The organism is Anaeromyxobacter terrae, assembly GCF_022690685.1.
Lineage (GTDB): Bacteria > Myxococcota > Myxococcia > Myxococcales > Anaeromyxobacteraceae > Anaeromyxobacter > Anaeromyxobacter terrae.
Window position 1 is genome coordinate 1 of the sequence record NZ_JALCYY010000010.1, and the last position, 57671, is coordinate 57671.

Genomic DNA, 57671 nt, shown 5'->3' on the forward strand with positions numbered 1-57671 from the left:
CCGGGGGGCGCGCGGGGACCGGGGCGACCGCCGCCGCGCCGGTGCGCCAGGACCTCGCCGCGGCGCTCGGCAGCGTGTCGCTCGTGGGACGAACGCTGCTCGTCCTCGCGGGCGCGTTCGTCCTGCGCGCGCTCGCCGACGCGGGGACGCTTCCGGCCTCGCTCGGGGTGGCCCTCGGCCTCGCCTACGCCGGGACGTGGCTCGGGATCGCGCTCCGGACGGGCGCGGCCGCGAGCGCGGGGTTCCACGGCGCCGCCGCTGCGCTCGTGGGCTTCCCGCTCCTCTACGAGGCGGCGTCGCGCTTCGGGCTCGTCTCGCCGCCCGCGGCCGCGGCGCTGCTCAGCGCCTTCACGGCGGCGGCGCTCGCCGTCGCGGCGCGGCGCCGGCTCGAGGCGCTCGCGTGGATCGTGACGCTCGGCGGGATCGCGACCGCCGTCGCCCTCGCGGTCGCCACCGGCCGGGTCGGCCCCCCCGCGCTCTTCCTGGTCCTCCTCGGCGTCGCGACGCTGTGGCTGAGCTACGTGCTCGACTGGTTCTCGCTCCGCGCCCTGCCGGCGGTCGCCGCGGACCTCGCCGCGGCGGTGCTCGCGGTCCGGGTGGGCACGGCGCGAGGCGGGGAGGGGGCCCTCGCCGCGTTCGCGGTGCTCACGCCGCTCATGGCGCTCTACCTCGGGACCGTCGCCACCCGCACGCTCCTGCTCCGCCGCGACGTGCTGGCGTTCGAGATCGTCCAGAGCGCGGCGGCGATCGCCGTCGGCCTCGGCGGGGCGGCGTTCGTCGCGAGCCGCTCGGGCGCCGGCGCGTCCGCCATCGGCGCGGCGGTCACGGTGCTCGGGCTCGCCGCCTACGCGGTGGCGTTCGCGTTCCTCGAGCGCCCGCTGGACCGCCGCCGGAACTTCGTCTTCTACACCTCCGCGGCGGCGCTGCTCGTGCTCGCCGGGACGGGCCTCCTCCTCTCCGGGCCCGCCCTGCCCATCGCCTGGATCGCGCTCGCCGTCGCGGCCGGCGCGCTCGGACGGCGACAGGGCCGGCTCACCCTCTCGGCGCACGCGGCGGGGTATGCCGCGGCGGCGGCGATCGCGAGCGGGCTCGTCGCCCACGCGGCCGAGGCGTCGCTCGCGTCGCCGCGCGTCCCGTGGACCCCCGTGACGCCCGCCGCGCTCGTGGTGCTCGCGGGGCTCTGCCTCGTCGCGTGGCTCGGCGCCGAGGGCGGCGCGCGGACCCGTGCCCAGCGCGCGCCGCGGATCCTGCTCCTCGCGATGCTCGCCGCCGGCCTCGCGGGCGTGGCGCTCGGCTGGATCGCCCCGGCCGTCGCGGGGCTTCCCGGCCACGGCGCGGACGCCGGCGAGATCGCGGCGGTCCGCACCGCGCTCCTCGTCTGCGTGACGCTCGGCCTCGCGTCGCTCGGCCGGCTCCCGGCCTGGTCCGACGGAGCCGCGCTCGCGTACCCCGCGCTCGCCGCGCTCGGGCTCAAGATCGTGCTCGAGGATGTCCCCCGCGGGCGGCCGGCGACGCTGCTCGTCGCCTTCGCCTGCTACGGAGCCGCGCTCATCCTGGTGCCGCGCATCCGCCGGCGGCGCACCGAGGCGCCGGCAGCGCGCAGCGCCGCCTGAACGCCCCGCACGGGGTGCGGCGGCCATGCCCACTCCGGGGCTCCCCTTGCTTGCGGCTCCCACTTTCCGTGTAGGCTCATCGGTCTCTTGCTCGGACATCCGGCGCGCAGGTGAGTCCCCGTGTGCCGGGCAGGAGAAGGACGCGGCGAACACGCACCCCGAGGACCGAAATGGCCAGGAAGACCGCTTTGCTGCTCTTGCCCCTGCTGGCGCTCGCACCGCGGGCGCTCGCAGGCGACGTCATTGCCCTCGAGCCGCTCGGCCCCGCTCCTTCCGCGGAGACGGGGGCGCTCGTGGACGAATCCGCGCACCTCTGGTTCGTGGAGCTCGCGAGCCCGCCGACCTCGGAGGGCTCGAGCCTCGCGACGGTGCGCGCCGAGAAGAGCGCGTTCCGCGCGGCCGCCGCGAAGGCGGGCGTCCGCTACTCCGAGCGCTTCTCGTTCGACGCGCTCTGGAATGGCGTCTCGGTCTCGGTGTCACCCGGGCAGCTCGGGCGGCTCGCGCGGATCGCGGGCGTGAAGGCGGTCTATCCGGTCGAGACGATCGCGATGCCGGAGCCCGCCGCCGTCTCCGAGCCGGACCTCGTCACCGCCATCGCGATGACCGGCGCCGACACGGCGCAGGACGAGCTCGGGTTCACCGGGCGCGGCGTGAAGGTCGGCGTCATCGACACCGGCATCGACTACGATCACGTGGACCTGGGCGGCGACGGGGTTCCGCGCGCCAACAGCCCGTTCACCGGCAGCCGCGTCGTCGCCGGCTGGGACTTCGTCGGCGAGGCGTTCAACGCCGATTCGACCTCGCCGACCTACGATCCGGCGCTGGTCCCCGACGCGTACCCGGACGACTGCGCCGGCCACGGCACGCACGTCGCCGGGATCATCGGGGCGAACGGGGGGGCGCGCGGCGTCGCGCCGGACGCGCAGCTCGGCGCCTACCGCGTGTTCGGGTGCGAGGGCTCGACCAGCGCGGACGTGATGATCGCCGCGATGGAGGCAGCGCTCGCCGACGGGATGCAGGTCGTGAACATGAGCATCGGGTCCGCCTACCAGTGGCCGCAGTACCCGACGGCCATGGCAGCGACCCGCCTCGTGAACCGCGGCGTGGTGGTGGTCGCCTCGATCGGGAACAACGGCGCGAACGGGCTGTGGGCCGCGGGCGCCCCGGGGCTCGGCGAGAAGGTCATCGGCGTCGCGTCGTTCGACAACACGCACGCCATGCTGCCCCAGTTCACGATCTCGCCGGACGGCACTGCCATCGGCTACACGAACGCGACGGCCGCTCCGCCGGCGCCGCACGCGGGGACGTTCCCCATGGCGCGCACCGGCACCACGACCTCCACGGCCGACGCCTGCAATCCGCTCGCGCCGGGGAGCCTCGCCGGCAAGGCGGCGCTCGTCCGGCGCGGGACCTGCTCGTTCTACCAGAAGGCCCTGAACGCCCAGAACGCGGGCGCGGTGGCGGTCGTGCTCTACAACAACGCCGCCGGTCGCGTGAGCCCGACCGTCGCGGGGACGTCCGCGATCACGATCCCGGTGGTCGCGGTCTCCGCCGCCGAGGGGGCGATCATCAACTCCAGGCTCGCCGCGGGCTCCGTGGACCTCACCTGGACGGCCGACCTCGGGAGCTTCCCGAACTCCACCGGGAACCTCATCTCCGACTTCAGCTCCTACGGTCTCTCGCCCGACCTCGCCCTGAAGCCCGATCTCGGCGCGCCCGGGGGGTACATCTACTCGACCTACCCGCTGGAGCTCGGCGGCTACGCGAGCCTCAGCGGCACGTCGATGTCGTCGCCGCACGTCGCGGGCGCGGTCGCGCTCCTGCTCGAGGCGCGGCCGAGCACGCCGTCGCAGGCGGTCCGGACGATCCTCCAGAACACCGCCGAGCCGAAGCTCTGGTGGGGGAACCCGGCGCTCGGCTTCCTCGAGACGGTGGGCCGCCAGGGCGCGGGCATGCTCCGGATCGATCGCGCCATCCTCGCCACGACCCGGGTCGAGCCGGCGAAGCTCTCGCTCGGCGAGAGCCAGGCCGGCCCGGTCGCGCGCACGCTCGAGGTGACGAGCTCCGCCGATGCGCCGATCACCTACGCGCTCTCGTTCGTGAACGCGCTCTCGGTGCGGGGGACGTTCACGCAGGGTTTCGCGACGTCGAACGCGAGCGTCTCGTTCGGCGCGGCGACGGTGACGGTCCCCGCGCACGGCAGCGCGACCGTCGACCTCACCGTGACGCCTCCGACCGGGCCGGACCGGGCGCAGTACGGCGGCTACGTGGTGCTCACGCCCGAGGGCGGCGGCGAGGTCTACCGGGTGCCGTTCGCCGGCTTCGTCGGTGACTACCAGTCGATCACCGTCCTCGCGCCGACGAGCGCCGGGTTGCCCGCCCTCGCGCAGCTCGTGGGGTCGAGCTACGAGCTCCGGCGCGACGGCGGCACGTTCACGATGACGGGCGACGACGTCCCGTTCTTCCTCGTTCACCTCGATCACCCCTCGCGCACCCTGCGGCTGGACGTGACCGACGCGGCGAGCGGCAAGGCCTGGCACACCGCGCTCGCCGAGGACTACCTGGCGCGGAACTCGACGAGCACCGGCTTCTTCGCGCTCGCCTGGGACGGCACGACGGCCGCCGGCACGAGGAGCTACACCGTGCCGAACGGCAGCTACCGCGTCACCGTGTCCGTGCTCAAGGCGCTCGGTGATCCGGCGAACCCCGCGGACTGGGAGCGCTGGACGTCGCCGGTGATCACCGTCGCGCGACCGTGATCGCGCGTCCGCTGGGGGCCCGGGCGCGGCGCGCCGGGGCCCGGGGGTTCGCGGGGGGGGCGGGCCGCGCGCGCCGCGCCCCCCCGCGTCTCTGCCCGCGAGAGGACCTGCGTCTTCGGAGGGGATGGGACCGCGCGAGCGACCGGGCGCTCTCTGGCCCCGTGCCCGCCGCCGGACCGCTGCGTCCGAACAGCGCGACCCGCTGGACCCGGCCCGCGTTCCCGCCGCGGCGGTACGGTTCTCCTCGTCGGGTGCCGCCCCCGGCGGCGATCCGGCGGGAGGTGTCGAATGCGCTGGATCCGCGAGCTTTCGCAGGTGGGGCTCGACGACGTCGCGCAGGTCGGCGGCAAGAACGCCTCGAGCGGAGAGCTGCTCCGGGCCCTCGTGCCGCTCGGGATCCGCGTCCCGGGCGGCTTCGCCACGACCGCGGAGGCCTACCGCTCCTTCCTCCGCGCGAGCGCGCTCGAGGAGCCCATCCGCGCGCTGCTCCGGGATCTCCGCAAGGACGACACCGCGGACCTCGAGCGGCGCAGCCGGGAGCTCCGCCGGATCGTCGCGTCCGCGCCGCTCCCGCCGGAGCTGGAGGCGGAGCTCGTGGCCGCGTACCAGGCCCTGTCGCGGAGTCACGGCGAGGCCGCGACGGACGTGGCGGTCCGCTCGTCCGCGACCGCAGAGGACCTCCCCACCGCGAGCTTCGCGGGACAGCACGAGAGCTTCCTCAACGTGCGCGGGGCGGCGTCCGTGCTCCGGGCGGTGCGGGACGCGTACGCGAGCCTCTTCACGCCGCGCGCGATCAGCTACCGCGCCGACATGGGCTTCGACCAGCTCGCCGTGGCGCTCTCGGTGGGCGTCCAGAAGATGGTGCGCTCGGACGTCGGGAGCGCGGGCGTCATCTTCACGCTCGACACGGAGACGGGCCACCGCGGCGTGGTGATCGTGACCTCGAGCTTCGGGCTCGGCGAGAGCGTCGTCCAGGGGCGCGTCGTGCCCGACCAGTTCACCGTGCACAAGCAGGCGCTCCGCCGCGGGTTCCGCCCCATCGTCCGCAAGAAGCTCGGCACGAAGGAGACGTGTGTCGTGTACGGCCCGGGCGGCGACGCCCGCGTCCGGGAGGTCCCGTCCACGCCCGAACAGCGCGCCGGGTTCTCGCTCGAGGACGACGACGTGCTCACCCTCGCGCGCTGGGCGCTCCTCGTCGAGGACCACTACTCGCGCCGGCGGGGCGCAGACACGCCCATGGACATCGAGTGGGCGAAGGACGGCGTCACCGGAGAGCTCTTCGTGGTCCAGGCGCGGCCCGAGACGGTGATGAGCCAGCGGAAGGGGCCGTCGCTGCGGGTGTACCGGCTGCGGCAGGAGGGCGAGGCCGTGACGAGCGGCCTCGCCGTCGGGGAGGCGATCGCGGCCGGCACGGCGCGCGTCGTCCGCGCGGCGTCCGAGCTGCCGCTGTTCCAGCCCGGGGAGATCCTCGTGAGCGTCACGACGGATCCGGACTGGGAGCCGGTGATGAAGCGCGCGGCCGCGATCGTGACCGAGCGCGGCGGGCGCACCTCGCACGCGGCGATCGTCGCCCGCGAGCTCGGGATCCCGGCGATCGTCGGGACCGGCGACGCGACGACCGCGCTCGCGACGGGCGAGCGCTACACCGTCTCGTGCGCGCAGGGCGAGACCGGCGAGGTGTACGCGGGCGAGCTCGCGTTCGACGTGGAGGAGCTCGACCCGGCGCGGCTCGCGCGTCCGCACACGCGCATGATGCTGAACGTGGCGACGCCGGAGAAGGCGTACGGGCTCGCGCTCCTGCCGAACGACGGCGTGGGGCTCGCGCGCATGGAGTTCATCTTTGCGGACTGGGTCGGCATCCATCCGCTCGCGCTGACGCGCTTCGACACGCTCGCGCCCGAGGTCCAGCGCGAGATCGAGGCGCGCACCGCCGGCTACCCGGACAAGCGCGAGTACTTCGTGGACCGGCTCTCGCAGGGCGTCGGCACGCTCGCCGCGGCGTTCTGGCCGAGGCCCGTCATCCTCCGCTTCAGCGACTTCAAGACGAACGAGTACGCGCGCCTCCTCGGGGGCGAGCCGTTCGAGCCGAAGGAGGAGAACCCGATGCTCGGCTGGCGCGGGGCGAGCCGCTACTATCACCCCGAGTACAGGGAGGGCTTCCTCCTCGAGGTCGCCGCGGTGCGCCGCGTGCGCGAGACGTTCGGCCTCCGGAACCTCGCGGTGATGATCCCGTTCTGCCGGACGCCCGCCGAGGGAGCCCAGGTGCTCGAGGCGATGCGGGAGGGCGGCCTCGTCCGCGGCCGGGACGGGCTCGAGGTCTACGTGATGGCGGAGATCCCCTCGAACGCGCTGCTGGCGGCGGACTTCGCCCGGCTGTTCGACGGGTTCTCCATCGGCTCGAACGACCTCACCCAGCTCACGCTCGGCATCGACCGGGACTCGGCGCGGATCGCGCCGCTCTTCGACGAGCGGAGCCCCGCCGTGAAGGCGCTCTGCGCGATGCTCATCGACGTCGCGCACCGGGCGGGCCGCAAGGTGGGCATCTGCGGCCAGGCGCCGTCGGACTACCCGGAGTTCGCCGCGTTCCTCGTGGAGCGCGGCATCGACTCGCTGAGCCTCAACGCGGATGCGATCCTGCGCACCACCCGGCGGGTCCTCGAGGAGGAGCGCCGCCTCGCGTCGCGCGCGGAGGCGGAGGCGTCGTCGGTCGGCGGCTGGCCGTCGTGAGGTACGACGACGCGCGCGCCGGCACCCTCCTGGCGCGCGGCAAGGCGCCGCGCGCGTGAAAATCTGTCCCGAGCGAAGCTCGGGTGAGCTGCCCGGGCGGAGCTCGCTCGAAGGGCGCTCGGATGGATGTCCGGTGTGGTGGATGCCGAGGACGAGGGTGCGGGCGTTGCTTCCAGTTCGCTACGATCCGCCGTGGAAACACCGATGCCCGCTCGTGTGATCTCGCCCGGCAGCCGCGCGTCCCTCCTCGCGCTGGTGGCCCTCGCGGGCTTCGCGCTCGCACCGCCCGCGAGCGCGGACGCGCCCACTGCGCCGCGCGAGACGAGCGGGGCGGACCCGAGCGATGGGAGAGGCTCCTGCGAGCCCGCCGGAGCGAAGCCCGCGGCGAGCGCGGCCGCCGGCGGGGGCGGCGGGGGCGAGGCCGGTGGCTCCGAGGACAGCGCGGCGCCGGGGGTGGCCGGCGTCTCGGACCTCACGTTCCGACCGCCGCAGCGGCGCGGAATCCTGCCGAGAGGGCACCTCGTCCCCGTCATCGAGACGGGCCTCATCACTGCCGTGATGGCCGGCTGGAACGTCTCCATCGGAGGGGCGCCCTGGGCACGCGTGAACCTGGACACCATCGGGCACAACCTGCGGAGCACCTGGGTGCTGGACGAGGATCGCTTCTGGATCAACCAGGTCGGCCACCCGTTCCAGGGCATCTTCCCGTACAGCGCGGCGCGCTCGTCCGGCCTGGGGTTCTGGGCGTCGACCCCGTACCCGTTCGCCGCGAGCGCGATCTGGGAGATCGTCGGCGAGACCACGCTCCCGTCGGTGAACGACCAGATCACGACGACGCTCGCCGGGGTCGTCCTCGGGGAGACGTTCCACCGGGTCTCGGGCATGATCCTCGACGGGCCGCGCAGCGGCTGGCGCCTCGCGGCCGCGACGATCTTCGCGCCGATCGAATCGATGAACCGGGCCCTCGTCGCCACCGAGCCCCCCGCGCCGACGCCGCCCTCGCGCGTGCAGGTCCGCGCCGGCGCCCTGTCGTTCGACCCGAACGTCCGAACCGCCGGGAACGAGGGGGTCGTCCCGGAGCTCGGCGTGCGACTCAGCTACGGCCTGCCCGGCGATCCGCGCTTCCGGTTCGAGCGGCCGTTCGATCACCTGGACCTCGAGTCCACCTACTCGACGGAGAAGGACCCCATCGCGACGCTCTTCGCGCGCGGCGTGCTGGTGGGGCGGACGTTCGAGGGGGAGCGGGTGCGCGGTCTCGCCGGCGTCGGGCTGCAGTTCGACTTCTCGGCGCTCCGCCGTCACAGCGTCTCGACGAGCGCGGTCGGCCTCTCCGCGGAGGGGCGCTGGGAGGTGTCGCCGCGGGTCGCGCTCGAAGGCGCCGCGACCGCCTCGGCGGTGGTCCTCGGCGCCGCGGGCTACCTCGGTGGCCGCCCGGAGCACGACCGCAGCTATCGGATGGGCCCTGGCGGCCAGGCGCACCTCGATCTGCGGCTCGTCGCGCTCGATCGGATCGCCGCCCGGCTCATCGCTCGCCAGTACCTCATCGCCGGCCTGGGTTCACTGCCCGGCTACGAGCGCGTCTCGAACCTCTCCGGCTCGCTCGAGCTGCGGGTCGTCGGGCCGCACGCGCTCGGCGTGGAGGGGCTCCTCGCGCACCACTCCGGCGATGCGGCTGCGGGCGCGCCGGCGCGCTCCGAGACGGGCACGGAGCTCCGCGCGTACTACGCCTTCACGGCCGGGCAGCGCTGACCTCGCGCCGTTCAGGGCTGGTACGCGAAGCACCGCCAGAAGAAGAAGCGTCGGACCGTCCTGCCGTGCCGCACGATCGGGAGCTCGCCCGCGGGCTCGCAGCGCTGGAACGGGTACTCGTCGGGCGCCCGGAACGCGAGGTCGTCGCAGAAGTAGATCGCGTCGCGGCCGCGGAGCGCCTCGGGCGAGGTCCACTCGTCGTACTGATCGCGCCGGCCGCCGAGGCGGGTCACCTCGAGGTCGTCGCCGCCGTAGAAGGCGGCGAGCGCGGAGAGCTGGAGCCGTCGCGAGAACACGAACGGCCGCTCGCCGAGGCCGGAGGCCTCGAGCGCGCGCAGACGGGCGCCGACCTCGTCCCAGCCGACGAGGTCCGTCGCGAAGTCGAGCCGCGGCGGGAGCGGCAGCGCGAGCGACACCGCCTGGACGTAGAACAGGAGGGAGAGGGCGATGCCGAGCCCCGCGGGCGCGAGCCGGACGAGCCTCGACCGGCTCCGGAGCAGCGCTGCCGACGCCGGGATCATGAGGGTCAGGAAGGCAGGGCCGAACCAGTTCGGGTTCACGTAGGTGAAGAGCGAGGCCGCAGAGAAGACGGCGAGGGACGCCGCGGCGCACCCGAAGACGAGCGCGTCCGCCGGGCTCCCCGCGCGCGCTGCGCGTGCGCTCCGCGCGAGCCCCACGAGGCACGCCGCCCAGACGAGCGGCGACAGGCTCTGCTGCGCGACGAGGAAGCGCGGCACCGTCCTCCACGGGCGGAAGGCGCCGCCATGGCGGTCCACGAGCTGGAACACGAACGACTCCCACCCGTGCCGCGCGTTCCACAGCACGACGGGCGCGAACACGAGCGCCGCGATCGCGAGCGCCAGGTACGGCTCCTTGCGCCGCAGCCACGCCCGGTGAGGCGAGAGGAGCAGGAAGAGGAGGATCCCCGGGAGGAGGAGGACGTTGGTGTACTTGGACAGGAGCCCGAGCCCGGCCGCGAGGCCGGCCGCGTACCACAGGCGCGGCGCGCCGTTCACCGCGCGCCAGACGAGCCAGGCGGTGAGGATCCAGAAGAGCGTCGCGGGCGCGTCCGGCGTGGTGAACACGGCGCCGAGCCCGAAGAGCGGCGCCGCGTTGCAGAGGAGGACCGCTCCCCACGCGACGTCGCGCCGCCCGGGGAGCAGGTCGAGCGACAGCCGGAGGAGGACCAGCGAGGTGGCGGCGGTGAAGAGGAGCGCGGGGAGGTGGACGGCGAGCTGCGTCCGTCCGACGAGGCGCGTCGTCGCGGCCAGGATCCACGCGACGAGGGGCGGGTGATCGTAGTAGCTCGCGGCGAGCCGGCGCGACCACTCCCAGTAATACGCCTCGTCGTTGAACAGCCCGAGCCAAGGGAGGATCGCGAAGCGGGCGAGGAAGAGGAGCGCGACGGCCGCGGCAGCGAGCAGGTGCGGGCGCGCGGGCGCGGGCGCGGGCGCTCGAGCGGGCTCGGTCCCCGGCCGCGCGGGCGCAGCCGGGGACGGCGCGGCGAGGGGGCTCCCGCCCGTGTCGGCGCGGGCGGGGAGCGGAGCGCGCGCGCGTGAGGCAGGCGTCGACGTGGACGGTGAGTGTTCCATCAGCCCGCGAGCGTAGCGCGCCGCGACCGGTCCGTTGCCCGCGTCAGGCGCGGCTCACCGGGGGTGGCCCGATGGGCCTCAGCGCGCGCAAAGGCGCGCGTGGCGAGGCGCCGCAGTCAGTGAACGCTCTTCCCCTCGGCGCCTCCCCGGATCTCGATGCGCTTGCCCTGAGCGCGTTCCTTCGGCAGAGGCAGCGAGACCTCGAGCACCCCGTTCTCGAACCGGGCTTCGGCCTGCTCGGGATCCACGCCCTCGGGGAGCGGGATGGCACGCCGGAACGAGCCGTAGCTGCGCTCGGAGCGGTAGAACCCCGCGCCTTCCTCCTTCTGCTCGCGCCGGCGCTCGCCCTCGATGACGAGCGCGTCATCCCTCACCTCGACGCGGAGGTCGTCCCTGGAGAGGCCCGGCAGGTCGGCCCGGACGACGAGCTGGCCCTCGCGCTCGAGAACGTCGATCTGCGGGGTCCAGAGCGCGCCGCGGGAGAGCGCCTCGCCCGGAAGCTCACCCCGTGGCATGAGACCGCCCATCCCGAACCCGACCTCCTCGAACATGCGATCGAAGTCGTCCATCATCCGGCGCATCAGCGAGAACGGGCTCATCGTGAAGATGTCGGAGCCCCGCATCATCGGCGCGCGCGCCTCCCGGCGGGAGAGGCCACCGCCCGCCCGCCGCTCCTCGCCGCGCTCCATCCCCTGCTGCTTCGGCGTCTCGCCCGCCCTCGCCGCGCGCTGCTCGCCCCCCGCCGCCTGCTGCCCCTGCGTCTTCTTCTGCTCCGCTCCGGCTGGATTCTCGATCGCCATGACCGCTCCTTCCGGACTCGCGTCCGGCATGGGTTCCGCGGCGTGTCGGGCACGCCCGCGTGGATGGGGTCGGGTCGACGGTGGTGATCGGGAGTCCGGGCCGCAAAGCCCCTCGCGCATACGCCTGCGCGTCGCGGGCGCGGCCGGAGCGCCGCCTGGTGAGCGGGCGGATGCCGCGCCACGCGGGCGCACCTCTCTCCGGCTGGAGGCGTGAGCGAAGAGGCGCGGCGTCAGGCCGCCGCGGCCGAGAGGTCCACGCCCGCGGCGGGGCGGCGCCAGAAGCGCAGCGCGAGCGCGAGCGACGCGAGCTGCACGGCGGCGACCAGCGCCACGCAGGCGGGCCAGCCGCCCGCGTGCCACGCGAGCGCGGGGAGGGCGCCGCCCGCGCTGCCGCCGAGGTAGTAGCAGGAGACGTACACGCCCGACGCGGCGGAGCGCACCTCGGCGGGAGCCGTCGCCTGGAGGTGGCTCGTCGAGGCGGACTGGCTCACGAACGCGGCGGAGCAGGAGAGGGCGAGGCCGAGCCCGATCACCCAGAGTGAGTGGACCAGCGTGAGCCCACCACCCGCCAGCGCGCCCACGAGCGCCGCGGCGAGGCCGGCGCGCGGGCCGACCCGGTCGATCCAGCGACCCGCGAAGGGGACCACGAGCGCGCCGACGAGGTAGACGGAGAACATCCAGCTGAGCGGGCCGGCCCCGAGCCGGAAGGGCGGCTCGGAGAGGTAGAGGGTCACGTACGTGAAGGTCGCGACGAGCGTGAAGAGCACGTTGAAGCCGACCGCGAACGTCGCGAGCAGGCGCGGATCGTCGAGGTGGCCGGCGAGGGCGCGGAGCCCCGCGAGCGGCGAGCCGCGCCGCGCGGCCGGGCGGCGGTCTCGGGGGAGGCCGCGCGCGACGGCGAGCGCGCCCGCGAGCGTGAGCGCGCCGAGCGCGACGAACGCAGCGCGCCAGCCGGCGCGCTCGGCGACGAGCGCCGCGACCACGCGGCCGAGGAACCCGCCCACGACGTTGCCGCTCACGACGATCGCCATCGCCCGGCCCAGGCCGCCCTCCGCCCACTCCGCCGCGACGTACGAGATCGAGACGGCGTAGACGCCGGGGACGGCGAGGCCCTGCGCGAACCGCCACGCGAGGAGGGAGCGCAGGCCGGGAGCGGTCGCGGCGAGCAGGGTGGGCACGGACAGCGCGAAGAGGGACCCCACGATGAGCCGGCGCCGGCCCACGCGCTCCGCGAGCGCGCCGACGAACGGCGACGCGAGCGCGATGGCGATGGGTGGAGCGCTCACCGTCAGCGCCGCCGACGCCTCGGAGACGCCGAAGGCTCCGCCGAGGAGCGGCAGGAGCGGCTGCGTCGCGTAGACGTTCAGGAACGCGCAGATCCCGGCGAGGGCGAGCGAGAGGAGGGCGGCGACGGCTCCGGGCGGCGAGGCCGGCCCGGGAGCGTCGGGCGTGGGAGGACGGGAGGGCATCGCGTGGCCGGGCGCGGCCCGGGACGCGGGAACTTGCCGCCGCGGCGACGAGACGTCCAATATATCCTTCGTCGCGAACGATACGCTGGAGATCTCGTGGAGCTCAGGCACCTCCGCTACTTCGTGGCCGTCGCCGAGGAGCTTCACTTCGGCCGCGCCGCGGCGCGGCTGCACATCTCGCAGCCGCCGCTCAGCCAGCAGATCCAGCAGCTCGAGCGCGAGCTCGGCTTCGAGCTGTTCCTGCGGACGAACCGGCGGGTCCGGCTCACGGAGGCAGGCCGGACCTTCCTGCCGGACGCGAGGCGGATCCTCGAGCGGGTCTCCCAGGCGGCGGAGTCGGCGCGGCGCGTGGCGCGCGGGGAGGTGGGGGCGCTCGCGGTGGGGTTCGTCGCCTCCGCCACCTACGCGCTGCTCCCCCGCCTCGTCCGGACGTTCCGGCAGCGCCACCCGGAGGTCGCCCTCACGCTCGGCGAGCTCTCCACCGCCGAGCAGGTGGTGGCGCTCCGGAGCGGGGCCATCCAGCTCGGCCTCGCCCGGCCTCCGGTCGGCGACGAGACGCTCCGGGTGGACCCCCTCGCGGAGGAGCCGCTCGTCGTGGCGCTCGCGGCGCGCCACCCCCTCGCCGCCCGCCGCGCCCTCACGCTGCGCGCGCTCGCGGAGGAGCCGTTCGTGCTGTTCCCGCGCCAGCCGCGACCGGGCTGGGCGGACGAGGTCGTGGCCGCCTGCCGCGCGGCGGGGTTCCGGCCCCTCGTCGCGCAGGAGACGCTCGAGCTCTCGACCACCATCGCCCTCGTCGCTGCGGGCATCGGCATCACGCTCGTCCCCGCGTCGGCGCAGACGGTCCGTCTCCCCGGCGTGGTCTACCGGCCGCTGCGGAGCCCCGCCCCGCGCACGCGCCTCGTCGCGATCCACCGGTCCGAGGACCCGCGCCCGGTGGTGCAGCGCTTCCTCGCGGTGGCGCGCGAGGTGCTCGCCGCGGGGGCGGGCGGGCGCGGTTGAGGCCTCCGTCCATGGGGACCCACGAGGACCGCGCCGTCCACGCCGATGCCCTGCATATGGCTCCCGGATTCCAGGGGGGGAGAGCCATGTCGCGAACCCACGTCGTCGCCGTCCTGATGCTCGCAGCGCTGACGGCGCTGCCTTCTCCTGCCGGCGCGTGGACCCGGCGCCAGGCGAGGACCTTCGCGACGCTGCCGGAGGGAGCGACCGCGCCGGAGGGGCTCGAGGTCGACGCGGCGGGCAACGTGTACGCGACGGAGTTCGGCTTCACGAACGGGGGGCCCGTGGAGGGCCCGGGCCAGCTCGACGTGTTCACCTCGTCGGGCAAGCTCATGCGGCGGGTCCCCGTCGCCGGATCGAGCGCCCACCTCCTCGCCCTCGCCTTCCACCCCGCGACCCGCGCGCTCCTCGTCGTGGACTTCGGCGGCGCGCGGGTGCTCGCGGTCGATCCCGAGACCGGCGCCTCGACGCCCTTCCTGACGCTCCCCCAGACCCTGCCGCATCCGGAGCTCGGGGGCGCGGGCCTCAACGACGTGACGTTCGATCGCGCCGGGAACGTCTACGTCTCCGACTCGTTCCAGGGCGTCGTCTGGAGGACGGGGCCCGACGGCGGAGTCGCCTCCGTCTGGGTGGACGATCCGCTGCTCCGGACGACGGGCGTCCCTCCGTTCGGCGCGAACGGGCTCCGCTTCGATCGCGACGAGGCGGCGCTGTACGTCGCGAACACGGGCGGCGACATGGTGGTGAAGGTCCCGGTCACGGGAGGGGCGGCGGGGACGCCCGAGGTGTTCGTCACGGGCATCAACGGCGCGGACGGGCTCCTCGTCGACCGCGACGGCAACCTGTGGGTCGTGGCGAACCAGGCGGACGAGATCGTCGTCGTCGATCCGGGCGGGCGCGCGATCGCCAAGCTCGGCGACTTCGATGGGATCGGGGAGAAGGGCGCGCCGGTGGGCTTGCTCTTCCCCGCGAGCCTGCGCTTCAGCGGCGACTCGCTGCTCGTCACGAACCTCGCGCTCGACCTGCGCCTCTTCAATCCGGCCTTCGCGTCCGTCGACTCACCGTGGACGGCGGAGGTGACGCGGAGCACGATCGCGAGGCTGCCTGCGCGGATTCCGCCGATCCGGTCGCGGGAGTAGGGCGCGCGGATACGGGGAGGGCGCCGCGTCCCTGGCGGACGGGCGAGTGATCGCGCGAGCCTCGGCTCGGGAGGCGAGGGGCGCACGGTGCCCGGGCGGGCGGGGCTCCGCTCGCGCGCGGCCCGCCCGCTCTGGCAGACTGAGGCCCGTGCCCGACGCGCTCGACTACGACTACGACTACATCGTCATCGGCTCCGGCTTCGGCGGCGCGGTCTCCGCGCTGCGGCTCAGCGAGAAGGGCTACCGCGTCGCGGTGCTCGAGATGGGGAAGCGCTGGGGGCCGGACGACTTCGCGGCGACGAACTGGAACGTCCGCAAGTCCCTCTGGATGCCGAGGCTGCTCTGCTACGGGATCCAGCAGATCTCGGTCCTGAAGCACGTGCTCGTGCTGCACGGCGCGGGCGTCGGCGGCGGCAGCCTCGTCTACGCGAACACGCTGCTCGTACCGCCGGCGCGCGCGTTCGAGGACCCGCGCTGGCCCGCGGGAGAGGCCTGGGCCGAGAAGCTGGCGCCGCACTACGCCACCGCGCGCTTCATGCTCGGCGCGACGCCCGCGCCGGAGACGTTCCCCGCCGACGAGCTCCTGCGGCAGGCGGTGGAGGAGGAGACGGGGCGCGGGAGCACGTTCACGCGCCACACCGTGGGCGTGTACTTCGGCGAGGCGGGCCGGACGGATCCGGATCCGTTCTTTGGCGGGGAGGGGCCGGCGCGCACCGGCTGCATCCTGTGCGGCGGCTGCATGACGGGCTGCAAGCACGGCGCGAAGAACACGCTCGACCGGAACTACCTCTTCCTCGCCGAGCGGCGCGGCTGCGTCATCCACCCCGAGACGAAGGTCCTGGACGTCCGGCCGAGGCCGGGCGGAGGCTACGAGGTCCGCACCGCCCGCTCCACGCGCCCGCTCTCGCGGCGGACGCGGTCGCTCCACGCGCGCGGGGTGGTGTTCGCGGCCGGAGCGCTCGGCACGGTGAACCTGCTCCTGCGCTGCAAGGAGCGCGGCAGCCTCCCGCGCCTCGGCGATCCGCTCGGCGACTACGTGCGGACGAACAGCGAGGCGCTCCTCGCGGTGACGGCGCGGCGGGACGACGTCGACTACAGCCGCGGGATCGCCATCACCTCGGGGATCGACGCGGACCAGGACACCCACGTCGAGATCGTCCGGTACGGCGAGGGCCACGACGCGATGGCGCTCCTGTCGACGCACCTCACCGGCGCAGGGCCGCCGTGGCCGCGCTGGCTGCGGTGGCTCGGGAACGCCATTCGCCACCCGCTCGACTTCCTGCGCGCGCACTGGCCGTTCGGCTGGGCGCGGCGCACCGCGGTCCTGCTCGTGATGCAGCCGCTCGCGAGCCACATGCGGCTGCGGCTCGGACGCCGGCCGTGGGGGCGGGCGCTCTCGAGCGAGCTCGCGGACGGGCAGGCGCGGCCGCCGACGTACATGCCCCTCGCGAACGCCCTCGCCGAGCGGATGGCGCGAAAGATGGGCGGCGTGGCGCAGAGCGGCCTCCACGAGGTGTTCCTCGGCGCCTCCAGCACGGCGCACATCCTCGGGGGCGCGACGATGGGCGCCACGCCCGCGGAGGGGGTGTGCGATCGGGCGGGCCGGATCTTCGGCTACGAGGACCTGTACGTCGCGGACGGAAGCCTCGTCCCCGCGAACCTCGGCGTGAACCCGTCGCTCACCATCACCGCGCTCGCCGAGCACGTGATGAGCGGGATCCCCGTGAACCCGGAGGGCACGTCGAAGCCGGCGCCGCGCGGTCCACACGCGAGCTGAGGGGCGGGGAGGAGCGGGGGAAGCCTCGACCTCGACCCGATCCCGCTCGTGGTTCGACAGTGAGCGGCCGGTAGAGTCGGCTCGCCCTGAGCCTGAAGGGCGAGCGGTCCCGAGCCCGAGCCCGAGCCCGACCTCGACCCGACCTCGACCTCGACCTCGTCGCTCGCCGCAGAGCCCCAATCCCTCCCCGCCCGCAGCGCGCCGCCCCATGTGGCGGGACCTCGCGCCCGCAGGCGGGCCACTGGACGCGGTAGGCACCGCCCCGACCCACGGATCGCAATGCAACGCGGTCGGCCGCAGCGCCCTCGCCCATGTGCAGCCAACGCTCGCAGCCCCGCGTTGCCGGCGGCGTCTGCGGACGGCACCGCCCCCCGTACCTTGTCCCCGTCCATCGTGGCCCGCCGAGGACGTGAGGTGCCGCCCCAGGCGGCGCGCCACGGTGACCTCGCCCACGGCGATGTCGGCCAGAGCGACCCCGCCCCCGACCTCGCCGCGGACCTCGACCTCGACCTCGACCTCGACCCCGACCCCGACCCCGACCCCGACCTCGACCTCGACCTCGACCTCGACCTCGACCTCGACCCCGACCCCGACCTCGACCCCGACCCCGACCTCGACCTCGACCTCGACCTCGACCTCCACGCCCCCCCGGGCGTAGAGGTCCCGCCCGGCGGCCCTCCCGCCCAGGCGCCGTGCAAGGGCCGCGATCGAGGTCCGTGCTAGCCTGGCGGCGCCTTGTCTCCACCCGCCCGGCGGCTCGTCCGTGAGGCGCTCGAAGCCCTCGGCATCCGCCGCTTCCTGCTCGGCGTCCACGACGCTGCCTTCCCGACGCTCCCCGGCGAGGACGTCGGCCGCGGCTCGCCCTCCGCCGACGGCGCGGGGGAGCTCCTCGAGCTCGCCTCCGCCCTCGGCTTCGACGGTCTTCAGCTCGGGCCGTCGGGCGCCACCTCCGCAGCGAACCCCTCGCCGTACGACGGCACGCTCTTCTCGCGGAGCCCCCTCTCCGTCGCGCTCGCGCCGCTCACGCGTCCGGAGCTTGCGTCCCTCCTCCGGGCGGAGACGCTCGCCGAGCTCGTCGCCGGGCGCCCGCGCGGCGAGCGCGTGGTCTACGGCTACGCCTTCGCGGCCTCGAAGCGCGCCCTCGGCGAGGTGACTGCCCGGTTCCGAGCGCAGCGCGCCGCGGGCTCGGGCGGACCGGTCGCGGAGCTCGCGGCCCGGCTCGAGTCGTTCCGGGCGGCGCACGCCGGCTGGCTGGTGCCCGACGCGCTGTACGAGGTGCTGGAGCGGCGGTACGGCGGCGCGACCTGGCGATCGTGGCCGAGCGGTGAGGACCGCGAGCTCTTCGCGCCCCGGCCCGGCGCCGAGGCGGCCGCGGCGAGGCGCCGAGAGGCCCTGCTCGCGCGCCACCGCGCCGAGATCGAGGACCACTCCCTCGTGCAGCTCCTCGCGCACGAGCAGCACGCCGCGTTCCGAGCCCACGCGCGCTCTCTCGGGCTCGCGCTGTACGCGGACCTCCAGGTCGGGATGTCGGAGCGCGACGTCTGGGCGGCGCAGCGGCTCGTGCTCGACGGATGGCGCATGGGCGCGCCGCCGAGCCGGACCGATCCGGAGGGGCAGCCCTGGGGCTTCGCGGTCCTCGACCCGCGCGGCTATTTCGAGGCGGACGCGTCGGGTGCGCCCGCGGACGGGCCGGCGGTCCGGTTCCTGCGCGCGCGGGTCCGGAAGGTGCTCGGGGAGCACGACGGGCTCCGCGTCGATCACCCGCACGGCCTCGTCGCGCCCTGGGTCTACCGCGCGGATGGGGACGACCCCGAGGCGGCGGTCCGGGCGGGCGCGCGACTCTTCTGCTCGCCGGACCTGCCGGAGCTCTCCGCGCTCGCGATCGCGCGCGCCGACCAGGTGAACCGCGGCGTCCCGCGCCACGCGGACGACCGGGTGAGCTCGCTCGACGAGGCGCAGGTCGAGCGGTACGCGACGCTCCTCGACGTGATCATGGACGCGGTGCCCGACCCGCGCGACGTCGCCTGCGAGATCCTGAGCACCCAGCCGTACCCGCTCGCGCGGGTCATCGCGCGGCACGGCCTCGGCCGGTTTCGCGTGACGCAGAAGGCGAACCTCGACGACCCGCGCGACGTCTACCGCGGCGAGAACGCCCGGCCCGAGGACTGGATCATGGTCGGGAACCACGACACGCCGCCCCTCTGGTCGGTGGCGGAGCGCTGGGTCGAGACCGGCGCCTCCGGGCGGCACGCGGAGCATCTCGCGTCGCGCCTCCTCGCGGAGGGCGAGGATCGCACGGCGTGGGCGCGCGCGGTCGCCGGGGACCCGGCCGCGCTCGCGCAGGCGCGCTTCGCGGAGCTGTTCGTCGGGCCTGCGCGGAACGTGATGGTCTACTTCACGGACCTCCTCGGCTCGCGCGCGCCGTACAACGTGCCGGGGACGGTGTCGGACGCGAACTGGTCGCTCCGCATCCCGCACGACGTCCGGCACGAGCACGCCGCACGCGTTCGCGCCAACCGCGCGCTCGATCTGCCCGGCGCGCTCGCGCGGGCGCTCCGCGCGCGGGGGCCCGGGTTCGCCGCGGCTCACCGCGAGCTCCTCGCCGGGCTCGACGCCGCCGCGCGCCCGATGTTCTGACGGGGGCTGCGCCCTCATCATTCATCACATCCTGGGGCTGCCGTCCGTGGACGCGGTTGCCATTCGACGAGCGGTTCAGCGCGCGAGGCGGTTGGGGCATCGACGGGGGTGAGCACGCGCGGCCCGGGAACGCGCCCTTGGAGGGCGGCACGACACGACGAGCGTGACCGTGGGGACCTGGGTCACGGGTTCGGAAGCTTGGCGGTGGCGGGCGCCGCGACGCTCGCCCTACGGCGGCTGAAGGGCCGTCGCTTCTGCGCCGCCGTGGCCGCGAGGTGCCGTCCGCGCGCGGGGCGGGGCGTAGTCGTGCCGGCCCGCAAGTCTCACGGCGCCCAAATTCCCAGCTACATGCGGGGGCGCTCCCCCAGCGCGCTCCTGCGGCGTCGGTCCGTCGCCCGGGTCGCGGCGGAAGCGCTCCATGTGCTCGCGTCCGAAGGCCCTCTCGGCGTGAAGCAGGTTATGAGCTCGGCAGGCGAGCCGTAGATTGTCGATGGTCGAGCGTCCGCCGAGCGCCACGGGGCGGATGTGGTCGAGCTCGAGCTTCCAGCGGCTGTTGCATCCGCACCCGTCCGGACCGACCCAGGCGCAGCGCCCGCCGTCGCGCTTCCACACCGCGCGGCGCACTATCGCTGGGATCGTGGACGTCGCCTCCGGGGACGCCGCCGCCGTCGGCGCCGGGCGCTGCGTCTTCCGCTCCGGCGCCACCGCGCCCTTGCGCTTGCCGTGCTTGTCGATGGCACAGCGGATCGCCTCGTGGAGCACCGCCGCCAGGTCACCGTCCGGGATCTTGTGCGAGAGAAGACACCGGAGTGTCTCGAGGTCCTCCTTGCAGGCGCGGTCGAGGGTGACGCGGAGCGACCAGTGGTTCTCGGTGATCGCCACGGCCTCTGACCGGCGCCCCGGCCTCTCGCTCCGGACGCGGGTTGCCGGGGACGCTGCGTCTGTCGGGCTCGCGTGGGGCATGGGCGCTGCGGGTGCTCCATCCGACGGCTCGGCGCGCTCCCCGCCAGCTTCCGGCGCCGTGAGCGGCAGCGCCGCGCTCGCGGGCTCGCGCTCCGGGAGCTTGCGGATCCCCGCGCGCGGCGCGGCGCGCGCCTGGATGGAGGCGATGAGGTGCTCCACCTCGGCGCGGGTCCGGTACGCGGCGCGGGCGAGGAGGTCGTCCACGTTCTCCTCGGTGAGCACCGGACCGAGGAGCGCCACGGTGGAGAGGCAGACGCGCGCATCGCGCAGCGGCGCCTCGAGCCTCGGGAACCGGCGCAGCACGCGCATGGCCTGGATGCGGCGGCCGGCGGCCCCCTCTCGGAGGTGGAGGACCTTCAGGCAATAGGCCCAGAGCGAGGCGTGCCCGGCCTCGACGAAGGCGCGCCGTCGGTCGAACTCTTCGAGGTGGAGAAGGAAGTCGGCCTGGACGTTTCGTTCCTCTCCGGCAAGCTCGCACAGGCGAACGGCGAGGACGTTCGAGTCGAGGGAAGCGGGAACGGGCGCGGACATGGAGTGCACCTCCAGATGCACCCTTCGTAACACGCGTTTTCGGGAGCTCCGGAGGCGCTCCAGGCTCGCGCGAGCGCGGCTTTTCTCGGTGTGCCCTCGGCAACCCCCTGCCGCGGTCGAACGCGCGCGCCCAGCCCAGCTGCGTGCGCGTGAGCGGCCCTGTCGCGCCGCCTCGAACCCCGGATCGGAGCTCCGGCGGGGAGCAGTCAAGGGCGATTCTTCACGCACCGCAACTGGGACGGATTGTTCACATCGTCAGGAAGCCCGTACGACGACCGGCGCTACCTCTGGCGATAGCTGTTACTTTCAGTGAAGCAGCGCAGGGCTCATGCGCCGCTTACGGGCTCGCCTCCACGCGTGGGCGCGAGCGCCCAAGGCAAGACACTCGCGGTGGAGCCGCTCGCCCGCACCCGCCACTCCGGCTGGGCCGCTCGGAACCGTGCCCGGACAGCGCGGTCCCACCCTGTCGATGCCCGAGTCCGATGTGCGCATCCATACGCCGGTCCATCGGCGTACGGCCCTTCGGGCGGTCGGCCGCGTTATGTGATGAATCCTGAGAGGCTGCGCCCCCGCCCCGCCCCACGGCTGGCCGCCGTCGGCGGGGGCCCACCCCTGCTCGCCGGGTCCCCTGCGCCACCGCGCACGGCCGCCCGCCCGCTCGCTCCGGACGCCTGCGCGTCGTGCACGGCGCGACGTGCCACCCACACATTGCTCTCGAGCCCCGCGCCCGAGAGGTGGACATGGCCAAGCGCGCACGCCCGGAGCCGGCCCAGCCGCCGGCCGAGCGCCCGCCACGAGTCGTCATCGAGAACGTCACGCCCGAGATCGACGGAGGCCGCTTCCCGGTCAAGCGGACGGTGGGGGAGCAGGTCGTCGTCGAGGCGGACGTGTTCACGGAGGGGCACGACGTGCTCACCGCCGTGCTGTGCCACCGGCGCGAGGGCGAGCCCTCCTGGACCGAGGTCGCGATGGCGCCGGTGGGGAACGATCGCTGGCGCGCGGCCTTCGTCATCGGCGCGCTCGAGCCACACCGCTACACGATCGAGGCCTGGGTGGACGCCTTCGGGAGCTGGGAGCACGGCTTCGCGCGGAAGGTGGCGGCGAGTGCGGTCGAGCCGGTGGACCTGCTCGTCGGCGCGGAGCTCGTCGAGCAGGCGGCGGCGCGGGGGGAGGGCGACGACGCGGCGCGGCTGGAGGGGTGGGCGGCGGCGCTGCGCGGCGACGCGCCGCTCGAGGAGCGCGCGCGTCGGGCGCTCGAGCCGGAGCTCCGGCTCCTCGTCGCCCGCCACCCGGATCGCAGCCGCGCGGCACGCCACCCGCGCGAGCTCTCCGTCTCCGTGGACCGCGAGCGGGGCCGCTTCAGCGCCTGGTACGAGCTCTTCCCGCGCTCCGCCGCTCCCGAGCCCGGCCGCCACGGGACCTTGAAGGACGTCGTCGATCGGCTGCCCTACGTCGCGTCGATGGGCTTCGACGTCCTCTACCTCCCGCCGATCCATCCGATCGGGCGCGCCTTCCGCAAGGGCAGGAACAACAGCACCCAGGCGTCGCCGGAGGACGTCGGCAGCCCGTGGGCGATCGGCGGGCCCGAGGGTGGGCACACCGCGATCCACCCGGAGCTCGGGACGCCGGAGGACTTCAGGCGCCTCGTGGCGCGGGCGGGCGAGCTCGGGATGGAGATCGCGCTCGACGTCGCGTTCCAGTGCTCGCCGGACCACCCCTGGGTGGAGGAGCATCCGCAGTGGTTCCGGCGCCGTCCGGACGGCACCATCCAGTACGCGGAGAACCCGCCGAAGAAGTACCAGGACGTCTACCCGCTCGAGTTCGAGAACCCGGACTGGCGCGCGCTCTGGTCGGCGCTCCTCGACGTCGTCCTCCACTGGGCCGACGAGGGCGTGCGGATCTTCCGCGTCGACAACCCGCACACGAAGCCGTTCCGGTTCTGGGAGTGGCTCATCGCCGAGTCACGGCGAACGCGGCCCGAGCTCGTCTTCCTCGCCGAGGCGTTCACGCGGCCCAAGGTGATGTACCACCTCGCGAAGCTCGGCTTCACGCAGTCGTACACCTACTTCAGCTGGCGCAACACGAAGGGGGAGCTCACCCACTACCTCACCGAGCTCACGCGCAGCCCGGTGAAGGACTTCTTCCGCCCGAGCTTCTGGCCCAACACGCCGGACATCCTCCCCGAGCCGCTCCAGTACGGCGGCCGGCCGATGTTCCAGGCCCGGCTCGTCCTCGCCGCGACCCTCGCCGCGAGCTACGGCATCTACGGCGCCGCCTTCGAGCACATGGAGGGGCGGGCCGCGCGCCCGGGGAGCGAGGAGTACCTCGACTCGGAGAAGTACCAGCTCCGGGGCTGGCAGCTCGACCGCGAGGACAGCCTGCGCGACTTCATCGCGCGCGTGAACCGCATCCGCCGGGAGCACCCCGCCCTCCAGTCGAACGAGCGCCTCGCGTTTCACCGGATCGACAACGAGCAGCTCATCGCCTACTCCAAGGCGACCGAGGACCTCTCCGATCTCGTGCTCGTGGTCGTGAACCTCGACCCGCACCACGTCCACTCCGGCTGGCTGGAGCTCCCGCTCGAGCTGCTCGGGTTGCCCGGCGACGAGCCGTATCAGGTCCACGACCTGCTCGGCGGCGGCCGGTACCTCTGGCACGGCGCCCGGAACTACGTGGAGCTCGATCCGGGGAGCGCGCCGGCCCAGATCTTCCGCATCCGCCGCCGCGTCCGGACCGAGCGCGACTTCGACTACTTCATGTGAACGGGCCGAGGGGGCAGATGGACGCGTCGCTCGCGACGATCACGACGGAGGGCCCGTGGGACGGGATCCTGGAGCCGGGCCCGGCACGGGCGAGCCTCGAGGCGGCGCTGCCGCGCTACCTCATGGGCCGGCGCTGGTTCGGCGGGAAGGCCCGCGGCATCCAGCAGGTCGCCATCGTGGACGCCGCCCCGATCGGCTCCGACCGGAACGCGCCGCGCCTCGTGCTCCTCGCCGTCTCGTACGCCGAGGGCGCGCCCGAGGTGTACTCGCTCCCGCTCGCGTTCGCGCCCGACGACGCCGCGGAGCGCGTCCGCGCGGCCTTCCCCGGGGCGGAGGTCGCGAGGCTCCGCGCCGGCGGGGAGGCGGGCCTCCTCTACGCGACCGACCGCGACCCGGCGTTCTCGCGCGCGCTCCTCGACGCGATCGCGCACGGCCGGACGTTCCCGGCGCGCGCCGGCGAGCTCGTCGCCTGGCCCACGCAGGCGTTCGCGCGCGAGGCGGCCGGTACCGAGGCGCTCGCCCCGGCCCCGCTCCTCGGCGAGCAGAGCAACACCTCCGTCCGGTTCGGCGAGCGGCTCATCCTGAAGCTCTTCCGCCGCGCGGAGGCGGGGACGAACCCGGAGCTGGAGGTCGGCGAGTACCTCACCGACCGGGCCGCGTTCCGGAACGTTCCGTCGGTGCTCGGCGCGATGGAGTACCGGCCTCGGAGCGGCGAGCCCCGCACGCTGGCGCTCCTGCAGGCGTTCGTCCCGAACCGGGGCGACGCGTGGGCGTTCACGCTCGGCGAGCTCGCCGCGTTCCTCGAGCGCGCCGCCGGCTCGGAGCCGCCCGCGGCGCCCGCCGCGTCCCTCGTCGACCTCGCCGGGCGGGCCCCGCCACCGGAGGTCCGCGCGCTCGCCGGGCCCTCGCTCGACTCCGCCGCCCTGCTCGGCCGGCGCACCGCGGAGCTGCACCTCGCGCTCTCGCGGGGCTCCGACGCGGCGTTCCGGCCGGAGCCGTTCTCTCCGGAGGATCGGCGCGCGCTGCACGACCAGGCGGCGCGCCAGGTCCGCGGCGCGCTCGCGCTCCTCCGCGCGCGGCGCGAGACGCTCGCCGCCGGCGTGCGCGCACGCGCAGACGCGATCCTCGCGCGCGAGGGGGAGCTCGAGCGCCGCCTGCGCTGGGTCCTCGAGCGTCCGCTCACGGCGCTGCGCACGCGGACGCACGGCGACTACCACCTCGGCCAGGTGCTGTGGACCGGGCGTGACTTCGTCGTGATCGACTTCGAGGGCGAGCCCGCGTGCCCGCTCGCGGCCCGGCGCGCGAAGGGATCGCCGCTGCGGGACGTGGCCGGGATGATCCGCTCCCTGCACTACGCGTCCTGCCAGGGAGGCGCGCAGCGCCTGGCGCCCCCGGGCGCCCCACCCGAGGACGCCGCGCGGTCCGAGGGATGGGCGCGCGTGTGGTATCCCTGGGTCGCGGCGGCGTTCCTTCGCGCCTACCTCGACGTCGCGCAGGGCGGACGCATCCTCCCCGGGAGCGAGGCGGAGGTGCGCGCGCTGCTCGAGCTGCACCTCACGGAGAAGGCGCTCTACGAGCTCGCGTACGAGCTGAACAACCGGCCGGAGTGGGTGGAGCTGCCGCTGCGGGGGATCGCCGATCTGCTCGCGGCGACGCCGGACCCCGCCGGAGAAGGGGAGGAGAGCTTGCCGAAGAAGGGGACGAGGGAGGCGCCGCGCGCCGCCGCGCGCGGGGCGGGGCGCCCGCGCGAGGACGCACCGGGCGAGGTGCTCGCGCTCGGTGGGCCGGGGGAGCTCGATCGGCACCTCTGGAACGAGGGGACGAACCACCGCGCCTACCGGACGCTCGGCGCGCACCTCGGCACGTTCGAGGGCCTCGACGGCGCGTCGTTCGCGGTCTGGGCGCCGAACGCCGAGCGCGTCTCGGTCATCGGCGACTTCAACGGCTGGGACAAGGCGCGCCACCCGCTCCGGCGCCTCGACGACACCGGGCTGTGGCAGGGCTTCCTGCCGGGCGTGAAGAAGGGCGCCGTCTACAAGTACCACCTGCGCTCGCGCGAGCGCGGCTACGAGGTCGACAAGGCCGATCCGTTCGGCTTCATGCACGAGACGGCGCCGGGGACGCAGTCCCTCGTGTGGGACCTCGCGTACGACTGGGGCGACGACGCCTGGATGCGCTCGCGCCGCGAGCGGAACGGGCTCGCGAGCCCGATGAGCATCTACGAGGTGCACCTCGGGTCCTGGCGGCGCGTCCCCGAGGAGGGGAACCGGTCGCTCACGTACCGCGAGATCGCGCCGCTCCTCGCCGATCACGCCGCGAGGATGGGCTTCACGCACGTCGAGCTGCTCCCCGTCACCGAGCACCCGTTCTACGGATCGTGGGGCTACCAGACGACGGGCTACTTCGCGCCGACGAGCCGCTACGGCACGCCGCAGGACTTCATGTTCCTCGTGGACACCCTGCACCAGCGCGGCCTCGGCGTCATCCTGGACTGGGTCCCGTCGCACTTCCCGACCGACGCGCACGGGCTCGCGTACTTCGACGGCACGCACCTGTTCGAGCACGCCGATCGCCGGCAGGGCCACCACCCGGACTGGGACAGCTTCATCTTCAACTACGGACGGAACGAGGTGCGGAGCTTCCTCCTCTCCTCGGCGATGTTCTGGCTCGACGCCTACCACGTGGACGGCCTGCGCGTGGACGCGGTCGCGTCGATGCTCTACCTCGACTACTCGCGCAAGGCGGGCGAGTGGATCCCGAACGAGTACGGCGGCCGCGAGAACCTCGAGGCGATCGCGTTCCTCCGCCGGTTCAACGAGGTGGTCTACGGAGAGTACCCCGACGTCCAGACCATCGCCGAGGAGTCGACCTCGTGGCCGATGGTCTCGCGCCCGCTCTACGTCGGCGGCCTCGGCTTCGGGATGAAGTGGGACATGGGCTGGATGCACGACACGCTCGCGTACCTGGGCCACGATCCCGTGTTCCGGCGCTTCCACCACAACGAGGTGACGTTCCGGATGATGTACGCGTTCTCCGAGAACTTCGTCCTCGCGCTGTCGCACGACGAGGTGGTCCACGGGAAGCGATCCCTGCTCGACAGGATGCCGGGCGAGGACCGGCAGAAGTTCGCGAACCTGCGCCTGCTGTACGCGTACCAGTGGGCGCAGTCGGGCAAGAAGCTCCTCTTCATGGGAGGCGAGATCGCGCAGGGGCGGGAGTGGAGCCACGAGCGGAGCCTCGACTGGCACCTGCTCGAGCGCGAGCAGCACGAAGGCGTGAGGACGTGGGTCGAGGACCTGAACCGGCTCATGCGCGAGAACCCGGCGCTCCACGCGCGCGACTTCGATGCGGGCGGCTTCGAGTGGATCGACGCGAACGACGCGGAGGCGAGCGTGCTGTCCTTCCTGCGGAGGGGACGGGAGGGCGATCCGGAGCTCCTCGTCGTCCTCAACTTCACGCCGGTCCCGCGCCAGAACTACCGGGTCGGCGTGCCGCGGGGCGGCTTCTGGCGCGAGGTCCTGAACAGCGACGCGCCCCGCTACGGCGGCGGCGGCTTCGGCAACCTCGGCGGACAGGAGGCGGCGCCGGTGGCCGCCCACGGGCGGCTCCACTCGCTCACGCTCACGCTCCCGCCTCTCGGGGCGCTGTTCTTCCGACCCGAGCCGCACGCCTGACGGCGAGGACCTCCGCCTCTCCGGCGGGCGCCAGGCAGGCGGTCCCGAACGGCCGTCCGCTGCTTGCTCCCGATCAGCCGCCCGGCGCGCCGTGCGTGGGTGCGCCGGTCCCTTCGGCCGCCGGCCCGGTTTCCGGTATCCTGCGCGGGTGCCGCCCGCGGAGGCCGCGAAGCCGAGAATCCTGGTCGTCGACGACGACCACGCCAACCTGCGCACGTTCCGGATCGTGTTCCGGGCCGAGTACGACGCGACGCTCGCCCTGTCCGGCGACGAGGCTCTCGGCGAGCTCGCCGTGGGGAGCTTCGACGTCGCGCTCGTGGACTACGCCATGCCCGGCATGAACGGGCTCGAGCTGCTCGTCCGGATGCAGCGGGCCCACCCGGAGGTCGGCCGCGTCATGGTGACCGGCTATCCGGACCACCCCGAGCTCGCCGAGGCCGCGCGCTCGGGGGTCGCCGCCGCCGTGGTCATGAAGCCGTGGGATCGCGACGATCTCCAGCGGACCCTCGACGAGCAGGTGCGGATCGCGCGGGCGCGGCGCGCGGGCATCTCCGGTCGCGAGGCGCCGTGAGCGGCGCCGCGACGAACGCCGGCGCGGCGGGCGCGGGCACCGTGAGCCCTGACCTCGAGGCGGGCTTCGAGGCGTCGTGCCTCGCGCGCGAGCGCTGGGAGGGCACGACCGCCGTTCTCCTCTCCGCGGTCCTCATCCCGCTCTGGATCGTCTTCGACGCGCTGCTCGAGCCGGAGTGGGTGCAGCCCTTCACGGTCATGCGGACCGCGGCGACGGCGGTCGCCTGGGTCGCCGTGGTCGCCGTTCGCCGGGCCCGGACCACCCGCGGGCTGCGGGCGTGGGTCGTGCTGGCGCTGGCGATCGGCGGCGCGGCGATCGCGCTGATGCTGCCGCACGTCCAGCACTTCCCGGCCTACGTGTTCGGGTTCTCGCTCTTCTTCTGGGGAGCCGGCGCGATGTTCTCGTGGCCGGCCCGGTGGTCGCTCGCGCTCTTCGGGTTCCTGCTCGCCGTCATGTCGACGGGGTTCGCCGTCTGGCCGGACGCGCGCGAGCTCGCGGACTTCATCGCCGCGGGCTTCTACCTGGGCAGCGCCGCCACGATCGCCACCATCATGACGATCGTCCGGAGCCGGCTCGTGCGCGAGGGGTTCGTGGTGTCGCACGAGCTCGCGATGCGCAACGCCGACGTCGAGCGCACGCTCGAGCAGCTCCGCGACGCGCAGGCGCGCCTCGTCGCGTCGGAGAAGCTCACCGCGCTCGGGAGGCTCCTCGCCGGCCTCTCCCACGAGATCAACAACCCGCTGAACGTGCTCCACAACAACCTCGACCCGCTCCGCGCCTCGCTCGGCGGGTTGCTCGAGGTCGCCCGCGCCGCCGAGGGCGCGTCGGCCGCCGACCTGCCCGCGCTGCGCCGGCGCTGCGCCGAGCTCGACGTGGAGACGACCTCGCAGGACGTGCGGGACGCGACCGAGATGATGCGTGCGGCGATGGAGCGGGTGCGGCAGGTCCACGCCGACCTGCGGGCGTTCATCCGCGGCGACGCGCCGGGCATGGTGCACGGCGACCCGGGAGAGGGGCTCCGCGCGACCGCGGCGCTCCTGTCGCGCAGGCTGCCCGAGGGGGTCCACGTCGAGGTGGACGTGGGTCCGCTCCCGCGGACCACCTTCCAGCCCGGGCAGCTGAACCAGGTCTGGCACAACCTCGTCCAGAACGCGCTCGACGCCGTCGGGGACGCGGGCACCGTCACGGTCCGGGCGCGCGCGGTCGGGGACCGGCTCGAGGTCACGGTCGCGGACAGCGGACCGGGCGTCGCGCCGGAGCACCAGGCGCGGCTCTTCGAGCCGTTCTTCACGACGAAGGGCGTCGGAAAGGGCACCGGGCTGGGGCTCGCCATGAGCTACCAGATCGTCGAGCGCCACGGCGGGGCCATGTTCCTCGACGGCGGCTACACGGAGGGCGCCCGGTTCGTGGTTCAGCTCCCGGTGCGCGTCGTCCCCGCCCTGCCGGTCCCGGCCGCGAGCGACCCGAGCGCGTCCCGCCGCGCGGGGTAGCGCCTTCGCCGTTCGTCGCGCCGCGACCCGCCCGAGCCGCCCCCGCGCGGCGAGGGCGGGCGCCGGTGACGAGCGTATCCTCGGCACGCGTGGCGTGCGCTCCCGCCTCGCCGATGGAGGTCTCCCGTGCGTACCTGCGCCGCTCTCGTCCTCGCCGGCCTCGGCGCCCTGGCCGGCTGCCACTCCGGCCCCGATCAGCGGCAGGTCGCGATCGCCCGCGTCGGCCTCGACCCGATCGCCGGGTGCGAGGATCTCGCCCGCGCCGTCCGCGACCGGCTCGTCGCCGACATGGACCGGGCCCTGGACGCGAACCTCGCGGCCGCGCTCGAGGGACGCTGCTGGGCGTACGGAGCCGTCCCGCCCGTCATGGCCACGCCCGCGCCCGGGGGCGACGCGGGCGGCGCGAAGACCTGGTCCGACACCAACGTCCAGGTCGCCGGCGTCGACGAGCCGGACCTCGTGAAGACCGACGGGGAGCTCGTCTACGCGATCGGCGCCGGTCGCCTCCAGATCCTCGACGCCTGGCCCGCCGCGGAGGCGCACCGGATCGCGGCGGTGCAGGTCGAGGGGACGCCGAAGCGGCTCCTCCTGCACGAGGGGCGCGTCGTCGTGTTCTCGTCGCTGGCGCCGCCCGTCGGCGACCCCGGCGCGACGCCGGTCCCGCCTTCGGGCGGCGGCGTCCCGATGCCGGGCGGCGTCGGCGCGAGCCCGGTCGGGTCGGCGGGCGGCGACTGCACCTACGGCTACGACTGCGTGCCCACGGGGGATGGGAACCCCTCGAAGATCACCGTGCTCGACGTCGCGGATCCCGCCCGGCCGCGCGTGCTCCGCGAGGTGACGTTCAACGGCTCTTACCTCGCGGCCCGCAGGATCGGCGCGTCGGTCCACGCCGTCATCGCGCTGCCGGAGCGGACGGTCCCGGGCCTCGCGTACTGGCCGAGCACGTTCGTGTGCGGCGACGGCGCGTCCCCCCGGGCGATTCGCGAGGCCTTCGAGCAGCTCCGCCGCGAGAACCGCGCGCTCATCGAGGGCGTGGACCTCGGCGCCCTCGTGCCCTCGGTTCGCGACGTCCGTCACCGCGCGGACGGCGACGCCGTCGACGCGGACGTCCTCGGGACCTGCCCCGGCTTCCACTCCTCGGCGGAGGGGGAGGGGGCCGCGTTCGTCTCGATCGCCTCGCTCTCGACGGACGGCGAGGGCCCGCTGTCGGTGACGACCGTGCTCGGCCGGCCCGGGTTCGTCTACGCCGGGCCGGCTGCGCTCTACGTCGCGTCGCCGCACGCCTGGCGCGGCGGCGGAAGCTGGTTCTGGGCGGAGCCGGAGGTGGCGCCCGAGGCGACGACGGTGCACGCGTTCCGGCTCGCCGAGGCTCCCGGCCCGCGCGCCGAGTACCAGGCGAGCGGCGTCGTCGAGGGGCGGGTGCTCTCCTCCTTCTCGCTGGACGAGTACGCGGGGGCGCTCCGGATCGCCACGACGACCGGCCACTCGCCGGATCCCGCCGCGCACAGCGCCGTGACCGTGCTGCGGGAGGCGGGCGGGACCCTCGAGGAGATCGGGCGGGTCGACGGCATCGCGCCCTCGGAGGACATCCGCTCCGTCCGCTTCGACGGCGCGCGGGGGTTCATCGTCACCTTCAAGAAGACCGATCCGCTGTTCGTGCTCGACCTCGCGGATCCTGCGTCGCCCGCGATCGCCGGGGAGCTGAAGGTCCCGGGCTTCTCGACCTACCTGCACCTCATGGATCCGGCGCACCTCCTCACCCTCGGCTACGACGCGTCCGACCAGGACGGGTTCGCCTGGTTCACCGGGATCCAGCTCCAGCTCTTCGAGGTCGCCGACCTCGCCGCGCCGGCGCTCGCGTACCGGGAGCTCATCGGCACGCGCGGGTCCACCTCGCAGGCGGCGACGGACCACCTCGCCTTCAACTACTTCGCGGAGAAGGCGCTGCTCGCGCTCCCGATGGTGATCTGCGAGGGCGGCGACGCGACCGGCGGCTACGGCACGCTCATGACCTTCAGCGGCCTCCGGGTCTACCGGGTCCGCGCCGACGAGGGCTTCACGTACCTCGGCGGCGTGGCGCACGCGACGCCGGAGACGTCCGAGACCTTCCGCGACGCGTGCTCCGGCTGGTGGACCGACGCGAGCACGCCGGTGAAGCGAAGCCTGTTCCTCGAGGACTTCGTCCTGTCGTTCACGGACGGCGAGGTGCGCGTGCAGGACACGCGCGCGCTCGGGACGGACCTCGCGCGGATCGGCTTCACCGCTCCGTGACGGCTTCGCCCACGCCGCGCTGCGCCGCGGCCCGGCGGCGGCGGGCGCGCACCGCGTACGCGACGAGCGCCGCGAGCGCGACGGCGGCGACGATCCCGAGCTCGACGCGCCTCAGGTCGCGATGCGCCTCGGCGAGGTGGTGGGAGGCGAGGTAGCCGACCGTCACGACCAGCGGGACCGAGACGAGCGCGGAGAGCCCGTCCGCGAGGAGGAAGGTCACGCGCCGGACGCCGTGGGTCCCCGCCAGCGCGAACGCCGGCAGGCGGAGCCCGGAGGTGTGACGCGCGACGACGATCGTCCAGAACGCGTGGCGGGCGAAGTGCCGCTCGAGCCAGGCGCGGCGCCGCGGCGTGAGGACGCGCCGCACAGGGCGGCTCTCCATCACCGCGTCGCCGTGCCGCCGCGCGAGCGAGTAGAAGAGGAAGTCCCCCGCCACGATCCCCACCCAGCAGGCGACGATCGTCGGGACGAGCCGGAGGTAGCCCTGGTGCGCGAGGAAGCCGGCGGTGAGCTGGGTGAGCTCCTCGGGCAGGGGCACCCCGACGCCTGCGCCCACGAGGAGCGCCACGATCGCCCCGTAGCCGAAGTGCTCGACGAATCGCTCGATCATCGAACGACAAGGTAGCCCCCGCCGCGCTCAGCGGTAGTCGGTGAGCTTGCGGCGCGTCCCGCCGAGCCGCGGCTCGGTCTTCGCCTGGCACGCCGGGCAGCGGGTCGCGTAGGGCATGACCGAGAGCCGCCCCGGCGCGATCTCCTCCTCGCAGTCCTCGCACAGCCCGAAGTCCTCGGGTGCGCTCGCGAGCTTCGCGAGGGCCCGATCGATCCGCGCCACGAGCTCCGCCTGGCCCTTGTTGCGCTGCGAGGCGAGCACCTGCAGCATCTCCGAGAGCGCCTGCGCGTCCTCGTCCGCGACGCCGGTCGTGGCGGAGTCCTTGCGGTTCGGCTCGATCCGGGCGGGGCCGGCCCGGACGAGCTCGGCGCGGAGCCGCTCGAGCGTCCGCTTCACGTTCGCGCGCTGCGCAGGGGTCATGCCGGTACACGACTACCCGAACCCGGCGCCGCGCGCCAGCGCGAGCGGCCGGGGTATCTTCCGCGGATGGTCTGGCACGTCACCGTGGACGGCGCTCCCGCCTGCACCTCGTCGATCCTCGGGCCGGACGAGCGGCTCGAGCCGCCGGTCTGCGGGACCCGCAACCGCGACCGGGCGGAGGACTACGCACGGCTGCTGCGCGAGCGCCACCCCGGGGCGGCGATCGAGGTGGTCGCCCACGGCTGCCCCATGCGCGGCGAGTGACCGGCGGTCCAAAGGATGGCCGGGCCCCGCTCGCTCGGTTAGTTCGGGGCCACCATGCGCGCCATCCGCTATCACGGTCCGAAGAAGCCGCTGCAGCTCGAGGAGATCGCCACTCCCACCCCCGGTCCCGGCGACGTGCTGGTGCGGGTGACCGCGGCGGGCGTGTGCCACACCGAGCTCCACTTCCTCTCCGGCCTGCTCGACCTCGGGGTCGCGCCGCTCACGCTCGGCCACGAGATCGTCGGCCGGATCGAGCGCGTGGGCGAGGGTGTCGGGCCGGCGCGCGTGGGGGAGCGGGTCATCGTCTACTACTACTCCGGCTGCGGCCGCTGCCTGCACTGCCTGCGCGGAGACGAGAACCTGTGCGACGCGCTGCGGGCGGAGCACGGCTTCGTCACGGACGGCGGCTTCGCCGAGTACGTGCGCGTCCCCGCGCGGAACGCGGTGCCGCTGCCGGGCGGGATCTCCGACGCGGACGCGGCGCCGATCGGCTGCGGCGTCACCACCGCGGTCCACGCGGCCAGCCTCGCGCGCGTCGGCCTCGGCGACTGGGTGGTCGTGTACGGCGTCGGGGCGGTGGGGTTCGGGCTCGTCCAGGTGGCGCGGCTGCGCGGCGCGCGCGTCATCGCCGTCGGCCGGACCCCGCAGAAGCTCGAGGCCGCCCGCGCGCTCGGCGCCGACGCGACCGTGCGCGCCGGCGCCGAGGACGTCGCCGCCCGCGTCCGCGAGATCACGGGCGGCCGGGGCGCCGACGTGGTGTTCGAGCTCGTCGCGACGCGCGAGACGATGGCCGCGAGCGCGCGCTCCCTCGCGAAGCGCGGTCGGCTCGTCTTCGTCGGCTACTCGGAGGACACCTTCGAGATCCACCCGATCCAGCTCGTGGTCGGCGAGCAGAGTGTCCTCGGCTCCGTGGGGAACACGCTCGCCGAGCTGCAGGAGGCGGTCGAGCTCGTCGCCCAGGGACGGGTGAGGACGATGGTCGACCGCGTGCTCCCGCTCGAGCGCTTCCAGGAGGGCGTGGACGCGCTCTCGGGCGGCAGCCTCCTCGGGCGCGCCGTCTTGAAGCCGTAGCAGCTCGCCGCGGCCGGCGCGCTCAACCGCCGAAGTCGGAGCGGGCGGAGGTCGCGCCGAGGCCGGCGATGGCGGTGACGCCCTCGCAGCGCATCCACTCCCCGGTGTCGAGCACGATCGCGTCCTCGTGCGTGCCGCCGGGCATCACGAGCTTCTTCTCCTGCAGGAGCATCTCGTCGACGAAGATCGGCACGCCGAACATGGCGAGCGGCGGCTCGGCGCCGGCCTCGCACGGCTCGAACCGCGGCGTGAACTCCGACTCCGCCACGAGCTCGGCCGGGCGCCCCGTCGCCTCCTCGAGCGCCGAGAGGCTGACGCGGTCGGTGGCCGCGACGACCGCGAACGCGATGAGGCCGTCTAGGCTCACGACAACCGCCTTCGCGACCCGGTGGCCGCTCACGTGCTCGGCGGCGGCGAGCTCCTGCGCGGACATCGCCGTCCGGTGGGTGTGGTGCTCGTACCCGCGATGACTCTCGCGCAGGTGCGACTCGATCAGCGATGGGATCATGGCCCGTCCTCCTCTGCCTACATGAGCATTCTCGGGCGAGCGCGCCTCGGTGGGCGGCGGCACGCCGGGGCGTCCCCGCTGCAGGGAGGCCGGCCGCCGGGCGCTCGCGGCGACGCGCCGCGGGCGCGCATTCGCGGGCCCCGCCGCTGCCGAGCGGCGGGGTCGTCGCGGAGCCTCGTCGCCGGCGTCCGCGTCCTCAGGGCGCGGACGCCGCGGGGGTCTGCGGCGTCGCCGCGTGCCCCGGGCGCACGAGCGAGATGGCGAACAGCACGGCGCCGACGAGCGCGTTGCTGACGCGGGCGATGCCCGACGCGTTCGTCAGGAAGAGCGCCGCGATGGCGAGGAGCACGGCGACCACCGAGATCACGTACCGCACGCCGGGCTTGCCCTGCGCCGCGAACGCGGCGACCGCGACGACGAGCGCCGAGATGGCCGTGAACGTGGCGGAGAACGGCGTCTGCGGGAGCGCGAAGGCGGAGATGAGCAGCCACGTCGCAAAGATCAGGTTCAGGGTGACGAAGCGCATCGACAGCCTCCTTCGGCCAAGAGCGTCGGCCGATCGGCGGAGCACGTCGAGGCGTCCTCGCGGAGTGGCTCGGACGCGGGAACGGCCAGCGGGCGGGCGTGCCTCCGGGCGGCCCCCGCCCCGCCCGTGAGCCGCGCGCCTCGCCGCCACACCCGGGTGTAGAGTCGCGCACGTGACCACCGAGCGACGGCTCCTCCTCCGGGCGAGCGGCTTCTCCTGAGGGCCCGTCGCGGGCCTCGGCTGAGGCACCGTGCTCGCGCCCGTGCTGGCGCGCCTCTCCCGGATCCCCGAGCTCGCGCGCGCCCAGGTGGACGCGGCGGGCCGGCTCTTCCTCCTCGAGCTCGCGCCCGGGGCCGATCCCGACGGCGCGCTCGCCGCGGCGCGGGCGGTCCTCGGCGCCCGTGCGCGCCCCGTCCCCGACGCTGAGGCGCAGCTCGAGAGCGTCCCGCGGGGCGACCGCTGGTTCACAGCGGAGGACATCCGCGGGCTGTCGTACGTCGAGGCGCGCGTCCTCGCGGCCCGGGTCTGCGACCGGGCGCTGCGCGAGGTGCCGCTCGAGACCGCGCTGGCGGACCGGCTCGAGGACGCGGCGGTCGTCGAGATCCGCGCCGCGCTCGATCGCGTCCACGACGAGGGCGGCCGGGACTCGAGCGCGTGGTTCGATCCGGCCTGGCCCGGCATCGCCGCGGCGATCGCGGCGCGCCTGCGGCAGGCGCTGGACGCGGACGGGCTCGCGGCGCTCCGCGAGGCGCTCCTGCGCGCGCGCACGTGACGGCGCGCCCCGGCGATCAGCGCAGCGCGCGGATCGCGCCCGCGACCACGGCGAAGTGACACGCCGCGGCGGCCACCACGAGCAGGTGGAAGATCTCGTGGAACCCGAACACCGCGGGGAACGGATCCGGCCGGCGCAGCGCGTAGATCACCGCGCCGGCCGTGTACAGGAGCCCGCCGCCGAGGAGGAGCGCGAGGGCGCCCGCACCGATCGCCGCGTGGAGCGCCGGAACGACCGGCACGACGAGCCACCCGAGCAGCACGTACAGCGCGGCCATGAGCGGCTTCGGGGCGGCGACCCACACGATCGAGAGGACCACCCCCGCCGCCGCGCCGAGCCAGACCGCCGCGAGCAGCGGCCGGCCGGGGTGGCCGAGCAGGAGGCACAGGGGCGTGTAGGTCCCGGCGATGAGGACGAAGATGGCCGAGTGGTCGACGCGCCAGAGGATGCGGCGCGCACGGGCCGACCAGGTGGGGCGGTGATACACCGCGCTCGCGAAGAAGAGCGCGAACAGGCTCGCGCCGTAGGTGAGGGCCCCGGTGCGGGCGGTGACCGTGTCGGCGTTGACGAACAGCAGCGCCCAGGCCGGTGCCGCGAGGTACGCGGCGATCTCGTGCGAGACGCCGCGCAGCAGCGGCTTCACGCGCTCCACACCTGCCACCCGCTCCTCCGCCATCGCCGCCCCTCCGTCCACTCAGAGAGTTGCGGTGAGCGCGTCACGGGGGCGTCATCGCGGCGCGACCGTTCGGGGGCGATGCCCGCGCGGTCGCGCGCAGCCGGGGAGGGACCGCACGGGGAGGGGGAGAGCGGCGGGCGCGCGGCGGTGCTATCGCACCCTCCGTGGGCACGCTCCGCCCTTTCGGCGCGACGCACCTCGCGATCCTCGCCGCCGTCCCCCTCGCGGCCGCTGCGCTCGCCGCGGCGGTCCGCGCCCGGCCCGGCCTCGCGCGCCCACTGTGCCGCGTCCTGGCGGCGGTGATCGCCGTGAACGAGCTCCTCTGGTACCGCCACGGGGTCGCGCTCGGCTGGCTGGACCCTCCGCACGGGCTGCCGCTCGACCTGTGCGACGTCGTGCTCTGGCTCGCGGTGTACGCGCTCGCGACGCTCACGCCCTGGGCGCTCGAGGCGGTCTACTTCCTCGGCCTCGCCGGGAGCGGCATGGCGCTCCTGACGCCGGACCTGGCGGACGTGCCGTTCCCGTCCTACGCCGCCGTCCAGTTCTTCCTCGCGCACGGCGCCATCGTCGCGTCGGTGCTGTTCCTCGTCCTCGCGGGGCTCCTCCGTCCTCGGCCGGGCGCGTGGTGGCGCACGCTCGTCGGCGTGAACCTCTACGCCCTGGCTGTGGCGCTCGTGAACGCGCGCTTCGGCACGAACTACATGTACCTCTGCGAGAAGCCGCGCTCCGGGTCGCTCCTCGATCTGTTCGGCCCGTGGCCCTGGTACATCCTCGGCGGGGAGGCCGTCGCTGCCCTGCTCCTGTTCCTCCTCTCGCTCCCGTTCCGCGGCGAGCGGGAGCGACGGAGCCGCGCGCCGGGCGGGCTTCGGCTACCATGAGCAGGTGCCCGGGGACGCCCACATCACCGACATCGCCCGCGTGATCCAGCTCGCGGTCGCGCCCGTCTTCCTCCTCACCGCGATCGGGACGATCCTGTCGGTCCTCTCCGGGCGGCTCGCGCGCATCGTGGACCGCGTCCGCATCCTCATCGAGCGGGCGACGAAGCTCCCGCGGGAGGAGCGCGGCTGGATCGAGCGGGAGGTCGAGACGCTCCTGCGCCGGCGCCAGCTCGTGAACCTCGCCATCACCTCCGGCACGAGCGCCGCGCTCCTCGTGTGCGTCCTCATCGCCAGCGCCTTCGTCGGCTACCTCGTCGGCGCGGACTTCTCGATCTTCCTCGCCGTCCTGTTCATCGCGGCGATGGGCGCGTTCGTCTCCGCCCTCGTGCTCTTCCTGCGCGAGATCTTCATCGCGGTCTCGACGCTCCGGTTCGAGCTGCCCGGGGAGCGCGAGGCCGCCGGGCGCGACCGCTGAGGCGCCCCGCAGGGCTTCAGCGGCGGCCGGCGCGGCGTGGCCCGCGCCCGCCCGCGCGGGTGCGGCGGGGGGCCTTCTTGCGCCCCTTCGAGCTGGACCCGCGGCGGCGCGCCGCGGCGCCCTTCGCCTGCACGGACAGCGACCTCTTCGACGCGGCCCCGCGCCCCTCGCGCTTCAGCGCACCCTTCGCGGCGGCGCTCCGCCGGCGCGACGGCGCGCGCGGCTTGCGCTTGCCCTGCCCCACCTCGGAATCGCGCTTCGCGGAGCGACGCGTGCGCGCGCTCGTGGCGCCCTTCTTCGGTGCCGACAGGGGCACGCCCGCGCGCCGGGCCTTCGAGAGCCCGATCGCGATCGCCTGCTTCGACGAGCGTGCTCCGTGCTTTCCTTCCCGGATGTGCTCCATCTCCTCTCGGACGAACTCTCCCGCCGCGGTCGATGGCCGCTTCCCGGCGCGGAGATCCGCCTTCGCCTTCTGCGTGGTGCTCTTCGACGGCATGGTCGTGTCCCCCTCGTTCCTTACGATGCGTACGCTGCGACGCCCCGGCAGAGCCCTGGAAGCGTGCGGCGTCGCGGTTAGCGGGACGGCAGGATGCGCGCAGACGAGTCGACCGAGGGTGCACCGGCCATCGAGCTCCGCGAGGTCGTGAAGCGGTACGGCGGCGCCGAGGGGCTCGGGCCGGTCTCCCTCGCGGTGCCCGCGGGCCGCACCGTGGCCCTCATCGGCCCGAGCGGCGCGGGGAAGTCCACGCTCCTCCGCCTCGTGCTCGGCCTCGTCGCGCCCGACCGGGGCGAGGTGCGCCTCCGCGGCGCGCCGCTCCGACCGGAGGACCACGCCGCCCGCCGCCGGCTCGGGTACGTCGTGCAGGGCGGGGGGCTCTTCCCGCACCTGACCGCCGGCAGGAACGCCGCGCTCGTCGCGCGCCACCTCCGCTGGCCGGAGGCTCGCGTCACGGCGCGGCTCGAAGAGCTCGCCGCCCTGACGCGCTTCCCGGCCGAGGCGCTCGCGCGCTTCCCGCACGAGCTCTCCGGCGGGCAGGCGCAGCGGGTGAGCCTCATGCGCGCCCTCTTCCTCGAGCCGGAGGTCCTCCTCCTCGACGAGCCGCTCGGCGCGCTCGACCCGATCACGCGCGCCGACCTCCAGGCCGACCTGCGTGCCATCTTCGCCTCGCTCGGGAAGACGGTGCTGCTCGTCACGCACGACCTCGCCGAGGCCGTGTTCTTCGCGCACGAGCTCGTGCTGCTCCGCGACGGCCGCGTCCTGCAGCGCGGCTCCCTCGACGCGCTCGTGCGCGCCCCGGCGGACCCGTTCGTGGCGCGCTTCGTCCACGCGCAGCGCGCGCTCGGCCTGCCCCCGGGGGCGCCGCCGTGACCGGGGCCGCCCTCGCGGCGACGCTCGTGCTCGCCGCCTCCGCCAGCACTCCGACGGTCGGGTCGAAGCAGTTCGGCGAGTCGCTCGTGCTGGGGGAGCTCGCGGCGCAGCTCGCCCGGGACGCGGGCGCCCCGGCGGAGCACCGCGCGGCGCTCGGCGGGACGCGCGTCGTCTGGGAGGCGCTGGTCCGCGGCGACGTGGACCTCTACCCCGAGTACACCGGCACGATCGCGCGCGAGCTCCTCGGCGGCGCGGTGCCGGCCGGCGATCCCGCCGCGCTCCGGGCCGCGCTCGCCGCTCGCGGCGTCGGCATGACGCGCTCGCTCGGGTTCGAGGACACGTACGCGCTCGGGATGCGGCGCGCGCGCGCCGCCGAGCTCGGGATCTCTCGCGTGTCGGACCTCGCCCGCGCCCCGGGGCTCCGGCTCGGCTTCACGAACGAGTTCATGGACCGCGGCGACGGCTGGCCGGCGCTGCGCGCGCGCTACCGCCTGCCGCAGCGCGACGTGCGGGGGCTCGAGCACGAGGTCGCGTACGCGGCGCTCGCGGCCGGCGAGATCGACGTGACCGACCTGTACTCGACCGACCCGGAGATCCGGCGCCACGACCTCGTGGTGCTCGAGGACGATCTCCACGCCTTCCCGCCCTACGACGCCGTCTACCTCTACCGCCTCGAGCTCGAGCGGCGGGCCCCCGCCGCGCTCGAGGCGATCCGGCGCCTCGAGGGGCGGATCGACGCCCGCGCCATGATCGCGATGAACGCGCGGGCGGAGCTCGACGGGGTCGCGCCCGCCCGCGTCGCGAGCGAGTTCCTGCGGGCCACGCTCGGCGTCGCGTCCGCGCCGGAGGAGGAGGGCCGGACGTCGCGCATCCTCCGCCGGACGCGCGAGCACGTGGCCCTCGTCGCGGTGGCGCTCCTCGCCGCCATCGCGCTCGCGGTCCCGCTCGGCGTCGTCGCGGCGCGCCGGCCGGGCGCGGGCCGCCTCGTGCTCGGCGCGGTCGGGGTCGTCCAGACCGTCCCGTCGCTCGCGCTCCTCGTGATGATGATCCCGCTCCTCGGCATCGGCGCCCGGCCGGCGGTCGCGGCGCTCTTCCTGTACGGGCTCCTCCCCATCGTGCGGAACACGCACGCCGGGCTGACCGGGATCGCGCTCGAGCTGCGCGAGTCGGCTGCGGCGCTCGGGCTCCCTCCGCGCGCGCGCCTCCGCCTCGTCGAGCTGCCGCTCGCCACCCCCGCGATCCTCGCTGGAGTGAAGACCTCGGCGGTCATCGCCGTGGGCACCGCGACGCTCGGCGCGCTCGTCGGCGCGGGAGGGTACGGCCAGCCGATCCTCACCGGCGTACGGCTCGCGTCCGTGCCCCTCATCCTGGAGGGCGCGATCCCCGCCGCGCTGCTGGCGCTCGTCGCGCAGGGACTGTTCGATCTCGCAGAGCGCTGGCTCGTGCCGCGCGGGCTCCGGCGCGCGCGCGCGGCGGGGGCGATCCGCTGAGCCCCGAACGAGGGGTCGGAGGAGCCGCCCCTCACGGAGCGCGCGAGCGTGCGGCCGTCCGCGCGAGGGAGCGCAGGAGCGCCTCGCGGAGCAGGGGAGCGCCGGTTATATCGGCGGCGGCGCTCACCTCGAGGAACCTCCGCGAATGCCCTACGTCGACCTGAGCCAGCTGCCCGACCTGCCGCTCCCGTTCATGAACCGCGACCACGCCGAGGAGTTCCGGCTCCTCGAGGAGCTCGGCCAGGCGCTCGCGGCGCACGGGGACGGGAAGGGCGCGGTCGAGAGCATCCTCGAGCGGCTCGCCGTCCTCGCGGTGCACACGCGGGAGCACTTCCTCCACGAGGAGGCCGTGATGCGCGAGACCGGCTTCCCCGCGTACCTGCCGCACAAGACCGAGCACGACCGCGTGCTCGCGGAGATGGACGCCGAGGCGTCGGCGTTCCGGCGGAGCGGAGACGCGGCGCGGCTGCGCCGGTACCTGCTGGAGGTCGTCCCGCGCTGGTTCGTCTCGCACACGAGCTCGATGGACGTGGTGACCGCCGGCTTCGTGGCCGCGCGGGCCGCGCCGCGCTGATCACGAGGCTCGCCGGCGACGCGTCATCGTGGCGCGCCGCCGCCGCCCGTATTTCTGGACCCGAGCCGTCCGCTTGCGCGGCGCGCGCGCGCAGTCGCCGCCGTCGACAGGCGCGGGCGACCTGTGGTTCTCTTTTGCGCCCAGGCACTTACGCCGCAGCCCAAGGAGAAGGAAAGGCGATGGCGACCCCAGCTTTCCACTACCAGGATCCGTTCCCGCTCTCGAAGGACGAGACGAAGTACCGCCTCCTCACGCGCGACGGCGTGTCGGTGGCGACCTTCGACGGCAAGGAGGTCCTCAAGGTCGAGCCGTCCACGCTCGAGCGGCTCGCCCGCGAGGCGATCCGCGAGGTCTCGTTCTTCCTGCGGCCCTCGCACAACGAGCAGGTCGCGAAGATCCTCGCCGACCCCGAGGCGTCGCAGAACGACAAGGGCGTCGCCCTCGCGTTCCTCCGCAACGCCGAGATCGCCGCGCGCGGCGAGCTGCCCATCTGCCAGGACACCGGCACCGCGACGATCGTCGCGAAGAAGGGCCAGCAGGTCTGGACCGGCACGAAGGACGAGGAGTGGCTCTCGAAGGGCGTCTACGCCACGTACACCACCGAGAACCTGCGCTACTCCCAGACGGCCGCGCTCGACATGTACAAGGAGGTCAACACGGGCACGAACCTGCCCGCGCAGATCGACCTCTACGCGACCGACGGCGCCGAGTACAAGTTCCTCTTCATCACGAAGGGCGGCGGCTCGGCCAACAAGACGCAGCTCTGGCAGGAGACGAAGGCGCTCCTCACGCCGGAGAAGCTCGAGAAGTTCCTCGTCGACAAGATGCGGCACCTCGGCACGGCGGCGTGCCCGCCGTACCACATCGCCGTGGTCGTCGGCGGCACCTCGGCCGACCAGTGCCTGAAGACGGTGAAGCTCGCGTCGACGCGCTACTACGACGGGCTGCCGACGAAGGGCAACGAGCACGGCGTGGCCTTCCGCGACACCGAGCTCGAGGCGAGGCTGCTCGAGGCCGCGAACGGGCTCGGCATCGGCGCGCAGTTCGGCGGCAAGTACTTCGCCCACGACATCCGCGTCGTCCGGCTGCCGCGCCACGGCGCGTCCTGCCCGGTGGCGATGGCCGTCTCCTGCTCCGCCGACCGGAACGTGAAGGCCAAGATCAACAAGGAGGGGGTCTGGATCGAGGAGCTCGACCACGCCCCGGAGCGGCTCATCCCGCTCGAGTACAAGAAGGGCAAGCACGAGCACGGCGTGAAGGTCGACCTGAACCGTCCGATGAAGGAGATCCTCGCCGAGCTCACGAAGTACCCGGTCTCGACGCCGCTCCTCCTCACCGGCACGCTGGTCGTCGCGCGCGACATCGCGCACGCGAAGTTCAAGGAGCTCATCGACCAGGGCAAGGGCGTCCCCGAGTACCTGAAGAACCACCCCGTCTACTACGCGGGCCCGGCGAAGACCCCGCCCGGGAAGCCGTCCGGCTCGTTCGGCCCGACGACGGCCGGGCGCATGGACTCCTACGTCGACCTGCTCCAGTCGCACGGCGCGTCGATGGTGATGATCGCGAAGGGCAACCGGAGCCAGCAGGTCACCGACGCGTGCAAGAAGCACGGCGGGTTCTACCTCGGCTCCATCGGCGGCCCCGCTGCGGTGCTCGCCGAGGAGAACATCAAGAAGGTCGAGTGCATCGACTTCCCCGAGCTGGGCATGGAGGCGGTCTGGAAGATCCAGGTCGAGAACTTCCCCGCCTTCATCCTCGTGGACGACAAGGGGAACGACTTCTTCAAGAAGCTCGGCTGCTGACCCCCTGATCCCGCGCCCTTCGGCAGGCTCAGGGCGAGCGGCATGAAAGCCCGGTCCCTCGCGAGAGGGGCCGGGCTTTCGTGCGAGACGGGCCGCTCGCGCGGGCCCACCGAAGCGGCCCGACGCGCCCTCGCCTCTCCAGTGGATCTGCTCCACCCGGGCGCGTGACAGCCGGATGCCCGGGGGCCATGACCATGCGCGGACTCTCTCTGGGGAGCGCGCATGAAGACCCGTCGCCTCGGCAACTCGGACCTGGACATCACCGTGCTCGGCTTCGGGAGCTGGGCGGCGGGCGGCGGCCAGTGGGAGTTCGCCTGGGGACCCCAGGACGACGCGGCCTCGATCGCCGCCATCCGCCGCGCCCTCGATCGCGGCGTGAACTGGATCGACACCGCCGCGGTGTACGGCCTCGGCCACTCCGAGGAGGTGGTCGCGCGCGCGCTCGAGGGCGTCGCGCGCCGGCCATACGTCTTCACGAAGTGCTCGATGGTCTGGGACGAGCGCGGGAAGATCGGCCGCTCGCTGCGCGCCGAGTCCGTGCGGCGCGAGTGCGAGGCGAGCCTGCGGCGCCTGCGGGTGGAGGCGATCGACCTCTACCAGATCCACTGGCCGGTCCAGGATCCGGCCGAGATGGACGAGGGATGGTCGACGCTCGCGGCGCTGCAGGAGGAGGGGAAGGTCCGCTTCATCGGCGTGTCGAACTACGACGCCGAGCAGCTCCGCCGCGCGATGGACGTGGCGAAGGTGACCTCGCTCCAGCCGCGCTACTCGCTCCTCCACCGCGACATCGAGCAGGACGTCCTGCCCTACTGCCGCGAGGCCGGAATCGGAGTCATCGCCTACTCGCCGATGGGCGCGGGCCTCCTCACCGGAAAGATGACGCGCGCCCGCGTCGAGGCGTTCCCCGCGGACGACTGGCGCCGGAGCAACCCCGACTTCCAGGAGCCGCGGCTCTCGCGCAACCTCGCGCTGCAGGAGCTGCTCGGCCGGATCGGCGCGCGCCACGGAACGACCGCCGCGGCCGTGTCGGTCGCCTGGACGCTGCTGCACCCCGCCGTCACCGGCGCGATCGTCGGCGCCCGCAGCGCGGAGCAGGTGGACGGCTTCATCGCGGCAGCCGACCTCGCGCTCACGAACGAGGACGTCGGCGAGATCGAGCGGTTCCTGCTCGAGAACCCGTAGCGACCGCGACCGCGACCGACCCCGACCTCGACCCCGACCCCGACCTCGACCTCGACCTCGACCTCGACCTCGACCTCGACCTCGACCCCGACCCCGACCCCGACCGCGACCGCGACCGCGACCTCGACCTCGACCTCGACCTCGACCTCGACCTCGACCTCGACCTCGACCTCGACCTCGACCTCGACGCGACCTCGACGCGACCTCGACGCGACCTCGACCTCGACCTCGACCTCGACCTCGACCTCGACTGAGCAACCCAAATCTTCGGTTACACCTCAGACCGGGAGCTTGGGTGACACTTTCTTGGCCAGCTCGGCCTGACGAAGGTCGGCTCCTTGGCGCGGCCGTTCACTGTTCCGAGGTGTACCGGGCCGAACATCGCGCGCCAGATCCCGTCGTCCGTCTCGTTCAGCCCAACCCACTCGCCTGCGAGGCACTCCGAAACGAAGAAGCGCTCGCCCCTCCACTTGATGCTTCCGTTGTTCGCGACGAGGCGACGCTCCCATTCGCCTGGGTACTCGGGCGGGCGAAGCGGGCACGGGTAGCTGCGCGGGGACGTGGAGTAGACGCTCGCGGGCGGGCGCTGCTCGAGCGCTTCGTGGGGGCGCTCCTCGTTGAACTCGCGCCTGAAGCGGTCGAACGCGAGCTGCTGCTCGAACATCGTCGGTTGTGGCGGCTTCGTCGTCTGCTGCTTCAGCGTGCGGTGCATCCGCTCGTGACGACCGTTCTGCTGGGGCTTTCCCGGCTCGATGCGCTCCGGCCGAATGCCGAGTTTCACCCACCAGACCGCGAGCCGCGAGAGCCCGCCTGCGCCCAACGTCGCAAATGGCGAGCCGTTGTCGGAGCGCATTGCGAGCGGCAAGCCGTACTCGACGAACGCCGCGTCGTACACGGGCTGTACGAGCGCGGTGTTCTCCGCCTCGAGCGCCTCGCACCTCAGCAGGAACCTGCTGTGCGCGTCCGTTAGCGTCAACGGGTGGCAGCGCACGCCGTTGCCGAGCCGGAAGTGGCCCTTGAAATCCGTACACCAGACCGCGTTCGGCGAGTCGCATTCTGCGAACGGCTGGTTCGATGCATCGACCCGGCGCCGTCGCCGCCGCTGACGGACCAAACCGTGCTTTTCTAGAATCCTGCCGATGGTCGAAGCCGCAGGCGGATCGGTGCGGACGACGTGCTCAGCCATCCAGGCCTGAATCTTCCTCGGTCCCCAGTACGGGTAACGTCGACGTACCGCGAGCACCTGCGCGACGACGCTGATTGGCAGCGCATGCGGGTGTGGACTAGGAACGGGATCGCGATCCAGCAGAGCAGCTCGGCCGCCTTCGTGGAACCGCGCTAGCCACTTGTACGCGGTCTTTCGGCTGATCCCGAAGGACCTACTCAGCGCGGCGATGTTCGCATCGCGGCTCAGCGCCAGCTTCACGAACTGTTCGCGTTCGTCCATGCGACAGGTCTCTTTCCACGGCACTCGGGCCACCTCCCAGGCGGAGGTGTTACCCGAGCTCCCGGTCTGACCTGTCACCCAAGTACCCGGTTTGTACCGACCTCGACCTCGACCGCCACCCTCGAGCTCGAGCGCGGCAAGCCCTTCCACTTCCCCGCCCGCAGCGCGCCGCCCCACGTGGCGGGACCTCGCGCCCGCAGGCGGGCCACTGGACGCGGTAGGCACCGCCCCGACCCACGGACCGCAATGCAACGCGGTTGGCCTAGGCGACATCGCCCATGCGCAGCCCCCGCCCGCAGCCCCGCGTTGCCGGCGGCGTCTGGCGGACGGCACCGCCCCCCGTACCTTGTCCCCGTCCATCGTGGCCCGCCGAGGACAGCGCTGCTCGCCTGGGCTGAGCCCGTCGCGAGGCGCACGATGGCGTCGCCGAGGCGGGCACACGAGGACCGAGCAGCGCAGGCGTGCCTGTAAGGCACGTCGAGCAGCGCAGGGACGAGTCTGCCCGCCGCAGGCAGCTAGCGTGCGCCGCAGCAGGGATTCAGCCCAGGCGCGCAGCGCGTTGGGTCCCGTCCCGGCGGCGCGCCAAGGTGACGTCAGCCGCGGCGATGTCGGCCAGAACGACCCCGACCCCGACCTCACTATTCGTAAACGGATCACGCTCGCCAACCAAGGCCAGGCGGCCCACCCGCCGGCGCCGCTCGCGCGTCCACCCGCGTCCGGTGGCGCACGTTGATCCACAGCAAGCGAGAGTGAGCCGCACTGGGCGTGTGCGCACAGGTTTCGTCAAGCACCATGCCGGAGGGGGACGTCCCCATTCGCCCCGCACCTGGATTGATCGCTGTCATCTGTGATCTTGCGACACGACCTAAGTTCGGGATCCTACGAGCGGGGAGGGTTCCTTCATGCAGTCCGGACTCGGGTCTTTCGCGCGGCCGCGCCTACCTGCGCTGCTGCTGTGCGTCTCCGCGATCTCCGCGGGTCCGCTCGCCTGCGGCAACGAGCGAAAGGTCCACGGCGAGGACACCGCGAGCTGCTCGCGCTGCCACGGGAGCGCCGACAACGCGGCGCCTCCGCTCTCGGTCACGGGCGGCCGCGACGCGAGCGACCCCGTCGTCGGTGCGCACCAGGTCCACCTGCAGGGCGGCCCGCTGCGCGCTCCGCTCGCGTGCTCCGACTGCCACGTGGTCCCGCAGACGGCCGACGCCGCCGGCCACATCGACGGGGAGCACGGCACGGTGACCTTCGGCGCGCTCGCCCTCACGGGCGGCGCGTCGCCTCGATGGACCCGCGAGACCGGAACCTGCAGCGGCACCTACTGCCACGGCGCGACGCTCGGCGGGGGCGCGCTCGTGGCGCCCGTCTGGAACCGCGGCGCAGGCGAGGCCGCGTGCGGTGCGTGCCACGGGCTCCCTCCGCCGAAGCCTCACGTGCAGAACCCCGACTGCGGGCGCTGCCACCTCGGCTACACCGCCACGTCCGTCGTGGCCGCCACGCACGTGAACGGCAAGGTCGACGTGAAGCCGCTCGAGTGCAACACCTGCCACGGCTCCGCGACGAGCTCGGCTCCCCCCATCGGGACCGCCGGCGAGACCGCCACGACGAGCCTCGCGGTCGGCGCGCACCAGGAGCACCTGCGGGACGGCGCGTTCCGCGCGCGGCTCGCCTGCGGCGACTGCCACGTCGTCCCCACCGTCGCCCTCCACGCCAACGGCACCGTCGACCTCGTCTGGGGCGCGCTCGCGACCGCGGACGGCGCGAGCCCGTCCTTCAGCCCCGCGACCGCGACGTGCGCCTCGACCTACTGCCATGGCGCGACGCTCGCCGGCGGCGGCCTGCTCACCGCGCCCGTCTGGACGCGGGTCGGCGAGGGCCAGGCCTCCTGCGGCGCCTGCCACGCCGCGCCTCCGCCGCTGCCGCACCCGCAGCGGAGCGACTGCGGCCGCTGCCACCCGGGCGCGTTGACCGCGGACGGATCCGCCATCGACGTCGCCGGTGGCAAGCACATCGACGGCCACCTCGATCTCGTGCCGCTCACCTGCACGCTGTGCCACGGCACCGACGGCGTGAACGCGGCCCCGCCCGTGGGCACGCACGGCGAGACCGCCACGTCCGAGATCGCGGTCGGCGCGCACCAGAAGCACGTGCGCGACGGCGCGATCCGCAAGGCCGTCGCCTGCGCCGAGTGCCACGTCGAGCCGGCGGTGCCGCTGCACTCGAACGGCGAGGTGGACCTCGCCTGGGGCGCGCTCGCCGCCGCGAAGGGGACCACGCCCGCGTGGACCCGCGCCAGCGCGACCTGCAGCTCGACGTACTGTCACGGCGCGACGCTCGGCGGGGGCGGCACGACGAAGACCCCGGTCTGGACCGCCGTGTCCGACGGTCCGACCGCGTGCGGCTCCTGCCACGGCGCGCCACCCGCGCTGCCGCACCCGCAGAGCTCCGACTGCTCGCGCTGCCACTCCGGGACCGTCCTCGCGACGGGCGCGATCGACGTCGCCGGCGGCCGGCACATCGACGGCATCGTCCAGGTGGACGGCGGCGGGTGCACCGCCTGCCACGGTACGCAGGGCGTGAACCCCGCGCCGCCGTTCGGCACGCGCGGCGAGACGCTGACCACCCAGCGCGCGGTGGGCGCGCATCAGAAGCACGTCGTCGACGGGCGGATCCGCAAGGCGTTCGCGTGCAACGACTGCCACGCCCTGGTGACCGACCTGGGCGAGCACGCGAATGGCTCCATCTCGATGCCCTTCACGGGGCTCGCGTCGCAGGGCACGACGCCCATGTGGAACGGCGCGACGTGCAGCTCGACCTACTGCCACGGCGCGACGCTCGCGGCGGGCGGCTCGACGCCGGCGCCGACCTGGACCGTGGTCTCCACGGGCCCGACGACGTGCAGCTCCTGCCACGGCGCGCCGCCGCCCTTGCCGCACCCGCAGAGCGCGGACTGCAGCCGCTGCCACAAAGGCACGGTGCTCGCGACCGGTGAGATCGACGTCGCAGGCGGGAAGCACCTCGACGGCACGGTCCAGGTGGACGGCGGCGGGTGCACGGCCTGCCACGGCACCGAGGGCGTGAACCCGGCGCCGCCGGTCGGCACGAAGGGCGAGACGCTGACGACCCAGCGCGCGGTGGGTGCGCACCAGAAGCACGTGGTGGACGGCGCGATCCGGAAGGCGTTCGCGTGCGGCGCCTGCCACGAGCCGGTCTCCGATCTCACCCACGTGAACGGTACGATCCCGCTGCCGTTCACCGGCCTCGCCTCGAGCGGCACGACGCCCAGCTGGAACGGCGCGAGCTGCGCCTCGACCTACTGCCACGGCGCGACGCTCGCCGCGGGCGGCTCGACGACGGCGCCCACCTGGACGGTGGTCTCCGCGGGTCCGACGGCGTGCGACTCCTGCCACGGGGCGCCGCCTCCGCTGCCTCACCCGCAGAGCACCGACTGCAGCCGCTGCCACTCGGGGACGGTGCTCGCGACCGGCGGGATCGACCTCGCGGGAGGCAAGCACATCGACGGCACGGTCCAGGTGGACGGCGGCGGGTGCACGGTCTGCCACGGCACCGAGGGCAAGAACCCCGCGCCGCCGCTCGGCACGAAGGGCGAGACGCTGACGACCCAGCGCGCGGTGGGCGCGCACCAGAAGCACGTGGTGGACGGCGCGATCCGCAAGGCGTTCGCCTGTAGCGCCTGCCACGAGCCGGTCTCCGATCTCACCCACGTGAATGGCTCGATCCCGCTGCCGTTCACCGGCCTCGCCTCGAGCGGCACGACGCCCAGCTGGAACGGCGCGAGCTGCGCCTCGACTTACTGCCACGGCGCGACGCTCGCCGCGGGCGGCTCGACGACGGCGCCCACCTGGACGGTGGTCTCCGCGGGTCCGACGGCGTGCGGCTCCTGCCACGGCGCGCCGCCCCCCTTGCCGCACCCGCAGCTCGCGGACTGCTCGCGCTGCCACTCCGGGACGGTCCTCGCGACCGGCGCCATCGACGTCGCCGGCGGAAAGCACATCGACGGCACGGTCCAGGTGGATGGCGGCGGCTGCACCCTGTGCCACGGCACCGAGGGCAAGAACCCCGCGCCACCGCTCGGCACGAAGGGCGAGACGCTGACGACCCAGCGCGCGGTGGGCGCGCACCAGAAGCACGTCGTCGACGGCGCGATCCGCAAGGGGTTCGGCTGCAGCGCCTGCCACGAGCCGGTGACCGACGGCTCCCACGTGGACGACGTGATCCCGCTGCCCTTCACGGGGCTCGCCTCCCAGGGGACGGCCCCGGCCTGGAACGGCACCACGTGCGCCTCGACCTACTGCCACGGCGCGACGCTCGCCGCGGGAGGGAGCACCCCGACGCCGACGTGGACCCAGGTGAGCGCGGGACAGACCGCGTGCAACGCCTGCCACGGCGCGCCGCCGACCACCGGGAACCACCCGCAGAGCGCGGATTGCGCGGCCTGCCATCCGGAGACGGTGAACGCGGACGGAACGATCAACGTGGCCGGCGGTCGGCACATCGACGGTACGGTGCAGGTGGCGGGCGGCTGCAGCCTGTGCCACGGCTCGGACGCGAACCCGGCGCCGCCGGTCGGGACGAAGGGTGAGACGGCCACGACGACCCTGGCGGTGGGCGCCCACCAGTCGCACGTCCGAGCGGGCCCGCTCTTCGGGGCGATGACCTGCGACGCGTGCCACCAGTTCTCCGACGCGACGCACCGCAACGGCGTCGCGGATCTCACCTGGGGGACGCTGGCCACGAAGGGAGGCGCGATCCCGAGGTTCGACGCGGCGACGGCGACCTGTGCCGCCACTTACTGCCACGGCGCGACGCTCGGCGCGGGCGGCTCGCTCACGACGCCGACCTGGAACAAGGTCGACGGTACGCAGGCAGCCTGCGGCACCTGCCACGGCGCGCCGCCGACCACCGGGAACCACCCGCAGAGCGCGGACTGCGCGGCCTGCCATCCGGAGACGGTGAACGCGGACGGCACGATCAACGTGGCCGGCGGTCGGCACATCGACGGAAGCGTGCAGGTGGCGGGCGGCTGCAGCCTGTGCCACGGCTCGGACGCGAACCCGGCGCCGCCGGTTGGCACGAAGGGTGAGACGGCCACGACGACCCTGGCGGTGGGCGCCCACCAGTCGCACGTCCGAGCGGGCCCGCTTTTCGGGGCGATGACCTGCGACGCGTGCCACCAGTTCTCGGACGCGACCCACCGCAACGGCAGAGTCGATCTCACCTGGGGGACGCTGGCCAGCATGGACGGCGCGGTCCCGAGCTTCGATCCGGCCGCCATCACGTGCACGAACTACTGCCACGGCCAGACGCTCGGCGCGGACGGCTCGCTCACGACGCCGAAGTGGACGACGGTGGACGGCACGCAGGCGGCCTGCGGCACCTGCCACGGGAACCCGCCGCAGTCGGCCCACCCGGACAACCCGCTCTGCAACTCTTGCCACCCGTTCACGGTCGCGTTCGATGGCACCATCGACGTCGCGGGCGGCCGCCACATCGACGGGAACGTCGACGTGGCTGGCCTGACGTGCAGCGCATGCCACGGCTCGACGGACAACCCGGCGCCTCCGGTCGGCACCCGGCAGGAGACGGCCACCACGACGCGCGCCGTCGGCGCGCACCAGGCGCACGTGCGCGCCGGCGCGCTGCGCAACGCCCTCGAGTGCAGGGATTGCCACGTCGTACCCACCGAGACGATCCACTCGAACGGCGTCGTGGACCTCGCCTGGGGCCGGCTCGCCACGTCGGACGGGGCGGTTCCGGGCTTCGATCCCGACGCCCTCACGTGCACCAACTACTGCCACGGCCAGACGCTCGACGCAGGCGGCTCGCTCACGGCGCCGAGGTGGACGACGGTGGACGGAACGCAGGCGGCCTGCGGCACCTGCCATGGCGCGCCGCCGCCCGCGCCGCACCCCGCCTCCTCGCCCACGGGCTGCGCGCGGTGCCACCCGGACACCGTGACGGATCAGGGCACGATCGATCTCGCCGGTGGCCGCCACATCGACGGGAAGCTCGACGTGTCCGGCGCGTGCGGCGACTGCCATCCGGTCCCGGGCGCGAGCGGCGCCCACCTCGTGCACGCGGCGTTTCCGACGCCCGACGTGCCCGGGTACGGCGATCTGCGCATCCTCGAGGCCTACGCGCCGGGCGGGGGCTCCGACTACGAGTTCGGCTGCGGCAACTGCCACCCGCTCGACCCGGCGAAGCACATGGACCGTGAGGTCGAGGTGGAGCTCACGCCGGCGGGCGCGGCGACGGGCTCGCTGCGCGCGCGGAACGCGCCGGACGCCGCGTACGACGCGGGGACGGGCCGGTGCACCGGCGTGTACTGCCACTCCTCGGGCCAGGCGCTCCCGGTGTACGCGACGGCGCCGGGCTGGAGGTCGAACGCGCAGCTCGGCTGCGACGGCTGCCACGGCAACCCGCCGAGCTACGCGTCCGGCGGCGCGGGCGCGTCCGACGCGAACGCCCACATCGGGCTCACCAACCAGGGGCGCGAGTTCGGCCACTACGTCGGCCTGGGCGGTCCTGCGCACGCGAGCAAGCACGGCAGCGCAGCGCCGGGCGAGGCGGCCGCGCCGATCACCTGCCAGACGTGTCACTACGCGACGACCGATCCGACGGCGACCGGGCCCTCGAAGTTCTACTGGCTCGACACGACCGGCAGCTACGTGCTCGCGGGCGGCGATCCCGCCCGGCTGACGGACCCGCGCTGGAAGGCGACGCAGTGCGGGACCTGTCACGGAGCCGGCGGCGCCCCGGTCCTGCAGGGCAAGGTCCTGCCGCTCACCCACGTGAACGGCCGCCGCGACGTGGTGTTCGACCCGCGCACGACGCTGCCGTCGATCCCGGGTCTCCCGCCCGCGCCGGAGACGCCCACGCGGCCGTACTGGGTCACGCCTGCGCGGTTCTGCGAGGCCGTCCCGGCCGGCGCGGTCATCGAGGGCACGACGCTCTCGATCGAGCTCTCGGGCGCCGCGTACGACCCGGCGACGAAGCGCTGCTCCGGGGTGGCCTGTCACCTCGGCGACGCGCCGGTGTGGGGCCGGCAGTACCTCGCGAACCCCACGTCGGGCACCGCGAGCTGCTGCCGCTGCCACTCGAGCCGCTGCGGCCCGTGACCCCGCACGTCCCCGCCGCGCCGGAGCCCGGCGCGGCGGGTGACTCACGCGCGCGGCGGCACGACCGCGACCGGCACCGCCGCCGTCGCGGCGAGCTCGCGGGCCAAGCTCGGGGTGGCGATGCGGTCGAGCGCGACCCGGCGCGACGCGCCGACCACGAGCAGGGGCGCCTCCCGCGCCTCGGCGATCGCATCCGCGCGATCGAGCACGTCGCCCTGCTCGACGACCACCTCGTCGGCGTGGAGCTTCTCGCGCTCGACCCACGCCGCGCACGCGACCTCCGCCGCGCGCCGCTGCTCTCTGGCGATCTCGTCGACCGACGCGCCCGCGAGGAAGGGCAGCTCGAGGAACGGCACCACGTGGAGCAGGACGAGGCGGCGCCCGGTCTGCGCCGAGAGGCGCGCCGCGAACCGGCACGCCTCGGTGGAGGAGTCGTCGAGGCGCGTCAGCGCGACGATGGGGCCGCCCCCGATGCTGGCGCACTCGAGGTCGGGCGGGACCACGACGACGGGGGAGGGGAGCCGGCGGAGCAGGCGTCGCGCGACGCGACCGAGCCGGACCAGCGCCGCCTCCGAGCGGCCCGCGATGCGGCCGACGAGGAGCGCGTCGGCGTCGTGGCGGGAGAGCGCGTCGATGAGCCCCTCGTCCGCGCCGACCCCCTCCAGGATCTCGAGCTCCTGGATGCGCTCGCCGGGAGCCTCCCGCTCGAGCGTGCGCCGGCCGGAGTCGCGCGCCGCCGCGAGCAGCTCGTCGAGGTGGTGGTACTTGAGGGCGGCGCGGAGGTGCTCCGGCTCGAGCACGTGGACCGCGATGAACCGCTCGTCGCCCTTCGGGACACTCTTCGTGAGCCAGGTCGCGAAGTGCAGCGCCCCGTGGCTCCGCGGACGAAGGTCCAGGCCGATGATCCACTTCATGGCGCCCCCCGCGCACGCGCCGGCACCCTTCACGGTCCCGGGCGGCGCCCCCATTCTCGCGGACCGCCCGGATCGCGTCGACGCCCGCGCCGGAGCGTGCGCGGTCCGGGGCCAGGTGAGCTCTCGGAGCGGGCGGTCGCCCGGCGTCCGAGACGCTACAGCCCGGAGAGCCGCTCCGCGCCCGCGTAGACGTTCATGCGGCCCGGGCGGACGAAGCCGGCGAGCGTGAGTCCGGCCGCTCGGGCGAGCTCGATCGCGAGCGACGTCGGCGCCGACACGGTGGCGACGATGGGGATCCGCGCGCGCGCGGCCTTCTGCACGATCTCCATGCCCGCCCGGCTGCTCACGGTGAGGAGCGCGGGCGCCGCCGCGGGCGCGCCGGCGGCCGCCTCCGCGCGGGCGAGGAGGAGCGCGCCGATCACCTTGTCGACCGCGTTGTGACGGCCGACGTCCTCGTGCGCGGCGACGAGCGCGCCGTCCCGCGTCCAGAGCGCGGCGACGTGCGTCCCGCCTGTCTCCTCGAACACCGGCTGGTGGTCGCGGAGCGCCGCGATCTTCTCGCCGACGAGGGCGGCCGGGATCGGGGCGATCGGCTCCGGGGCGACGAGCCCGGCCACGAGATCCTCGACGGCGCGGCGCCCGCACACGCCGCAGGCGGAGCTCGAGGCGACGCTGCGCCGGGAGCCGTCGATCCGCTCCCAGTCGATGCGGGCGCCCGAGGCCGGGGCGAGCTCGATCGCGCTGCCGTACGCCTCGTCGCCGGGGCGGCCGCAGTGGTACACGGCGCTGAAGTCGCTCGCGGACGCGATGATCCCCTCCGAAAACAGGAAGCCGAGCGCGAGCCGGTGGTCGTCCCCCGGCGTGCGCATCAGCACCCCGACCGTCTCCCCGGCGATGCGCACCTCGAGCGGCTCCTCGAGCGCGACGACATCGGAGGCGGCGCCGTCGCCGGGCCGCACGACGGAGGTCCCCGTGGTCCGCCCGTCGACCGCCGCGCGCCGCGCCGCGCGCGCGGGCGCCGGATCCTCGCTCATCGGACGAGACACGGCCGGCACTCCGGACCCGGATCGCCCTCACCGCCGCCCGGGCCGTCCACCGCGCGCCTCACGGCGGTCTGGTCGGTCACGACCTCGAGCGCCCCCACCACCCGTCCCGCGCCGTCGCGGAGCGGGACGGCCGAGTAGAGGATCTGGAGGTCGAGGCCTTCGGGGTGCGCGTCCGTCTCGCTGCTCACCTCGCGGTCCTCCGTCATCGCGCGGGCGCAGGCGCAGCGCGCCGTCCTGCAGTCGCCCTTGCGGTAGCTGTCGTAGCACTTCGTCCCGACGAGCTCCTGCGGCGTTCGACCGAGGAGGCTCGCGCCGGTCTGGTTCATGTAGCGGATGTCGAACTCGGGGCTCACGATCATGGCGGGCGCGGGCATGGCGTCGAGGTGCCCCACGAGCGTCGAGAGCGTGGCGTTCACACCCTCCACCACCTCCCGGAAGTCCCCCTGGTGCCGCGACGGATCCGCGCGCTCGGAGAGCCGGCCCTCGACGGCGGCGTCGGCGAGGGCCCCCGTCTCCTCGACGAGCCGGCGCAGCTCGGACTGCGCCGACAGGACGCTCCGGGTCAGCTCGTCGCGGTCGGAGCGGAGCACGAGCGGGGTCGAGAGATCGCCGCGGGCGAGGGCCGCCGCGCCCCGGGCGACCTCCTGGAGGTAGCGGATCGTCCCGCGGAACGCCTCGGCGAGGCGCCCGACCTCGTCGCCCGAGCGGTAGGTGACCTCCTGCTGGACGTCGCCCTCGGCGATGCGCTCGGCGGCGACGGCCATCGCCTCGAGCGGCGCGGCGAGCCGGCTCGCCGCCTTGCGCGCCGCCCAGATGCTCGCGAGCAGGAGCAGGAGGCCCACGCCGACGACGGTGACGGCCGAGGCCGCGAGCGAGGACTGCACCACGCGGAGCGGCGCCACCGCCTCGTCGCGGTCCATCTCGGCGACGATCACCCAGTCCCACGGCGCGAAGTAGGCGACCGCCGCGACCCGCTCGCGCGGTGCGCGCCCGGTCTCCGGGCGGGAGAAGGACACGCGCACGGTGTCGCCGTTCGCCTCCATCGCCGCGCGCACGAGCGCCTGGACGTACGCCTCGCCGCGGGCGTCGCGCGCGTCCCACGCGTCCTCGCCGTCGGCGTGTCCCGGGGGCGGGATGAGGTAGTGGCCGCGCTGGTTCCCGCTCGCGCCGAGCGCGTACATCGTGCCCGTCTCGCCGATCCGCGAGGCGGCCACGCCGGCGCGGATGCCCTCGAGGGAGTCCTGGCGCAGCCCGATGAAGAGCATCCCCGCGATCCGGCCGCTCGCGTCGCGGATCGGCTCGTAGCCGGAGAGGTACCAGCGGTCGAGCACCCGCGCGCGTCCCCGGTACGTCTCGCCGCGGAGCACCGTGGAGACGACCGGGTTCGGCTTGCCGTCGGGATCCACCGCCGGGATGTAGGTGCCGATCGCCCGGTGGCCGTTCCCGTCCGGCACCGTGGTCGCGACGCGGAGCATGTCGCCCCGCTCGTTCATCCGCTGGAAGAGCGTGGCCTCCGCGCCGACGAGCTCGCGGACGCGATCGACGAGCAGGCTCGGCCGCGCCGGCTCGGCGTTCTGGCCCGCCCAGGCGCCGCCGAGGAGCAGCTTCGGAAGCACCGCCTCGCCGGCGCTGCGGTCGAGCTGGTTCACCGCCGTCCAGCGCACCGTCTCCCGCGAGAACGACAGCGGCCCGAGCCGCTCCATCTGATCGCGGGCGACGCGCAGGCTGCGGGGCACCTGTTGCCAGAGCTCGCGGTGAGCGGACTCGCAGAGCGTGCGCAGGTCGCGGGCGGCCCGCGTGAGCCCCTCCTCCGCGAGCCGGCCCATGCTCGCCTCGACGTCCCCGGCGATGCGGCTGCGCTGGGCCGCGAACACGACGAGGAACGCGGCGACGAGCAGCGCGGTGGGCAGCAGGGCGACGACCAGGATCTTGCGGCGCAGGTCGAGGCCGCTCGTTCGCATCTGGAACACGTCTCCTCCGGTGAGGGCTCGTCGACCTCGCCTGCGAGAACCGAGCCGTTGCGGCAGCCGCCCGGGCCGGCGTCAGGCCGCACTTTCGTGAGCCGCGCGCCCGCAGAACCTGTAAGTAAAGGGATATACCGCGAAGCGCGCCGTCCTGCGAGGCGCGCCGCCGTCGGTGCGCCCTGATGCTCGTGCTCCCGGATGCAACAGACCGCTCGTCACTCCGGCGGCGCCTCGACCGTGCGTGGGAGCGCTTTCTCCGTGACGGCGAGCTGGACGGCGTGCGGCCCGAGATCGCGCGCTCGTGGACGCGGGTGCGCGACGTGTACCACGTCGAGCCGGGGCTCCGCCGCGCGCCGCTCGATCCCCGCGGCGAGGTCCTGCGCCGCCGCGGCGAGGACGAGACCTTCGAGCTCGCGCGTCCGGTGCTGGCGCAGCTCTCGACCCGGCTCCGCGACGCGGGGCACGCCCTCGCGCTCCTCGACGGGGAGGGGCTCGTCCTGTCCGTCGGCGGCGACCCGCAGCTCGTCGCCCGCCTCGCGGAGCTGAACCTCTGCCCCGGCGCGAGCTGGCGCGAGGAGGCGGCCGGCACGAACGCGGCAGGCACGGCGCTCGCCGAGCGGCGCGCGATGGAGGTCTTCGCCTCGGAGCACTTCCTCGAGGTGCTCCACCCCTTCACGAGCGCCGCGGCGCCCATCGTCGCGCCCGCGTCCGGCGAGGTCGCGGGGCTCGTCCAGATCACCGGCCCGTGGGACGCGAGCGAGCCCCAGGGCCTCGTCGCCGCGGCGGCGATCGCGGCAGCGATCGAGGAGCGGCTCCGCGCTCGCCAGGAGCTGCGGGACGAGCTCGTCCGCCACGCGCTCCGCGCCGCCCGGACGTCGGGCGAGGCGGTGGTCGCGGTCGACGCGCGCGGGCGCGTCCTCGCGACGAACGACGCCGCGCGCCGCAGGCTCGCGTTCGAGGACGGCGAGCTCCCGCGCGCGACGCGCGAGCGGCTCGTCGCGGCCCTCGCGGGCGGGGAGGCGTCCCG

Annotated in this window: 40 protein-coding genes (1 of these 40 running past the window's edge); 26 read left to right on the forward strand and 14 right to left on the reverse strand. The window is 74.4% G+C overall.

The genetic code is table 11. From position 1 onward, the window contains the following. From MNY62_RS06290 to MNY62_RS06310, 4 genes are all read left to right on the forward strand, one after another. On the forward strand, positions 1–1613 hold a 1613-nt coding region (locus MNY62_RS06290; RefSeq protein WP_242343261.1), incomplete at its 5' end, for a hypothetical protein. A gap of 170 nt (positions 1614–1783) precedes the next feature. Beyond that, complete coding sequence (locus MNY62_RS25545; RefSeq protein WP_279426289.1) at positions 1784–4372, forward strand: S8 family peptidase; 2589 nt, start codon at positions 1784–1786, stop codon at positions 4370–4372. A gap of 288 nt (positions 4373–4660) precedes the next feature. Next, the gene (gene ppsA / locus MNY62_RS06305; RefSeq protein WP_242343262.1) at positions 4661–7099 is read left to right on the forward strand and encodes a phosphoenolpyruvate synthase; all 2439 of its coding nucleotides are present in this window, start codon (positions 4661–4663) and stop codon (positions 7097–7099) included. A 204-nt stretch (positions 7100–7303) separates the two neighbouring features. Further along, the gene (locus MNY62_RS06310; protein WP_242343263.1) at positions 7304–8848 is read left to right on the forward strand and encodes a DUF3943 domain-containing protein; all 1545 of its coding nucleotides are present in this window, start codon (positions 7304–7306) and stop codon (positions 8846–8848) included. An 11-nt stretch (positions 8849–8859) separates the two neighbouring features. On the opposite strand, the gene MNY62_RS06315 is transcribed toward MNY62_RS06310, so the two are convergent. From MNY62_RS06315 to MNY62_RS06325, 3 genes are all read right to left on the reverse strand, one after another. Then, entirely contained in the window at positions 8860–10440 is a 1581-nt protein-coding gene (locus tag MNY62_RS06315) for a glycosyltransferase family 39 protein (protein ID WP_242343264.1), read from the reverse strand. Between the two features lie 116 nt (positions 10441–10556). Beyond that, entirely contained in the window at positions 10557–11240 is a 684-nt protein-coding gene (locus MNY62_RS06320; RefSeq protein ID WP_242343265.1) for an Hsp20/alpha crystallin family protein, read from the reverse strand. A gap of 230 nt (positions 11241–11470) precedes the next feature. After that, entirely contained in the window at positions 11471–12820 is a 1350-nt protein-coding gene (locus tag MNY62_RS06325; RefSeq protein WP_242343266.1) for an MFS transporter, read from the reverse strand. On the opposite strand from MNY62_RS06325, the gene MNY62_RS06330 reads away from it, so the two are divergent. The 5 genes from MNY62_RS06330 to MNY62_RS06350 all read left to right on the forward strand — a co-directional run bounded on the left by MNY62_RS06330 (position 12806) and on the right by MNY62_RS06350 (position 19261). Next, positions 12806–13708, forward strand: coding sequence for a LysR substrate-binding domain-containing protein (locus MNY62_RS06330; RefSeq protein WP_242343267.1), 903 nt, complete (start codon positions 12806–12808; stop codon positions 13706–13708). The genes MNY62_RS06325 and MNY62_RS06330 overlap by 15 nt on opposite strands. Before the next feature lie 86 nt (positions 13709–13794). Further along, positions 13795–14847 (forward strand): SMP-30/gluconolactonase/LRE family protein, encoded by a 1053-nt coding sequence (locus MNY62_RS06335; RefSeq protein WP_242343268.1) that lies wholly within the window; start codon positions 13795–13797, stop codon positions 14845–14847. 148 nt (positions 14848–14995) lie between these two features. Further along, the gene (locus MNY62_RS06340) at positions 14996–16624 is read left to right on the forward strand and encodes a GMC oxidoreductase (protein ID WP_242343269.1); all 1629 of its coding nucleotides are present in this window, start codon (positions 14996–14998) and stop codon (positions 16622–16624) included. A gap of 414 nt (positions 16625–17038) precedes the next feature. Further along, entirely contained in the window at positions 17039–17347 is a 309-nt protein-coding gene (locus MNY62_RS06345) for a hypothetical protein (protein WP_242343270.1), read from the forward strand. A gap of 12 nt (positions 17348–17359) precedes the next feature. Then, on the forward strand, positions 17360–19261 hold the full coding sequence (locus MNY62_RS06350) for a 4-alpha-glucanotransferase (protein ID WP_242343271.1): 1902 nt from the start codon (positions 17360–17362) through the stop codon (positions 19259–19261). Positions 19262–19489: 228 nt separating this feature from the next. On the opposite strand, the gene MNY62_RS06355 is transcribed toward MNY62_RS06350, so the two are convergent. Beyond that, positions 19490–20755, reverse strand: a complete 1266-nt coding sequence (locus MNY62_RS06355) for an HNH endonuclease (RefSeq protein WP_242343272.1) — start codon at positions 20753–20755, stop codon at positions 19490–19492. A 740-nt stretch (positions 20756–21495) separates the two neighbouring features. On the opposite strand from MNY62_RS06355, the gene MNY62_RS06360 reads away from it, so the two are divergent. From MNY62_RS06360 to MNY62_RS06380, 5 genes are all read left to right on the forward strand, one after another. Further along, positions 21496–23517 (forward strand): alpha-1,4-glucan--maltose-1-phosphate maltosyltransferase, encoded by a 2022-nt coding sequence (locus MNY62_RS06360; protein ID WP_242343273.1) that lies wholly within the window; start codon positions 21496–21498, stop codon positions 23515–23517. A gap of 17 nt (positions 23518–23534) precedes the next feature. Continuing rightward, positions 23535–27191 carry a 1,4-alpha-glucan branching protein GlgB gene (glgB, locus tag MNY62_RS06365; protein ID WP_242343274.1) on the forward strand — a complete coding sequence of 1219 codons (3657 nt, stop codon included), beginning with the start codon at positions 23535–23537 and terminating at the stop codon, positions 27189–27191. 148 nt (positions 27192–27339) lie between these two features. Next, positions 27340–27762: a response regulator gene (locus MNY62_RS06370; RefSeq protein ID WP_242343275.1), complete on the forward strand. Its 423-nt coding sequence runs from the start codon at positions 27340–27342 to the stop codon at positions 27760–27762. After that, positions 27759–29252: a sensor histidine kinase gene (locus MNY62_RS06375; protein WP_242343276.1), complete on the forward strand. Its 1494-nt coding sequence runs from the start codon at positions 27759–27761 to the stop codon at positions 29250–29252. The genes MNY62_RS06370 and MNY62_RS06375 overlap by 4 nt, the downstream gene beginning before the upstream one ends. A 126-nt stretch (positions 29253–29378) precedes the next feature. Next, positions 29379–31523 carry a beta-propeller domain-containing protein gene (locus tag MNY62_RS06380; RefSeq protein WP_242343277.1) on the forward strand — a complete coding sequence of 715 codons (2145 nt, stop codon included), beginning with the start codon at positions 29379–29381 and terminating at the stop codon, positions 31521–31523. On the opposite strand, the gene MNY62_RS06385 is transcribed toward MNY62_RS06380, so the two are convergent. Further along, the gene (locus tag MNY62_RS06385) at positions 31510–32133 is read right to left on the reverse strand and encodes a DedA family protein (RefSeq protein ID WP_242343278.1); all 624 of its coding nucleotides are present in this window, start codon (positions 32131–32133) and stop codon (positions 31510–31512) included. The two genes, MNY62_RS06380 and MNY62_RS06385, sit on opposite strands and share 14 nt — an antisense overlap. 27 nt (positions 32134–32160) lie before the next feature. Further along, positions 32161–32553 carry a TraR/DksA family transcriptional regulator gene (locus MNY62_RS06390; RefSeq protein ID WP_242343279.1) on the reverse strand — a complete coding sequence of 131 codons (393 nt, stop codon included), beginning with the start codon at positions 32551–32553 and terminating at the stop codon, positions 32161–32163. A gap of 66 nt (positions 32554–32619) precedes the next feature. Between MNY62_RS06390 and MNY62_RS06395 the strand changes: the two genes are divergently transcribed. Further along, complete coding sequence (locus tag MNY62_RS06395; RefSeq protein ID WP_242343280.1) at positions 32620–32817, forward strand: hypothetical protein; 198 nt, start codon at positions 32620–32622, stop codon at positions 32815–32817. 54 nt (positions 32818–32871) lie between these two features. After that, positions 32872–33888, forward strand: coding sequence for a zinc-binding dehydrogenase (locus MNY62_RS06400; protein ID WP_242343281.1), 1017 nt, complete (start codon positions 32872–32874; stop codon positions 33886–33888). Positions 33889–33910: 22 nt separating this feature from the next. Here the strand turns inward: MNY62_RS06400 and MNY62_RS06405 are convergent, their stop codons facing one another. Together MNY62_RS06405 and MNY62_RS06410 are read right to left on the reverse strand one after the other, a co-directional pair. Further along, positions 33911–34396 (reverse strand): aminoacyl-tRNA deacylase, encoded by a 486-nt coding sequence (locus tag MNY62_RS06405; protein ID WP_242343282.1) that lies wholly within the window; start codon positions 34394–34396, stop codon positions 33911–33913. 196 nt (positions 34397–34592) lie between these two features. After that, positions 34593–34922, reverse strand: coding sequence for a hypothetical protein (locus MNY62_RS06410; RefSeq protein WP_242343283.1), 330 nt, complete (start codon positions 34920–34922; stop codon positions 34593–34595). Between the two features lie 250 nt (positions 34923–35172). On the opposite strand from MNY62_RS06410, the gene MNY62_RS06415 reads away from it, so the two are divergent. Then, positions 35173–35694 carry a hypothetical protein gene (locus MNY62_RS06415; RefSeq protein WP_242343284.1) on the forward strand — a complete coding sequence of 174 codons (522 nt, stop codon included), beginning with the start codon at positions 35173–35175 and terminating at the stop codon, positions 35692–35694. Positions 35695–35710: 16 nt separating this feature from the next. On the opposite strand, the gene trhA is transcribed toward MNY62_RS06415, so the two are convergent. Beyond that, positions 35711–36370: a PAQR family membrane homeostasis protein TrhA gene (gene trhA / locus MNY62_RS06420; protein ID WP_242343285.1), complete on the reverse strand. Its 660-nt coding sequence runs from the start codon at positions 36368–36370 to the stop codon at positions 35711–35713. A 164-nt stretch (positions 36371–36534) separates the two neighbouring features. Here trhA and MNY62_RS06425 point away from each other — a divergent pair, with 164 nt between their 5' ends. Both MNY62_RS06425 and MNY62_RS06430 read left to right on the forward strand, forming a co-directional pair. After that, on the forward strand, positions 36535–37248 hold the full coding sequence (locus MNY62_RS06425; protein ID WP_242343286.1) for a YwaF family protein: 714 nt from the start codon (positions 36535–36537) through the stop codon (positions 37246–37248). A 4-nt stretch (positions 37249–37252) separates the two neighbouring features. Further along, on the forward strand, positions 37253–37723 hold the full coding sequence (locus tag MNY62_RS06430; RefSeq protein ID WP_242343287.1) for a DUF2721 domain-containing protein: 471 nt from the start codon (positions 37253–37255) through the stop codon (positions 37721–37723). Between the two features lie 16 nt (positions 37724–37739). Here the strand turns inward: MNY62_RS06430 and MNY62_RS06435 are convergent, their stop codons facing one another. Beyond that, entirely contained in the window at positions 37740–38219 is a 480-nt protein-coding gene (locus tag MNY62_RS06435; RefSeq protein ID WP_242343288.1) for a transcription elongation factor, read from the reverse strand. A 93-nt stretch (positions 38220–38312) separates the two neighbouring features. Between MNY62_RS06435 and MNY62_RS06440 the strand changes: the two genes are divergently transcribed. The 5 genes from MNY62_RS06440 to MNY62_RS06460 all read left to right on the forward strand — a co-directional run bounded on the left by MNY62_RS06440 (position 38313) and on the right by MNY62_RS06460 (position 44140). After that, positions 38313–39092 (forward strand): ATP-binding cassette domain-containing protein, encoded by a 780-nt coding sequence (locus tag MNY62_RS06440; protein WP_242343289.1) that lies wholly within the window; start codon positions 38313–38315, stop codon positions 39090–39092. Further along, positions 39089–40582 (forward strand): ABC transporter permease/substrate-binding protein, encoded by a 1494-nt coding sequence (locus MNY62_RS06445; protein ID WP_242343290.1) that lies wholly within the window; start codon positions 39089–39091, stop codon positions 40580–40582. Before MNY62_RS06440 ends, MNY62_RS06445 begins: the two co-directional genes overlap by 4 nt. Positions 40583–40727: 145 nt before the next feature. After that, positions 40728–41156 (forward strand): bacteriohemerythrin, encoded by a 429-nt coding sequence (locus tag MNY62_RS06450; RefSeq protein ID WP_242343291.1) that lies wholly within the window; start codon positions 40728–40730, stop codon positions 41154–41156. Positions 41157–41335: 179 nt separating this feature from the next. Beyond that, positions 41336–42958: a fumarate hydratase gene (locus tag MNY62_RS06455; protein ID WP_242343292.1), complete on the forward strand. Its 1623-nt coding sequence runs from the start codon at positions 41336–41338 to the stop codon at positions 42956–42958. Between the two features lie 222 nt (positions 42959–43180). After that, on the forward strand, positions 43181–44140 hold the full coding sequence (locus tag MNY62_RS06460) for an aldo/keto reductase (RefSeq protein WP_242343293.1): 960 nt from the start codon (positions 43181–43183) through the stop codon (positions 44138–44140). A gap of 271 nt (positions 44141–44411) precedes the next feature. On the opposite strand, the gene MNY62_RS06465 is transcribed toward MNY62_RS06460, so the two are convergent. Next, the gene (locus MNY62_RS06465) at positions 44412–45587 is read right to left on the reverse strand and encodes an integrase core domain-containing protein (RefSeq protein ID WP_242343294.1); all 1176 of its coding nucleotides are present in this window, start codon (positions 45585–45587) and stop codon (positions 44412–44414) included. A gap of 902 nt (positions 45588–46489) precedes the next feature. On the opposite strand from MNY62_RS06465, the gene MNY62_RS06470 reads away from it, so the two are divergent. After that, entirely contained in the window at positions 46490–52720 is a 6231-nt protein-coding gene (locus tag MNY62_RS06470; RefSeq protein WP_242343295.1) for a CxxxxCH/CxxCH domain c-type cytochrome, read from the forward strand. A 44-nt stretch (positions 52721–52764) separates the two neighbouring features. On the opposite strand, the gene MNY62_RS06475 is transcribed toward MNY62_RS06470, so the two are convergent. From MNY62_RS06475 to MNY62_RS06485, 3 genes are all read right to left on the reverse strand, one after another. Beyond that, complete coding sequence (locus tag MNY62_RS06475; protein WP_242343296.1) at positions 52765–53634, reverse strand: universal stress protein; 870 nt, start codon at positions 53632–53634, stop codon at positions 52765–52767. 155 nt (positions 53635–53789) lie between these two features. Then, positions 53790–54668, reverse strand: coding sequence for a formate dehydrogenase accessory sulfurtransferase FdhD (gene fdhD / locus MNY62_RS06480; RefSeq protein WP_242343297.1), 879 nt, complete (start codon positions 54666–54668; stop codon positions 53790–53792). Next, a complete protein-coding gene (locus MNY62_RS06485) occupies positions 54665–56641 on the reverse strand; it encodes a Cache 3/Cache 2 fusion domain-containing protein (RefSeq protein WP_242343350.1) in 1977 nt (658 codons plus the stop codon). The genes fdhD and MNY62_RS06485 overlap by 4 nt, the downstream gene beginning before the upstream one ends. A gap of 281 nt (positions 56642–56922) precedes the next feature. On the opposite strand from MNY62_RS06485, the gene MNY62_RS06490 reads away from it, so the two are divergent. After that, positions 56923–57671: the beginning of a sigma-54-dependent Fis family transcriptional regulator gene (locus MNY62_RS06490; protein ID WP_242343298.1), read on the forward strand. Its footprint extends 1177 nt past the window's final position; 749 of the gene's 1926 nt are visible here — the first part of the coding sequence; it begins with the start codon at positions 56923–56925; the stop codon falls past the right edge of the window.

Coding starts and splice junctions, on each gene's coding strand:
- MNY62_RS25545 (WP_279426289.1), top strand. CDS start 1,784: ATGGCCAGGAAGACCGCTTTGCTGCTCTTGCCCCTGCTGGCGCTCGCA.
- ppsA (WP_242343262.1), top strand. CDS start 4,661: ATGCGCTGGATCCGCGAGCTTTCGCAGGTGGGGCTCGACGACGTCGCG.
- MNY62_RS06310 (WP_242343263.1), top strand. CDS start 7,304: ATGCCCGCTCGTGTGATCTCGCCCGGCAGCCGCGCGTCCCTCCTCGCG.
- MNY62_RS06315 (WP_242343264.1), bottom strand. CDS start 10,440: ATGGAACACTCACCGTCCACGTCGACGCCTGCCTCACGCGCGCGCGCT.
- MNY62_RS06320 (WP_242343265.1), bottom strand. CDS start 11,240: ATGGCGATCGAGAATCCAGCCGGAGCGGAGCAGAAGAAGACGCAGGGG.
- MNY62_RS06335 (WP_242343268.1), top strand. CDS start 13,795: ATGTCGCGAACCCACGTCGTCGCCGTCCTGATGCTCGCAGCGCTGACG.
- MNY62_RS06355 (WP_242343272.1), bottom strand. CDS start 20,755: ATGTCCGCGCCCGTTCCCGCTTCCCTCGACTCGAACGTCCTCGCCGTT.
- MNY62_RS06360 (WP_242343273.1), top strand. CDS start 21,496: ATGGCCAAGCGCGCACGCCCGGAGCCGGCCCAGCCGCCGGCCGAGCGC.
- glgB (WP_242343274.1), top strand. CDS start 23,535: ATGGACGCGTCGCTCGCGACGATCACGACGGAGGGCCCGTGGGACGGG.
- MNY62_RS06385 (WP_242343278.1), bottom strand. CDS start 32,133: ATGATCGAGCGATTCGTCGAGCACTTCGGCTACGGGGCGATCGTGGCG.
- MNY62_RS06390 (WP_242343279.1), bottom strand. CDS start 32,553: ATGACCCCTGCGCAGCGCGCGAACGTGAAGCGGACGCTCGAGCGGCTC.
- MNY62_RS06395 (WP_242343280.1), top strand. CDS start 32,620: ATGGTCTGGCACGTCACCGTGGACGGCGCTCCCGCCTGCACCTCGTCG.
- MNY62_RS06400 (WP_242343281.1), top strand. CDS start 32,872: ATGCGCGCCATCCGCTATCACGGTCCGAAGAAGCCGCTGCAGCTCGAG.
- MNY62_RS06405 (WP_242343282.1), bottom strand. CDS start 34,396: ATGATCCCATCGCTGATCGAGTCGCACCTGCGCGAGAGTCATCGCGGG.
- MNY62_RS06410 (WP_242343283.1), bottom strand. CDS start 34,922: ATGCGCTTCGTCACCCTGAACCTGATCTTTGCGACGTGGCTGCTCATC.
- trhA (WP_242343285.1), bottom strand. CDS start 36,370: ATGGCGGAGGAGCGGGTGGCAGGTGTGGAGCGCGTGAAGCCGCTGCTG.
- MNY62_RS06435 (WP_242343288.1), bottom strand. CDS start 38,219: ATGCCGTCGAAGAGCACCACGCAGAAGGCGAAGGCGGATCTCCGCGCC.
- MNY62_RS06440 (WP_242343289.1), top strand. CDS start 38,313: ATGCGCGCAGACGAGTCGACCGAGGGTGCACCGGCCATCGAGCTCCGC.
- MNY62_RS06450 (WP_242343291.1), top strand. CDS start 40,728: ATGCCCTACGTCGACCTGAGCCAGCTGCCCGACCTGCCGCTCCCGTTC.
- MNY62_RS06455 (WP_242343292.1), top strand. CDS start 41,336: ATGGCGACCCCAGCTTTCCACTACCAGGATCCGTTCCCGCTCTCGAAG.
- MNY62_RS06460 (WP_242343293.1), top strand. CDS start 43,181: ATGAAGACCCGTCGCCTCGGCAACTCGGACCTGGACATCACCGTGCTC.
- MNY62_RS06465 (WP_242343294.1), bottom strand. CDS start 45,587: ATGGACGAACGCGAACAGTTCGTGAAGCTGGCGCTGAGCCGCGATGCG.
- MNY62_RS06470 (WP_242343295.1), top strand. CDS start 46,490: ATGCAGTCCGGACTCGGGTCTTTCGCGCGGCCGCGCCTACCTGCGCTG.
- MNY62_RS06475 (WP_242343296.1), bottom strand. CDS start 53,634: ATGAAGTGGATCATCGGCCTGGACCTTCGTCCGCGGAGCCACGGGGCG.
- fdhD (WP_242343297.1), bottom strand. CDS start 54,668: ATGAGCGAGGATCCGGCGCCCGCGCGCGCGGCGCGGCGCGCGGCGGTC.
- MNY62_RS06485 (WP_242343350.1), bottom strand. CDS start 56,641: ATGCGAACGAGCGGCCTCGACCTGCGCCGCAAGATCCTGGTCGTCGCC.